Raw genomic sequence first — 57671 nt, 5'->3', positions numbered from 1 at the left:
GCGGCACTGACCGAGCCGAACATCGTTCCGATGAATCCGCCGCTTCCATGGCCGCCGACCACGACCAGCTGGGCCCACTTGGAACTATCGACGAGTTGAGGCGTCGGATCGTTGCGCGCGACGATGCGGTTGACCTCGACATCGGGATAGCGTTCGCCCCAGCCGGCCAGCCGCTCGGCCATGACTTCGTCTTCCCTTGCCCTCAGCGTCTGCCAGCCGGGACCGGGGAAGCTGACGATTTCGTCGAACACGCCCACCGGGCGCCAGGTGTGGATCGCCGTCAGCCCCACCTTGCGGTGCGAGGCTTCGTCGAAGGCTATCGCGAGCGCCTGTTCCGACTTGGGTGAGCCGTCGACTCCCACTACCACCGGGGCCTGGGCGAGCTCGGCGTGCAATTCGACATCGTCGTGCAGGACCGCGACCGGACATGCGGCGTGATGGATGAGCCCCGCACTAACCGAGCCCAGGTGCCGGCCCCGCAAGGTCCCCGTGCCGAGGCAGCCCGCCACCACCAAGGTGGCCCGCTTCGACAGTTCGATCAAAGCGGGAAGCGTTTTGCCAGAATGCATTTCGCAATCAATTCGTAGAGATGCGCCCTGCCTGCTCTCGATGGCCAGCTGATGGGCTTCGTCGAGGATCTGCTGTCCTTGGGCACGCTTGCTCTCTGTGCGGGCCGCCGCTGGAAGAACATGAACCAGCGTCAGCACAACGTTGCGTAACTCGGCATCGCGAACGGCCCACTGGACCGCGATCTTGGATCCCGGCGAGCCGTCGACGCCGACGACGATCCCCAGATGAGTGCGCAGCTTCGACATACGTTCTCCCTATCCCACTGCGATGGAACCTATTCGGTTCAACGTCAAGGGTCAGGGGCCATTGGTCACCAACGCCTGGGCCATCAGCCCTCAGCGTCAGTACGGCGCTGACGATTGTCTTGTCCGGTGGCCGGTGTGGTGGCCTTGGCGGGCCGGCATGCCATCAGCACCAATCCGACGGCGAAGACAGCTGCCGTCGTCCAGGAGAAGCGGCCGTCGGGGGCGAAGCCCCATGCGGACAGGAGCGCCAACCCATAGCTGGTCAGCGCGGTTCCGGTCAGCAGGATCGGCTCGGCCCAACGGTCGGTCAGAGGTACCCGAACCGACGGTAGCGGTGCAGCGAAAAGGCTTCGTAACCACCACAACAACGCGATCTCGGCCAGCATGACCACGCTCAGCACGGCTTCCCATTCCAGCCGGGCCAGCCACCACGCTGCGGTGCCCTGTTCCGGTTGCGGCAACAGTCCGGCCGGGTAGGCCACGACCGCCACGACCACGACCGGCACCATGTGCCACAAGTAAAGGGCCATCACGTTGTTGTTGGCCACCGCTACCGCGCGTTGCAAACGCGGCCAGCGCAGCGCCTTGTTGAGCGCCGGCGCGAGCGCCACCGCGATGCCGGCCTGCGTACCTCCGAACGCGACCATTGCCAGCGAGGGCGGCGTCGTGTTCTGCAAGACTTGGCCGGGAACGCCGATCATGCTGATCGGATAAGGACCCAGCCAAATCAGCAGGACCAATGCGCAGGCGCAGCCCGCCGCGAGCAGAAGTGGTTTGCGGCCGGCCAATAACCCTGCGTGCCAAGCGATTCCGAGCTGATAGAACAACCCCCAGCACAGCAGGTAGTTGAGCCAGCCGAGGTGGGGGACATGGGCCGCAATCGTGGCACCGTCTACGATCGCGACGCCCGCGGCCAGCGCCACCGGCACCGCGAGACCCCATCGGCGGTGCGCGGCCACCGCGACCGGAGTCAGCGATACCACCACCAAATAGACCGCGAGGAACCACAGGTGCATCGCGATGGCCCAGCCGGAGTACTCGAGCACCGAGGCCGGCACGCCAAAGCTCTGCATTAACACCACAATCACCGAAATCAGTCCGACGTAGACGGTGGTGGGACCGAGCACCCGGGCCAGTCGACGCCGAATCCAGTCCGGCCGCGATACCCCGCCGCGGTCGTAGCGATGCGACCACGACACCGCACCGGCGTAGCCGGCAACCAGAAAAAACACCGGGACAGCCTGAAAAGGCCAGGTCAGCCATTGCGTCCAGGGCTGGTCGACCAGTGGGTTCTGCCGACCGAACCGGCCCTCGTGATACGTCACCGATCCGGCCAGCCAATGCCCGAGCACGATCAGAACTACGCCCGACGCGCGGTAGTAGTCGACCGCCAGATTGCGGACTGGCGCAGCGGTGCCTGGCTCGTTCATTTACCGAGAGGGTACTCGGGCCGGTCCTGGTAGCGCTGTACGACAAGATGCCGTGGATTGACCGCTAGTTGACGTTGGCGGAGAACGAATCGACCGCGAGGCCGACGCCGCCGTTCCACGGTTCGAAGCCGGCCTGGATGCTGGTGAGGTACCACGAGTCGGTGATCGGCTCCATGGTTCTGGTGTTGTCGACGAAGTCCATCACATCGAAACTCCACGCTTCGATCGGCGAGGTCGCGACGTAGGACATCACATTGTTCTGACCGTTGGTGCCGTCCCACACCACAAAGGATTTGCCGTTGATGGTGACGTTGCCGGTTGGCGAGCCGACCGGCTGAATGGTGCCCTGGTGGTTGAACCAGATCATGATCTCCTGCTGGTTGACCCCGGTTGTCTTGGGCGTGGGATCCAGCCAGATGTCGTAAGCGGCATCCCAGGTACCGGTGGCGGGATAGGTGAAATCGATGCTGCTGGTTGCGGTTTGGATGCTGCCCAATTGCTTGGGCAGCGTGGTGCCCACCGACCCGGTGCCGTAGTGCCAGCCCGTGAAGATCGAGGGGTAGCTAAGGGGGGCGCCATTGGTGGGTGCCGAGCCGTTGATGGCGGTGATGGTGAAGCCCCCGGTGGGGCTGACGTCGATGGTCTGCCCGGCCGGGTTGTTCCATGCGTTGTTCTGCACTACGTAACCACCGGTGGTGGTCGTCGTCCCGAACTGGGCGGAGATCAACGTCCCGCCGGGCGGGGGATTACCGGGGCCGGGGTTTCCCGGGTCGGTAGGTGAGCTGCTGCTCGCGCCGGCCGGCCCGTCGCTCCCTACGTGGCCGAACAGCCCGGGCCTCCCGCCGGCGCCACCCGGACCGGGGTTGCCCCCGTTGACGCCGGCCACAGCCGACCCCCCGGGACCACCGGAGCCACCATTGCCCACCAACAGACCGCCGCTGCCCCCGGGCCCGCCCGCCGCGCCGAAACCACCGGCTCCGCCGGCTCCGCCGTTTCCGATCAATCCGGCGTTACCGCCCGCTCCGCCGGGCAGGCCGGTTGCGCCCGGGGCGCCATTACCGCCGTTTCCATAGAGCAGCCCACCGTCTGCGCCACGGCCGCCGGCCGTGGTCGCGTTGGCCCCGTCGCCGATCAACGGACGTCCCATCATCGCCATGGTGGGTGCGTTCACCAGGTTGAGCGCCTGTTGCGCGATGCTCTGTAGCGGCGAGGCGTTGGCCGCCTCGGCGGTCGCATACCAACCCGCACTGGTGGTCAGCGCGCGGACGAACTCGGCGTGGAACGCCGACGCCTGGGCGCCCAGCGCCTGGTATTCCCGGGCGTGTGCATTGAAGAGACTGCTGATGGCTGCTGACACCTCATCGGCGGCGGCCTGCAGAATCCCGGTCGTCTGCGCGGCCGCCGCGGTGTTCGCGGCGCCGAGCGCCGAACCGAGCTCGGCGATATCCGTCGCCGCGGCCGCCAATACCGGTGGTGCCGAAATCAGGTATGACAACGCCTAACCCTTCGTCGACCCATCACATCCTTATCACGGCGTTATAACAGGCTTATCACGATCAAATTCGTGATAGCTTTGCCGCGACAGTTATGACCGATTACGAAAGTATCACGGCATTTTCGTCGCCGGGCTCGTATTTCAGAATTTCCGCAAGGTTCTAGAATTGCATTCGGATTAGATCTCGCGCAGCAAGGCGGCCGCGCGCACGTCCTCGCCGACGGTGAAGTGAATGCGCACCCCGTCGGCGTTAGCGCTCGAACGAATCGTCACGTGTTCGCCCAGCTTGATGGGGCTGCGGTATTCGAGCACCGCGCGATAGGGGCCCTTCCCCAGGTCGGGGACCTGGCTCAGAATCTCTTGGATGCCGTGCCAATAGATGGTGTTGTTGACGTGTTCGAAGGGGTCGATATCGGTGCGGCGCAAGGGAAACGGCGTCTCAGTGCAGGATTCCATCGGCTCGGTGAGCCACGGGCGCCATTTGAGCCGGTGGTTGTCGGTGGTGGTGCCGAATCGTGCGATGCAGCCGTCGGTGAGACGGGACGGCGTCAGCGTGTCCTTATTGACGCACAGCCAGAAACCCTCGGTCTCGATTCGCCCGCCGGCCGAACCTTCCAGCTGCACCCGCATAGAGCACCACCTGGTGGAAAGCGCTGCGCACCAACGGCGGAAGGTGATGTCGCTGGGCAGCTCGATCGGCTCGATCACGTCGATTACCGTGCGCAGCACGATCCAATGCGGGTGCACCTCGGCGAGCCCGGCGTCGGCGAGATGCTCGGCCCCGGCCTCCTGGATATAGCGCGCCACCCCGTCGAGCCGCAGCCGCATGTGCTCATCGATGTCGAACGTGCCCAGCCGCCAACCCGTCTGGTAGACGTAGCCGGAGTCCGGAACGCCGACCAGCGGCGCCGCAACCTCTGCAGCCACGCTCATCGCTGTCCGGCCATCGCCGCGCTGAGTAGGCCCTCCAGCCGTTCGCTGGCGGTATGCAGCTTCGACTGAAACATCGAGACCACCCGCTCACGTACTCGCGGCTTGTGCGACAACGGCGGCAGCAACTCAGCGAGCAGATTGAGCCGGGCCGAGCTGAGCCAATCGGTCAGTTCGGGGTCGTCCAGCCAGCGATGGAAATTGCGAAGGTCGGACTGCGTCAGGCGCAACCAGTCCAGGTCGCGATCCGGATGGGGAATCGGTGTGCAGAGCTCGTTTTTCACCGCGTCATCGTCGTAGGAAAATTCCACATGCGCGGTGAAGGCGGCGCTGAACACCTGCTGGCATCCGCGCACCGCCTGCAGGGTGATGGAGTCTGCGTCGAATACCGGTGTGGCCGGACGTTGCGGGGCGCCGTCGGCGGTGCAGTCGATGTAGAGGGCCGACGGTGAGGCCGGAACCGACCCGTCGTCCAGGACGATGGTGGCCGGCTCGACGCGTTGTACGTGGCCCATCCGGACGATGTCGCGGATACGGCGCAACTGGTGCAACTCGGGTTGCGACACCGTGGCACACCGGTACATGCGCGGGCGAATCGAGGGGTCGAGCCGGATCAGGGTGCCGGCCGTCTCCAACCGGTCAAGCAGGTCGTCGGCCGATGTCGCGGCGTCGATCGCCTCCAGGGTGGCGCCGTAGCTGTCCCGGAATTGCTTGATGAACATCGGCCCGGGTTGCAGCGTGGCCCGGTCGATCAGCCACGAATCACGCGGCATGATCCAGGTCAGTTTGTCGGGATCGATCTCGTGGCGCAGCAACCACAGACAGACGTCCATCCCGGTTTTGCCGGCCCCGATGACGACGTAGCGGTCCCGCGCGGCGAACTTCGGCAATTCGTTGGGGGCGATGCAGTCGACGCCAGGCGCCACGGAGTACGGCGCGGGCCGCATCGAAGGCACGATGGCACGCAAATAGGTAGCATCCACGATCCGCTGCTTTACGGTGACGCCGTATTCGGTGCCCGCCAGCGTCCGGAAGCGGCCGTCTCCGAGATACTCGCTCATCGGAAAGTACTCGACCCGTCCGGTCGGCAGAAACTGTTGCTGCATCACGGCATCGAAATAGGAGCACACCTCGCCGACCGGCGCCAGCTCGTTGAGTCCCTGATTCCAGCCCACGCTGTCAATGGTGTTGTTGCCCAACGCTCTTGAGTTCACCCCGTAGTACGCCGACGGCTGGTGCAGCCGTACAAACGGGTAGGCAGTGGTCCAATGTCCACCCGGTTGACATGCGCGGTCGACGATGACCACCCGGGCGTCGGATTCGCTGATCAGCGTGTCGGTGAACGCCATACCCATGGCTCCGGCACCGACTACCAGGTAATCGGCCTCGATGGTTCTCATGTCCCTCCTTCCGGTCCCTGCGCTGTGCCGGCGCTAAAGGACCGTTGCGACACGATAGCGCCTAGGGCGTCGAATCGCCCGAACCGCAGGGTGGGTATCTTTGCCGAGATGAGCGCTGATCTCACCGTCGAGATCGCCGACGGCGTCGCGGTGCTTACCCTCAACCGCCCCGAGCGGCGCAATGCCTACACCGCGGAGATGGGCGCGCTGCTCAATCGGGCATACCGGCGGTGCGACGACGACGACGCGGTGCGCGCGATCGTCCTCACCGGCGCCGGGGACGCCTTTTGCGCCGGAGCCGATTTCGCCACGCAGACAATACCTTTCGACGCTGCTTCCGGCGACTTCACCGCCGCACCGACCGATCCGGCGGCGTTCGAGCTGCGCACCCCGGTCATCGCGGCGGTCAACGGGCACGCCATCGGCATCGGCTTGACCATCGCATTGCAAGCCGACATCCGCATCATGGCCACCGACGCGAAATACGCTGTCGCACAAGTTCGCCGGGGCGTCATACCCGACTGCATGTCACATTGGACGCTGCCGCATCTGGTGGGCGGCGCCGTCGCGGCCGATCTCCTGCTGACCGGACGCAGCTTCGACGGCGCCGAGGCGGCCGCCATCAAAATCGCCACCCGCTCGCTGCCCGCCGCCGAGGTATTCGACCACGCGATGGCAGTGGCACACGACATCGCCGTGAACGTCGCGCCGATGTCGGCCGCGCTGAGCAAGCGCCTGCTGTGGGACACCATGATCAACGGCTATCCGCCGCGCCGGGTCGCTGACCTGGAAACGCAGCTGCATCATCGGGTGATGGGTAGCGCCGATGCTCGCGAGGGTGTCGACGCCTTTCTGCAACGCCGCGCGCCGCGCTGGACGTCGTCGGTGTCGGGGGAGTGGAAGCCGCTGCCGGGAGCGGTAGGCCAGAGAGGGTCATGATGCGCATCGACGTGGTTGCCGACGATCTCGGCTTCACCGACGGGCCTACTGGGCGAGTCGGTCTTTGCTGCGGGTGCGGTTCGACCCATCCGATCCGGGCGACCCGTCGCTGATCTGAAGGGATGCACCGTTGACCAGTTGGGCGAGCCGGATGCTGCCGGCCGTGCTTCGATTCACCGGCAGGACGCGTCCCTATGTCGATGCTCAAAGCGCCCGAGACCACATCGAGCAGCGTGCGTTGCGGCCGCTGCCGTACGGGCCGCCTCGCCTACCCGCCGATGTGCGGGTGGTTGTCCAGCGGCAATCCGGTTGGCCGATCTACACGATTGCGCCCACAACCGCAACACCCGAGCGCACTGTCTTCTACTTGCACGGCGGCGCGTGGGTCAATGAAATCACCTCGCAGCATTGGCAATTGGCTGCCCAGATAGCGGCCGGGGCACAGGCGCGGGTGGTCGTGCCGATCTATCCGCTGATTCCGTTCGCCACTGCCGCTGATGTGGTGCCGGTAATTGTCGAGTTGGTTGCTCAAGCCGTGGCATCCGGCGTCAGCGTGTGCCTGGCGGGTGACTCGGCCGGTGGCCAACTCGCCCTGTCGGTGGCATTGCTGCTGCGCGGTGACCACGGGATCGTGCTACCTCAAACGGTGCTGATCTCACCGGTGCTCGACCTGTCGCTGAGCGACCCGCTGATCGAGTCGATCGAGCCGAACGATCCCTGGTTGGGCCGTGCGGCTTTGCTGGTGATGGCCGAGCGGTGGCGCGGCGACTTGCCCGTCGATGATGTGCGATGCAGTCCACTCGCCGGCGATCTGGCCGGTCTGGGACCGTTGACCGTCTTCAGCGGCACCCGCGACATCCTTAACCCCGATGCTCGGTCGCTGGTGCAGAAAGCCACCGCCGCGGGTGTGGCGGTCGACTACCACGAACGGGCGGGCTTGTTGCACGTTTACCCGCTGATGCCCATCCCGGAAGGCCGCGCGGCACGAGCCGTTATCGTCGAGCGTCTGCGGCTGCGGACATGACCGCCGACGACCAGTATTTCGACCTCGGCTCCTATCACCGCCCGGTCGAAACCCCCTCTGCGCCAGCACAAGTCTGGTTCGACCGCGGGCTGGTCTGGGCCTACGCGTTCAACCATGAGGAGGCCATCCGCTGCTTCGAGCGAGCCCTGGAGCTCGACTCGGATCTGGCGATCGCGCGGTGGGGGATCGCCTACGCGATCGGGCCCAACTACAACAAGGCGTGGGAGGCGTTCGACCCGGTGGACTTGGGCTCCTCGCTGGCCCGCGCCCGCAGCGAACTGCAGCTGGCCGCCCGCGGCCGGGCCAGCGCGGTCGAACGCGGTCTCATCGTCGCGCTGCAGGCACGCTTTCCCACCGACGATCCCGACGACAGCAGTGCCCTGCAGGCAGGCCTCGCCGGCTATGCCGACGCGATGACGGCGCTGGCCGCGGCCCATCCGCACGATGTCGACGTGCAAGCGCTGGCCGCCGACGCGCTGGTCAATGTGACGGCATGGGCGCTGTGGGACAACACCACCGGCCGGCCCGCCGCAGGCTCCCGGGTGCTGGAGGCCAAGCGGATCCTCGATGCAGCGCTCGCCGGGCCGGCGGGCCGCGAACATCCGGGGATCCTGCATCTGTACCTGCACACCATGGAGATGTCGGCGACTCCGGAGGTCGCACTACCGGCGGCGGACCTGCTGCGCGGCCTGGTGCCCGACGCCGGCCATCTGCAGCACATGCCCAGCCACATCGACGTGCTGTGTGGCGATTACCGCAGCTCGGTGGTCGCCAACCAGGCTGCGGTGCAAGCGGATCGGCACTTCCTCCGTCGCGAGGGGCCGTTGAACTTCTACTCGCTGTACCGTGCGCACGATCTACACTTCATCGTGTACTCGGCGATGTTCGAAGGACAATCGCAGATCGCCTTGCGGGCCGCAGACGAGCTCGCCGCTCAACTGACTCCCGAGCTGCTGTCCATCGGGTCTCCACCGATGGCCGACTGGCTCGAGGCCTTCGTGCCGCTGCGCACCCACGTGCTGGTGCGCTTCGGGCGGTGGGACGAGCTGATCGCGCAGCCCCTGCCGCGCGACCCGGAGTTGTACTGCAGCACCGCGGCGACCATGCACTACGGGCGAGCGGTGGCGTTGGCGGCCACCGGCCAACTCGAGCGGGCACATGCCGAACGCGCCGCATTTGCCGAATCCTACGAGCGCATCCCGCACTCGCGGTACCTGTTCAACAACACCAGTCGCGATATCCTCGCGGTGGCCGCCGCCATGATCGACGGCGAAATCGCTTATCGGGAAAGCCATTTCGACCAAGCTTTCGCGCATTTGAGGCGCGCCGTCGAGCTCGACGACGCACTGCCTTACGACGAGCCCTGGGGCTGGATGCAGCCCACCCGTCACGCCTACGGAGCGCTGTTGCTCGAACAGGGCCGCGTCGAGGAGGCGGCCGCGGTGTATGCCGCCGACTTGGGCCTGGACCCCACACTCGCCCGGTCTTGTCAGCACCCGGGAAATGTGTGGAGCCTGCACGGCTATCACGAATGTCTGCAGCGGCTCGGCCGTGCCGGCGAAGCCGCAATCATCGGCCAGCAACTGGCCTTGGCCGCCGCGCGCGCCGACGTGCCGATACGCGCGTCGTGTGCCTGCCGGCTGGCGGTCACGTCGTGCTGTGACGAGTGATCTCAACGTGCGACCACTTCTCGCGGTGGTAGTGGTTTGTGGTGCTGGGGCGCGGGAACACACTCGGGGTGTGCTTTTCCAGGACTGCTGATCTGGTGGTCGGTGCCGCACTGGTGCCGTTCGCCGTGGCGGCACTGCGAGAGGTGAGACACTCGCGCGAGCTACCTTTCGCGCTGCTGCCCGCGGTGTTCGCGGTCCACCAATTCATCGAGGCCGCGGTATGGCCGTCGGCGACCAGCGACGCCTTCGCCATTCACCTGGCGGTGCGGGCGTATCTCTTCATCGCTATGTCGCTGTTGCCCACCCTGGTGCCACTGTCGGTATTGCTGCTTGAACCCCATGGCCTGCGACTGCGGGTGGCACCGTTTGTGGTTCTCGGCGGGGTTGTATCGGCCTATCTGGGCTACGTCGTTCTCTGTCGGCCGGTCAAAGTCGTCGTGCATCCCCATGCGCTGGAATATCAGCACTCGGTGCAGTACGGCGTCGTGTGGGCGGTTCTGTACATCATCGCTGTCATCGGACCCGCCCTGCTGTCGGGCTATCCCTCCATCGTGGCCTTCGGAATACTGAATCTGGTTGGTCTCGTGGTGGTTGCCGTCGTCTACATCCATGCATTCGCATCACTGTGGTGCATCTATGCCGCTGCGGTATCGGTGCTCGTGGTGGTGCACATGATTCGCCGCCGGCGACTTCCCGATGCGCACCGCTCCCTGGGTGGGGCGCTGCATTCGGCGATACGCAGCATCTGACCGCTAGTGTCCGGCTCGTGCGACGGCGACGTAGGTCGAACTCGTCGTGGGTGTCTGCGACAGCGGGTCCACCGGTTCGGCGTCGACGAGCAGGTTGCGGTTCACCCCAACGGACTGTGGCGCAGATCCCTTGTGCGGGGCGAGGATTCGCGAGCCCCAGCCGTGCCTGGCCGCATCGTCGGGATGGATCAGCATGACATTGCCCTCGCCGCCGGGGTCCATCGAATGCCGGTTGCGACGGTTACCCAGCTGGAACGGGTAACCAGGGGAGCACCACGAGGTGGCGCGGCGAGCGATTCGGGGGCGCCGACGAGTTGGGGCGGCGCGACGTGCACCCGCTTGTCGGGGGTGAGCAACGCGGCCGCGAAGTGACCATGCTCCCGCTGCGGATTCTGCTTGTCGGCCACATCTTGCGCACCCGATTGGCTTCGACGCTGACCTCAATACCGCACGAGGCCAGGCAATACCGGCAGAAGGCGAACACCGCCTGTGCGCGATCGGTGCGTCCCATCGTCAGAGCGTGACACTTCGGCCAGTATTTGTAAACTAACTATCCTTGGTGAGGACATGGCGAGACACGCAAGATCGATGAGAAGGCGCTGACGGCGCCCATCCGCGCCGCGATAGCACTGAACACGTCCTAGGTAGTCCAGACCGGGAAAGGCGGCCGACAAGTGAACGAGTTGCGAGACATCCGGGAATTGTCCGGTGACGCCGACGCTTACCGGGACGAACTGTTCCGGCGCTGGACCGGTTTGCTGAGCTACCGCTATATCGGCCGCAAGCACTCGTCGATGGACCTCGGTGAAACCGATGACACCGTCACCATCCGCCGCGACATGCGCAACGCGGCCGGCGGCATAATGGTTGCGCCGCTGGCCATCTCATCACCAGAGGGATGCCAGACCGACCTCGTGGCAGTGCCCAACCCGGTCGTCGCATCGGTTCAGATCATCGATCCCGGCCACGACGTCAGCAGGATCCAGATCGTCGGTTCCGGTGTTGTGCACCAGGGACGGACGATGGGCTACGGGCGGTGCAAGATCGTCGACGCCGACAACCCCGACCGGGTCATCGCGTTCAACGAGGGGCAGGGCGCGATCATCGGCACGCCACCGGAAGGCCTTGACCGGATGGATGTTTCGGGCACGGAGCTGGTTATCGAAGACTCTGCGGACCTGCCGCCGCTGTGGCAGGCGTTCGGTGCGACCCGGCGCGACGACGGCCATTGGGTGCTGCCCGCGCTGAGCGCCGAATTCGCCTCGCCGGACGCCGCACTGCACATCGGACCTCAACATGTCGTCCTCGAGACCGCGGCGACCGAACTCGCCGCCGACATCGCCCAGACCAACATGGTCCAGGTCACCAGCTGGCATGTGATGTTCATGTCGCGCGGCAAGGTGGGCCCCTTCCGCGTGACGGGGCAGGCGTACGCGGGTGGCCCCGGGCGCATCGGTGTGCGCATGCTCCTGCACGACGAAGGAAACTCGGACAAGGCCATCACCTCGGCCGCGGCGGTGTTCGACGTCATGAATTGAAACGACATTCGGTGAAGGCGTCGCGACATTGATCTTCGCGGAATCGCGTTGGCGTAGGCCGGAATGTTCTAGGGTCTGTGATGCTGCGCGGCTCGATTGGCAACCAGTGATCACGCGGATCACGGCGAGCTTTCGTTGCAGAAGAGTTGACTATGGAATTTCCGGTTTTGCCGCCCGAATTGAACTCGGCCCGAATGTTTCTCGGTGCGGGGCCCGAGCCGATGTGGGCGGCGGCAGCGGCCTGGGAGGGGCTGGCCGCCGAGTTGGGCACTGCTGCCGACTCATTCCGCGCGGTGACCGCCGGACTGTTGGATGCGGCTTGGCAGGGGCGGGCCGCGGCGGCCATGAGGGCCGCCGCGTCGCCCTATGCGGGCTGGCTGGCCGTGGCGGCCGCCCAGGCCGAGACTGCCGCTGGATATGCCCGAGCGACGGCGACGGCGTTCGCGGCCGCGCGGGCGGCTACGGTGCATCCCGCTTGGGTGACGCTCAACCGGTCCCAGCTGGTGTCGTTGATACGGTCAAATGTATTGGGCCTCAACGCCCCTGCGATTGCGGCTGCTGAATCAGTGTATGAGCAGATGTGGGCACAGGATGTCACCGCGATGGTCAGCTACTACAGCCGCGCCTCGGCGGCGGCGGCGCAGTTGTCGCCATGGCAGTCGTTGCAGAACCTGCCCGCCATTCAGTTCGGGATCGGCAACAAGGGAAACCTCAACCTGGGCAACGGTAACAACGGACTGGCTAACTTCGGCAACGGAAACCTCGGGAACACAAACCTGGGCAGCGGAAACAACGGCAGTTCCAACGTCGGGAGCGGGAATAGTGGCAGCCATAACCTCGGCAGCGGAAACAACGGCAGTCAAAACGTCGGCATAGCGAACCAGGGCAACGGAAACTTCGGCCCCGCAAACCTGGGTAGTGCAAATTTCGGTATCGCCAACCTGGGCGCTGGCAACATCGGCGCTACAAACAGCGGCAAAGACAACATCGGGTTGGCAAACAGCGGCAGCGCCAACCGAGGCATCGCGAACAGCGGCAACAACAACTTCGGCTTGTGGAACACGGGCAATGGCAACATAGGCATCGGACTCACCGGAGACAACCAGATCGGCTTCGGGGGCCTGAATTCGGGGTCCGGGAATGCCGGCCTATTCAGCTCGGGCACCGGAAACGCGGGCTTCTTCAATTCCGGTGAAAATAACACCGGCATCCTGAACGCGGGTGCCAAGAACTGGGGACTATTCAACTCGGGCGGCGTCAACACCGGTTTCGGCAACTCAGGCGCATCGAGCACCGGATTTTTTAACTCAGCCACCGCGGACACCGGCTTCGGTAACTCCGGCGAAGGCAACACAGGCTCGTTTAATTCAGGTACCGGTAATACCGGTAGCTTCAACGCCGGCAGTCACAACTGGGGCAGTAACAACGCGGGCAACCTCAACAGCGGCTCCGGCAACTCAGGCGACACCAACACCGGGTTCTGGAACTCAGGAGATCTCAACACCACCGTCGGCAGCACCGGCACGGGGCCCGGTGTCAGCTCCGGGTTCTTCAACAGCGGTACGGGTAGTTCCGGCTTCTTCAATGCGGGCAACGACAGCTCGGGTTTCCAGAATGCGGGTGCCGACGCTTCCGGTGTGCGTAATTCGGCACCGTCCTCGGGTTACTTGAACGGAAGCGGGTCGAGTTCGGGCTTTTTGAACTCTGGGTTCCTGTTCAATTCGGGCTTCTTCACCGCCGGCTTCGGCAACTCGGGCGTATACAACTTGGGGACATTCCTGTCCGGCTTCGGACGCCGCAATTGAGCCTCCAATTGAGCCCCGATTGAGCCGCCGGCTAGACCGAAGTCAGTGATTGCTCCTCGGCCGGCACCTCACGTGGCTTCGGCCAGGGCGAGGCAACCGGGCGTTGCCGCACGCGTTGCGGCCACCAGAACCACTTGCCCAGCAGCGCGGCAATCGACGGCGTCATCAAAGACCGGACGATCAGGGTGTCGAACAGCAGCCCCAGGCCGATGGTGGTGCCCACCTGTCCGATCACGATGAGCTGGCTGACCGCCATCGTCATCATCGTGAAGGCGAACACGAGCCCCGCCGAGGTGACCACCGACCCGGTGCCGCCCATGGCCCGGATGATGCCGGTGTTCAGGCCGGCGTGGATCTCCTCTTTGAACCGGGACACCAGCAGCAGGTTGTAATCGGCACCGACGGCCAGCAGGATGATGACCGACATCGCCAGGACCATCCAGTGCAGTTCGATGCCGATCAGGTGTTGCCAGATGAGCACCGAAAGCCCGAAAGACGCACCCAGAGAAAGCAATACGGTTCCCACGATCACTGCCGAGGCCACCACGCTTCGGGTAAGGATCAGCATGATGATGAAGATCAGGCACATTGACGCGATCCCGGCGATCAACAGGTCGTAGTTGCTGCCGTCCTGCATGTCCTTGAAGGTGGCCGCGGTACCGCCGAGCAGGATCTTCGAGCCCTCCATGGGTGTGCCCTTGAGTGCCTCGTAGGTGGCCTTCTTGATCGCGTCGATATGCGAAATGCCTTCTGCGGACATCGGATCGCCGTCATGGCTGATGATGAAGCGCACCGCATGGCCGTCGGGGGAGATGAAGTTCTTCATCCCCTTCTTGAACTCGGGGTTGTCGAATGTCTCCGGCGGAAGGTAGAACGAGTCGTCGTTGCGGGACGCGTCGAATGCCTTGCCCATGGCAGACGAGTCGCGCTGCGCACGCTGTTGCTGTTCCAGCAGACCCTTCTGGGTCGAATACATGGTCAGCATCATCGTTTTCATGTTCTTCATGTTCTGGATCATCTCGGGCATCAGCGCGACCATCTTCGGCATGAGCGTGTCGATGTGATCCATGACGGGCAGCAGGCTCTGGATGTCGTCGGTCATGGTGTCGATGCCATCGAGGGCGTCGAACACCGACCGCAGCGACCAGCACACCGGGATGTCGAAGCAGTGCTTCTCCCAGTAGAAGTAGGACCGGATGGGCCGGAAGAAGTCTTCGAAATCGGCCATGTGATCGCGTAATTCGGCGACGTCAATCGTCATCGAGTGCATCTTGCCGACCATCACGTGCATGTCGTCGGCCATCTGCTGGGTGATGCTTTGCATCTGCACCATGCTGTCGATGGTTATCTGCATCTCGTCGGATTGTTTCAGCATGTCGGCGATCTGATCTTCTTGATACTTCTGCGTCATCTGCTGGGAGACGCCCTGCATGCTGATCTGGAACGGGATCGACGTGTGCTCGATGGGCTTGCCCTCGGGCCGGGTGATGGCCTGCACGCGACTGATTCCGGGCACCCGGAAGATCGCCTTGGCGATCTTGTCGATGACCAGGAAGTCCGCGGAATTCCGCAGATCATGGTCACTTTCGATCATGAGCAGCTCGGGATTCATCCGGGCCTTGGAGAAGTGCCGGTCCGCGGCCCCGTAGCCGGCGTTGGCAGGCAGATCGGCGGGCAGGTAGTTGCGGTCGTTGTAATTGGTCCGGTACCCCGGCAGCGTGAGTAGGCCGACCAGCGCGATGCCGATCGTCATGACCAGGATGGGTCCGGGCCACCGGACCACGGCGGCACCGATCTTGCGCCAGCCACGAATTCGCTGCGCGCGCTTGGGCTCGAGTGTCTGACGGAAGCGCGAGGCGACCGAAATGACCGCCGGACCAAGCGTGAGTGCCGCGAGCACCACCACGACCATGCCGATGGCCAGCGGGATGCCCAGCGTCTGGAAGTACGGCAGGTTGGTGAAGTGCAGACAGAACGTGGCGCCGGCGATGGTCATACCTGACCCGAGCACCACGTGGGCCGTGCCGTGGAACATGGTGTAGTAGGCGTCTTCTCGCGATTCGCCGACGGCTCTGGCTTCCTGATATCGCCCGATCAGGAAGATCGCGTAGTCGGTTGCGGCCGCGATGGCCAACGTGACCAATAGGTTCGTGGCGAACGTGGAGAGTCCGATGATCTGGTGGTAGCCGAGGAAGGCGACGAAGCCGCGGGCGGCGGCCAGTTCGAACACCACCATCGCCAGCGTGAGCAGCACCGTGACGATCGACCGGTAGACCATCAGCAGCATCGCGATGATCACGACGAAGGTCGCGCCCTCGATCATCTGCAGGCTACGGTCACCGGCGATGTGCTGATCGGCTTCCAGCGCCGACGGGCCGGTGACGTAGGCCTTGACCCCATTCGGCGGCGCGACGCTCTTGACCATCTGCTGGACGGCCTCGACCGAGTCGTTGGCCTTTGCCTCGCCCATGTTTCCGACGAGATACACCTGGACGTAGGCGGCCTTGCCGTCGTTGCTCTGTGCGCCGGCCCCGGTAAGGGGGTCACTCCAGAAATCCTGAACGTGCTCGACGTGTTGGGTGTCGGCCTCGAGCTTCTTGACGATCTGGTCGTAGAAAGCGTGAGCGTCGGCGCCGAGCGGGTTTTGGCCCTCCAGCACGATCATCACTGAGCTGTTGGACTTGTACTCCTTGAACACCTCACCGACGCGCTTGGTCGCGATCACCGATTGCGCGTCGTCGGGGCTCATGGACACCGAGCGCATCTTCCCGACTTCGTCCAGCTGTGGGACGACGACGTTGAGCACCGCGATCAGCGCGATCCAGCCGATGATGACGGGAACGGCGAACTTGCGGAGGAAATGGGGAATCGCCGGGCGCGCTGCGTGTTTGGGGATGGGAGCGGTGGCGGAGCTGTCCGGGTTGTCCGGGCGCGTGTCTTCGATGGTCGTGCTCATGCTGATTTCACCAGGCAGGAGGTCAGGGCGTGCACGCCGTTGGCAATTTTCTCGTCCTTGATTTCGTTGTCGACGGTGATTCGGCAGCCGAGGTAGTCGCCGTCGCTTTGCGCCGAGATGTTCGGGAACACTGACGGTGCGGTTGTGCTGAGGACCAGCGTCCACGGCAGCGGCGCGTTGTCGAGGCGCCGCGGTTCGGCACTGAGATCCAGGTAGTTCACGTTGGCGTGGCTCGCCGAGCCGAAGATCTCGTACTTGACGACCTTGGGCTTGAACGGCTTGGAGTCGTCCACCTTCGGGCTGGTCAACGTGTCAGCGTTCTCGGCAGCGAAAAACGACTTGACCCGGTGCACGGTAAACCCCCCGATCGCCAGCACCGCCACGATCAACAGCGGCAACCAGGCATTACGCACCATCTTTGCCATCTGCACCTACGCGATTCCTTCCCGGCTGGGCAATCCCGTTATGGTCTGCTGGCTCGCGTTGCAGTGCGCCACAACATGTTCGAACGCCAGGTACGCAGACAGTTCCCTATGCGGAAAACGGCCCGGCGTGCCGGGTGCGAACGTCTCGCGTAACCGAGGCGTAGCCGAGTGCCGCCGCCGGACCATGGATACATGATCTGCATACTTTGCAGATTATGCAACTTTATGTGTGGCCGGTCACCGCATCTTTGGTGAAGATGCTGTTGACCAGGGCCGCAGCTCGTTCGACGTAGGGCATGGGCGTGTCGTCGGCGTCTTCTGGCTCGCAGCTGGTCCAGCGCTCGATGCCAGAGCGCACTGCGGTCAGCGCCAGCGCAGAGATCAAGGCGGGTATCTCGTCGTCGGACCGCATCCCTTGGCGACGGGCCACGATCTCGGCCAATTGAGTTTGGAACCGCTCCAGGTCCGCCAGGAATGCCGCCAGCACCGCCGGCGTCGTTTTGGCCAGTTCCAGCATGCATGCGGCCTGATCGCGTTCCGGCGGCACGTCCCGCAGATGGTGCGCGGCAAGGGTGATCAGCTCAGCGAGAACGACGGGGTAGGGGGCGGCCCCGGCTGCGACGAACTCCTCGGCAAGTTCGGCGGGAATGTCTGAAGGGCCGTAGGCGACAGCGGACTCTTTGTTCGGAAAGTAGTTGAAGAATGTCCGGGTCGAAACGCCGGCTTCCGAGCAGATCTCTTCGATCGTCACCTTGTCGAACCCGCGTTTCTGGATGAGGCGGATCGCCGCGCCGCGGATGTCGGCGCTGGTCTGACGCCGGCGCCGCTCGCGCAGACCCATCTCATTCGCCATGACCCCATCGTTGCATGGGATGCACGTTTTGCGTCCAATCGGCTAAAAGCGGTGTTCACGAGGTTGCAGCGGATACGCTATTCATTCGGTCGCCACGTTGATCACATGCGAATAGTAGTGTAGGTAACAGTTGTGTAGTGCAATAGTACGCATGAGTGTGGCCCGGGTAGTCGGCGCGGCATGGTAACGCGGCAGGCCTATCATCGCGGCTATCTGACTGCCATGGTCATCGACACCACAGGCAGCGGTGTGTGGATTCCGTTCTCGCTGCTCTTCTTCACCTACGCACGCGGCATGAAGCTGGCCGATGCCGGCGCCGCGCTGACCCTGGGCAGCCTCGTCGCGCTGCTGGGCGGCGGCTTGTTGACCGGAGCCATCGTCGACCGTATCGGGCCGTTTCGCGCGGCGACCCTGAGCTCCGTGATCCGGATGATTGCCTTCCCGTTCTACCTGGCCGACAACACGCTTGCTTCGCTATCGATGATCGTGGTGGCGCTGAGCTTTGCCGGCCGGCTGTTCTGGGTGGCGCACCCGGGGATGGTAAGCGCGTTGGCGCCGTCGGAAGATGCTCGTGTCGGCCTGTTTTCGATGATCAACGCCTCGCGCAGTGTCGGTCTGGGGCTGGGTGGGCTGATCGGCTCGCTCGGGGTCTGGGCCGAGCGCGGCAGTGGGTTGTTCTGGACCTTCATCGTGCTGGCGAACGCGGTCAGCTTCGCGGTTTGCGGGTTGCTGTTCTGGCGGCTGCGCGGCTTCGATCAACAGGCCAAGCAGCGTGACGACAATGGTGTGGGCCGCTACCGCGACGTGCTGACTCAACGCCGCTTCCTGGTGTTCGTGGCTGCGATCTTCGTGGTCGCCCTGGCGAACATCGGGTTCGACTCGATACTGCCGGTGTATCTGCTCGCGCTGGGCTTCCCGATTTGGGCTCCGCCGATCACCTATCTGGTGGTCAGCATCCTGGTTGCGGCCTTCGCGCCGCTGGCAACCAAGTGGGGCCGTCGTCGGTCCGGGCTGCGGCTGTTGGCGCTGGCGGCCGGGCTACTCGCAATCACATTCGCGGCGCTCACCATGATGGTGACGGTCGACATGGGCAGGACGGCGCTGCTGGGCGTGGCCGCGATTCTCTTCAGCTTGGCCTCCGCCACTTTCGGCGCCACCGGGTTGAAAGTCATGTTGAGTTTCGCGCCGCCGGGGAGGACGGGTCGCCACTCCGCGGTCTACTCGTGGTCGTGGGGCATAGCCATTGCTGTGGGCCCTGGAATGTTTTCCTCGTTGTTCACCGTCGGTCGCGTGCTGCCGTGGGTGTTCCTCGCGGTGGTGCTGGTTTTCTCGGTCGCCGCATTCCTGGCGTCGTCGCGCACCGCCGCACAACGGGTTGGCGCATCCGAGGCGAGCGCCTCATGACCTGAGCTAGTCAATCCCATTGCGCGACAGCGGTTTGAGCGCTGTTGTCGAATGCAAGCCGCCGGGCTTCGGCTAATACCTGCTTTGCCGGTTGCCCGAGCGCTTGCGCGGCGGCCACCACGTCTCGCCACTCCGGGTTGACGTTGACGGTTTCTCCGTCGAGCCGGGCGGTCTTGATCCGGATCGGTTGTCCGCCAACGTGAACCAGACTCTCCGTTCTGGCCAGCTTGTGGTGCTTGGCCACCGTCGTTTCGCGCAATCCGATCGAGCTGGTCTCCCGAAAAACGATGGCGCGCAGGTCCGCGGCCCGCTGGCTGGGGGCCAGCACCGATAGGGTGTGTGCGGGGCGTCCCTTCTTCATGATGATCGGGGTGAGCCAGGCGTCGTAGGCTCCGGCGGCGAGCAGGCGTTCGATGACGTAAGGCCACACCCGCGGGTCGAGGTCGTCCACGTTGGTTTCGAGCTGCACGCTGCCGGCCGGTTGTTCCACCGGGTCGCCGACGACTATGCGCAGCACGCTGGCCAGTTCGGGTGGATTGTGCTGGCCCGCACCGTATCCCACGTGACGCATGACGAGTGGGGGCATTTCGCCCCATTCCGCCACCAGCGTCGCGAGCACCGCCGCGGCCATAGTTGTGGGGCATTCCGTGGCGGCTGGGCCGGCGGCTACCGGCACGCCCTTGAGCAGTTCCAGCACCGCCGGGGCTGGCATCGCTGTTCTGCTGCCAAGGCTGACCGGCGAACAGTGCAGCGCTTCAAGGCCCAACTGACAGAATCCGGTAGCTGCGCCCACCGCGTAAGCGAGGGTGTGGCGGACGTGGTGAAACGTAATGTCTTCCAGAGAAATTCGCCTTACGCGCGACTCGGCTTCGGCCAGTCGGCGAAGGATGGTGCCGGCCGTCGTGCGGACTGGCTCTTCGACTCGGTCGAGTGTTTGCCGAATGTCGAGCAGGGGTGGGTCCTGGTCGCCACCAACCTCGATCTTGGTGGCGCCGACGCCGCCCCGTTGGCATGTCGTCGACGTCAGCGTGACGCCGAGGCCAAGTTGGTCGATCGCCGTCTGCAAAAGCTCCAACGGCACCCCCGCGTCGACGAGAGCGCCGAGCAGCATGTCTGCGCTCACCCCGGCTCGGGCGTCGATCCAGCCGATCATTTCCGATTCAGCGCCAACAGAATTCGGTTCGCCGCACACGCCGCACCGAACCCATTGTCGATGTTGGTGACGGCGATGCCCTGCGCGCAGCTGGTCAGCATCGAGTGAAGCGCGGATTCCCCGTCGGCGGTCACGCCGTAACCGGTCGAGGTAGGTACGGCGATAATGGGCTGGCCGGTGAGCCCGCCCATGACCGAGGCGAGCGCGGCGTCCATCCCGGCCACCACGATCACGACGTCGTAGGCGGTGATCTCATCGACTCTTTCCAGCAGGCGCCAGAGACCGGCAACACCGACGTCGGCGATGAGATTAGCCGTGAAACCGAGGAACTCAAGTGTCCGACAGGCCTCCGTTGCGACGGTGAGGTCCGACGTGCCGGCGGTGACAACAGCCACCTTGCCCTCTCGCGCCGCCAGGCAACCATGCATGATCGCGGTTGCCGACTCCGCGTCGTATTCCATCGAGGGCCCGGCTAGGTCCCGAACATCTTGGTACTGGGCGTCGCTCATTCGGGTGAACAGAACCGGGTTGTCGGGCCGCTCGACCAACTCGGTCACGATGGCGCGCAGCTGCCGCGTCGTCTTGTTCAGACAGAACGTTGCCTCCGGCATCCCGACGCGCGCAAGCCGGGCGTAGTCGTAGCGTAGGGTCACGCCAGCAACTTCAGTGCGCGACCGGGACGATATGGCTTGTCGTCCAAGATGACTCGGTCCAGCGATGGTTCCACTTTCCGCATGGCCGCGGCCACCCGGTCGATGATCTCATCGGTGACCAGTGCGTGGTCTTCCGCGGTGACCTCAATCAACACGACCTCCTCGCGCAGCCGGCACCGGACGACCTCGATTCCCGTCAGCATCTTCAACAGGTCTTCACCGATTTCTATCGATCGAAGCCGCGACGGCGTTACTGCGGTGTCCGTGTACAGGCGGCTGGCCAGACATGGCGATGCCGGCAGCTCCGCGAAGTCCAGCCCCAGCTCCCGGGCGATGGACCGGATGTCTTCCTTGCCCAGACCCGCTTCGATGTAGGGGTGTCGGACGTCGTTCTCCTCGGCGGCGATCAGACCGGGCCGGTACTCGCCGAGATCGTCAATGTTGGCGCCGCTCAACATTGTTGCGCCGGCACGGCTTGGCAATTCGCCTATCGCGGCGTACAGGTGGCTTTTGCAGAAGTAGCAGCGGTTGCGCGGATTGGCGAGATAGCGCTCGTCGTCGAACTCCGTGGAACGGACCAACTCAAGCGTCCAGTTCCCGGCCTCGGCCTGCGCGATCACCCGCGCTGTGGCCGCCGCGGGAACGGCCGGCGTGACGGCATGGGCCACCACGGTGGTGTGCGGCGCCGCCCCGTGGGCGACGGTAGCCAAGAGCAGACTGTCCACGCCGCCGCTGCATGCCACGATGCGGGTGGGCGTCGCCGCCAGGGCTTGCTGCAACCGAGTTAATGTCATTGACCGGACTCTCCGAAATCCATTGTCTCCCTTAATTTATGGCGCGGTGCGGCAATATAACCGCATCAATATGCGCCTTTGATTTCTGCGGGGTTCGAGTGAGCTACTCGGTGCGCAACAAGTATGCATAAAAACTATTGCATTACGCAACCATTTCTTATAAGTCCTATCTGCGTTCCCGTCGCTACTCGTCGCCTTTGTCGGCAAAGCGCTTGCGCAACTGTAGTCAAGTGACTACAGTTGTGGAAATCCGATGTAGTCATCTGACTACATCGCGCCTTTAGCCGCTCGTTCGGTGTTGTGCGAGCCGCAATACAGAACAAGGAGAACCAGAATGGGAACAATGAAAATCGCAGCAAGCCGGCCCCGCGCAGGAATGGTCGCGGCTGCAGGTCTCGTCGCTTTCGCGGGCCTGATGACTGCCGGAGTGGGTAATGCCAACGCCGCCACGATTCAGACCGAGGGCACTTACCCCAGTCACGCCGCATGTATGGCCGCGGGCCCCGGCGTTCAGGCCACGACAGATGGTGGCTGGACTAACTATTGGTGCGTTCCAGACCGCACATCCGCGGGTACCTGGCGCTTGGTTTTGAGCAACTGAGGCCTGCTGGCTCAGCGGCTGAGTATCACGTTGAGTAGCTGAGTAAGCCAGGCGCGTGCGGCGGCCTGGTCGCTGTCGAGCAGTAGCTGGATGCTGACGCCGTCGTATGCGGCAACGATGGCGCGGGCGGTGAGGGTGACGGTTTTGAGGGACGGGTGAAACTCGAGGCCGCTGGCAATCAGCCGTTCTTCGATGACCTTGCGCAATTGAGCGCGGTGCACTTCCCAGCGGTGGGCGAGGTCGGGGTTGCGGGCCGCATGAAGCAGAAAATCGATCTTTATGAGCAGCCAATCGCGTTCGAACAGCAGGGTGTCCACGATGCGTTCGACCGCTTCCGGCACGTCGGCGACGGGTTCACTGCCCTGCATAGCGGCGCGAACCTGGTCGGCCGTGCGCTGGGCCCACTGGTCGTAGAGCAGAAAGAACAGTTCCTCGAGGGTGTCGAATTGGGAATAGAACGCGCCGCGGGTGTAGCCGGCGGCCTCGCACACGTCCTCGATGGTCACATGGCCGTATCCCTTGTCGGCGAACACTCGAAACGCGGCGTCGATGAGCCGGGCGCGGGTTTCGGCTCGGCGCTTGGTGACCCGCACGGGCTTGTCGGTGGTGGTCGTAGCCGGCATCAGTACTTCACCTCCGATTTCGCGACGTAGCCGATACATTGCCACATCGGATACGGCCGAACCACTTCGGCTCCATGAGGGTCGCCGCCCCCAGGTTGAGGCGCCTACCTGGTGATGTGGAAGGGTCCGATGCCGATCAGGTTGTCGCCGGTGAGGAAGGCGCCCAGGTTGTGGTTGCCGACGTTGAAGAAGCCCTGGTTGAAGGTGCCGTGGTTGCCTGCGCCCAATAGTGCCAAGGGGCCCAGGGGTAGGCCGCTGTTGTTGGATCCGACGTTGGCGATGCCGACGTTGTTGATGCCGTTGTTGAGCAGGCCCAGGCTGCCGAATTGGGTGATGGGGTTGGTGGGGGTGAAGTGCGGGCTGGTGTTGCCGAAGCCGATGTTGACGCTGCCGCTGTTCCATCCGCCGACGTTTTCGAGACCGTTGTTGGCGATGCCCACGCCGCCGAACAGGGTGATCGGGTCGGTGGGGGTGAAGTTGGGGCTGGTATTGGAGATGCCGAAGTTCAGCGTGCCGTCGTTGAAGAACCCGATGTTGCCCTGGCCGACGTTGCCGTAGCCGTAGTTGGGCAACTCGCCGGCGCCGGGCAGCAGTCCGGACAGGGCGCTGCTGTTGATGTGGAAGGGCCCGACGCCGATCAGGTTGTCGCCGGTGAGGAAGGCGCCCAGGTTGTGGTTGCCGACGTTGAAGAAGCCCTGGTTGAAGGTGCCGTGGTTGCCTACGCCCAATAGTGCCAAGGGGCCCAGGGGTAGGCCACTGTTGTTGGATCCGACGTTGGCGATGCCGACGTTGTTGATGCCGTTGTTGAGCAGGCCCAGGCTGCCGAATTGGGTGATGGGGTTGGTGGGGGTGAAGTGCGGACTGGTGTTGCCGAAGCCGATGTTGACGCTGCCGGTATTCCATCCGCCGACGTTGAAGACGCCATTGTTGGCGATGCCCACGCCACCGAACAGGGTGATCGGGTCGGTGGGGGTGAAGTTGGGGCTGATGTTGTTGATGCCGAAGTTCAGCGTGCCGTTATTGAAGAAGCCCACGTTGCCCTGGCCGACGTTGCCGTAGCCGTAGTTGGGCAACTCACCCGCGGCGGACGACACCAGCCCGGACATCGTGTTGCCGAACGCCTGGGCCGGCGCAAGTAACTGTGCGGCCGCGGCCGAGGCTCCGGCGTGGTAGCCGACCATCGCGGCCACGTCCTGGGCCCACATCTCTTCGTAGATGCTTTCGGCGGCCGCGATCGCGGGGGCGTTCTGTCCGAACAGATTCGACAGCACCAGGGACACGAAGTTGGAACGATTGGCCGCTATCAGCCCGGGGTGCACCGTGGCCGCCAGTGCGGATTCGAAAGCACCGGCGACGGCCTGAGCCTGAGCGGACGTACCGGACGCTTGCGTTGCTGCGTTGCTCAGCCAGCCGGCATACGGCGCGGCCGCAGCCAGCATCGCCTGAGACGCGGCACCCTGCCATGCCTGGCCGGCCAACCCGGAGGTCGTCGAGGTGAACGACTCCGCCGCCGAATCGAGTTCGGAGGCCAACGCGTTCCAGGCGGCCGCGGCCTCCAACATCGGAGCCGAGCCGGCGCCGGAAAACATCCGCAGGGAATTGATTTCTGGTGGCAGCACCAGGAAGTTCATCAGCCACTACCTTTCTAACCCGATATAGCCCGATACGGCCGTAGTCTGAAGCGTCGTGTCACACACGATACATATTCATATCCGATCCGATGGGTTATTCAATACATTCTCAGATAGGTTCCGCAGAGCTATACCGTGTGATAGCGTGACGACCTTTTCTCGCCCGAACACCGCATGAGCGATGCCAGGAGCCAGGCGCTCACCAAGGTGCCCGCGGTCACTCTGGGCTTTTGGGTGATCAAGATCTTGGCGACGACATTGGGGGAGACGGGCGGCGACACCGTCACCATGACCCTGAATTGGGGTTATGTGGCCGGGGTAGCGCTATTCGGTGCCGCGCTGGTGGTGCTAGTGGCCGCGCAGATCTACGCGAAGCATTTCCATGCGAGTCTGTACTGGGCGACGATCGTGGCATCGACGACGTTCGGCACCACCCTGGCCGATTTCGCCGATCGGTCGCTGGGGATCGGCTACACGGGCGGATCACTACTGCTTCTTGCTTGCCTCTTGACGACCTTGGCGTGTTGGCGTTGGTCGCAGGGAACCGTCTCGGTCAGCAGCGTTTCGACGCCGAAGGTAGAGGCGTTCTACTGGGCGACCATCACGTTTTCCCAAACGCTGGGCACTGCGCTGGGGGACTGGCTCGCCGACACTCGCGGATTTGGTTACGAACGTGGCGCTTTGGTCTTCACCGCGGCCCTTGTCGTGGTCGTGGCCCTCTATTTCTGGACCGGTATCTCACGTGTCGTCTTGTTCTGGGTCGCATTCATTCTGACCCGGCCACTGGGCGCGACGGTTGGTGATTTCGTTGACAAGCCGGTGGCCGAGGGCGGCCTAGCGTTGAGTCGTCCGCTGGCCTCAGCGGTTATCGCTGCGATAATCGTCGTGCTGATCGTTGTTCTGCCGCAACGTCCCGGGCAGCACCCCGGGCAGATCGAAAAGGCCTGAGAGGCAAGTCGTCTCACCGAAATCGCGCAGCGGTGCCGAGCGGGTAGTGAACGCGGCAGCCCGAATGCCGACTGATCGACCCGACCGCCACGGACGCGGGCTACGTGCTGACCGCCGCCAGCCTGCAGACCCCGACCCTTCAGTGACATTCGGCCTCACACGGCAGGTACTTGGCCCCTCACTGGAACCGGGTTGCCGATGTTTACATAGCGTCATGTCGAAGAAGAACGCTCAACGGGCTAGGCTCGGCAAGGTTTTTCCCGGAGTTCGCGCCTGCGACGGCGCGGCGTGATTATCTGAGCCGGTGAACATTGTGGACCGGTCAGTAGCCGCGCCGCAGCGAGTGAATCTGGTGTTGGCCACGTGGGTGTCGATGGTGTGCTTTTGGGCGTGGAATGCGATCGGACCAATGTCGACCACCTACGCCAAGGAGATGCACCTGAGCAGTGCCGCGGCATCGTTGCTGGTTGCCACGCCGATTCTGGTGGGGTCGCTGGGCCGCATCGTTACCGGACCGCTGACGGACCGCTTCGGTGGGCGGGTCATGCTGATCGCGGTGTCGTTGGTGGCGATCGGTCCGGTCCTCGGTGTAGGAGCGGCCGCGGCGGCGAAGTCGTTTCCACTGCTGCTGGTGTTCGGATTTCTCCTCGGTCTGCCGGGCACCATATTTGCGGTCGGCATCCCGTTCGCCAACAACTGGTATGAGCCGGCTCGTCGTGGTTTCGCCACGGGCGTGTTCGGGATGGGCATGGTCGGCACGGCGGTGTCGGCGTTTTTCACGCCGCGCTTCGTGCGCTGGTTCGGGCTGTTCACCACCCACGTCATCATTGCGGTGTTGTTGGCACTGACCGCGTTGGTGGGTATCGCGGTGCTGCGCAACGCTCCATATTTCGTGCCTAACACCGATCCGGTACTGCCAAAACTCAAGGCCGCCGCGCGGCTGCGGGTCACCTGGGAGATGGCGTTGCTCTACGCGGTGGTGTTCGGTGGATTCGTCGCGTTCAGCACCTATCTGCCCACCTACATCAAAACCATCTACGGGTTCTCCCCGGTCGATGCCGGAGCGCGCACCGCGGGGTTCGCGTTAGCCGCGGTGCTGGCCCGCCCGGTGGGTGGGGCGCTGGCCGACCGCATCGCCCCCAAATACGTTGTGCTGGCCTCGTTGGCCGGCGTGGCGGTGATGGCGCTGGTCGCGGTGTTTCAACCGCCGCCGGACAAATGGTCGGCGGTCACGTTCATCACGCTGGCAGTGTTCTTGGGCATCGGTACCGGCGGAGTGTTCGCCTGGGTGGCCCGTCGGGCACCAGCGTCATCGGTAGGCTCGGTCACCGGAATAGTCGCTGCCGCGGGAGGATTGGGCGGCTACTTCCCGCCGCTGGTAATGGGTGCCACCTACGATCCGGTACACAACAACTACACGATCGGGCTGCTGCTGTTGGTGATCACCGCGGTGCTGGCGTTCGGCTACACAGCCCTGCGGCTGAAATCTCATGAGCGCGTGGGTGAGCCGGACAAGGCGCCCGCATGAGGCCCCGCACTGGTGGAGTTCTCGAGGAGCTGCTCGAGCTCAGCGGCCGCTTCTTCACACCGGGCGAGTTCTCCGACGATCTGCGGACGGTGACACGCCAGGGTGGCCGCGAGGGCGATGTGTTCTACCGCGACCGCTGGAGTCACGACAAGGTCGTCCGCTCCACGCATGGGGTCAACTGCACCGGATCGTGCTCGTGGAAGATCTATGTCAAGGACGGCATCATCACCTGGGAGACCCAGGAAACCGACTATCCCTCGGTCGGCCCGGACCGCCCCGAATATGAACCGCGCGGTTGCCCGCGCGGTGCGGCGTTCTCTTGGTACACCTACTCGCCGACCCGGGTGCGCCACCCGTACGCGCGTGGCGTATTGGTCGAAATGTATCGAGAAGCCAAGGCACGGTTGGGCGATCCGGTGCTGGCATGGGCCGATATCCAGGCCGATCCGCAGCGGCGGCGCCGCTACCAGAATGCCCGCGGCAAGGGTGGATTGGTGCGTGTGACGTGGACCGAAGCGTCCGAGATGATCGCGGCCGCACATGTGCACACGATCAAGACGTACGGCCCGGACCGGGTAGCGGGTTTCTCGCCGATACCCGCGATGTCGATGGTCAGCCACGCGGCCGGATCGCGATTCGTCGAGCTGATCGGCGGCGTGATGACGTCATTCTACGATTGGTACGCCGACCTGCCGGTGGCCTCGCCGCAGGTGTTCGGGGATCAAACCGACGTCCCGGAGTCCGGAGACTGGTGGGACGCAAACTATTTGGTGATGTGGGGCTCCAACGTTCCGGTTACCCGCACCCCCGATGCGCATTGGATGGCCGAGGTGCGCTATCGCGGCACCAAGGTCGTCACGGTCAGCCCTGACTATGCTGACAACACCAAATTCGCCGACGAGTGGATGCCGTGCGCGGCAGGCACCGACGGTTCACTGGCGATGGCGATGGGTCACGTGATCCTGTCGGAATGCTTTGTGCACAAACGGGTTCCGTTCTTCGTCGACTACGTACGCCAGTACACCGACCTGCCCTTCCTGGTGAAACTCGAGCGCCGCGGCGATACCTTGGTGCCCGGAAAGTTCCTCACCGCCGCCGATCTCGGTACCGACGCGGGAGCCGTAGAGAACTCTGCGTTCAAACCCGCACTGCTGGACGGTGCCACCGACACGGTGGCGGTGCCGCACGGCTCCCTGGGCTTCCGGTTCGGCGCTGACGGCGTAGGCAAGTGGAATCTGGATCTGGGCGATTTGGTGCCAGCGCTCACGGTCGCCCACCACGACAGCAGCGAGACCGCCGTCATCGAACTGCCGTGTTTCGCCACGACCGACGGGCACGGCACGACGCTGAGTCGCGGGGTGCCGGTGCGGCAGGTGGGTGAACACCTGGTGTGCACCGTGTTCGACCTGATGCTTGCCCAGTACGGGGTGGCTCGACCGGGACTGCCCGGCGAGTGGCCATCCGGTTACGACGACGCGGCGACTCCCTACACGCCGGCCTGGCAAGAGGCCATCACGGGGGTGTCGGCAGCGCAGGCGATTCGGGTTGCACGCGAATTCGCCCGCAACGCGGAGGAATCGGGTGGCCGGTCGATGATCATCATGGGCGCAGGAATCTGCCAATGGTTCCACGGCGACGCGACCTACCGTGCCGTATTGTCGCTGCTGCTGCTCACCGGATCGATGGGCCGCAACGGTGGCGGCTGGGCGCATTATGTCGGTCAGGAGAAGTGCCGGCCGGTGACGGGCTGGGCGACGATGGCGATGGCCACCGACTGGTCGCGCCCGCCGCGGCAGATGGCCGGCACGTCGTACTGGTACGTCCACACCGACCAGTGGCGGTATGACGGCTATCGTGCCGACGCGTTGGCCAGCCCGGTCGGCCGCGGCCGGTTCACCGGGAAACACACGATGGACGTGATGGCGTCGGCGGTCGCCATGGGCTGGACGCCGTTCTACCCGCAGTTCGATCGCTCCAGCCTGGATGTTGCCGACCAAGCACGCGCGGCGGGCCAAGACATCGGCGGCTATGTCGCCGACCAACTCGCGTCGGGGGAACTGCGGCTTGCCGTCACCGACCCGGACAACCCGGCGAACTGGCCGCGGGTGCTCAACGTATGGCGGGCCAACCTGATGGGCTCGTCGAGCAAGGGCAACGAATACTTCCTGCGTCACCTACTCGGTACCACGGCCAACCTCCAAGCCGAGCCCGCTCCGAAAGCGTTGTGGCCCAACGACATCGCCTGCGGTGCTGACATACCGGAGGGCAAACTCGATCTGCTGATGTCGATCGACTTCCGGATGACGTCGACCACCCTGCTCTCAGATGTCGTGCTGCCGGCGGCCACCTGGTACGAAAAGGCCGACCTGTCCAGCACCGACATGCACCCGTTCGTGCACGCGTTCAGCCCGGCGATCGACCCGCCGTGGGAGACACGTTCGGACTACGAGGCATTCGGCGCGATCGCTCGATCGTTTTCGGCGCTGGCACGTGACCATCTGGGTACCCGCACTGACGTCGTCCTCGGCGCACTGCAACACGACACCCCGGCTGCGATGGCCTATCCCTCGGGAACCCAACATGATTGGCGGTCGGCCGGGGAGGTCCCGGTGCCGGGTAAGACGATGGGCCCGGTGGTTGTGGTGGAGCGCGACTACACCGCGATCGCCGACAAGTGGGCCGCGCTGGGCCCCCTGGTGGACACGCTGGGACTGACCACCAAGGGGCTGACCACGCATCCCACCAAAGAAGTCGACGAGCTGGCCGCCCGGTTCGGTGTAATGGATTCCGGTGCGGCCGAAGGCCGGCCGGCGATCACGACGGCGGCGCATATGGCCGACGTCATCCTGGCTCTGTCGGGTACGACTAACGGCAGGCTCGCGGTCGAGGGATTCCGCGAACTGGAGGAGCGCACCGGGCGGTCGCTGGTGCACTTGGCCGAAGGCAGTGAGGAACGCCGAATCACCTACGCCGATACCCAGGCTCGTCCGATGCCGGTGATCACCAGCCCGGAGTGGTCGGGCAGCGAAACCGGTGGGCGCCGGTATGCGCCATTCACCGTGAACATCGAGGAGCTCAAGCCATTTCACACGTTGACCGGGCGGATGCACTTCTACCTCGACCACGATTGGCTCGAGGAACTGGGCGAACAACTGCCCGTCTATCGGCCGCCGCTGGACATGTCGCGGCTGTTCGGCGATCAGCACGTCGACGACGGGGTCGCACTGACCGTGCGCTATCTGACTCCCCACTCCAAATGGTCGATTCACTCCGAATACCAAGACAACCTGTTGATGCTGTCGCTGTCGCGGGGCGGGCCCACCATGTGGATGAGTCTGCCCGATGCCGCGAAAATCGGTGTGTCCGACAATGATTGGGTAGAGGCCGTCAACCGGAACGGTGTCTTGGTGTGCCGGGCCATCGTGACCCACCGGATGCCCGACGGCGTCGTCTACGTTTACCACGCTCAGGAACGCACCATTGACACCCCGCTGTCAGAGACGACGGGTAACCGTGGCGGGATCCACAATTCGCTGACGCGGCTACTCATCAAGCCCAGTCACCTGGCCGGCGGTTATGCGCAGACGTCGTTCGCGTTCAACTACCTTGGCCCAACCGGCAACCAACGTGATGAAATCACCGTCGTGCGTCGCCGGTCGCAGGAGGTGCAGTACTGATGAAAGTCATGGCACAGATGGCGATGGTGATGAACCTCGACAAATGCATCGGCTGCCACACCTGTTCGGTCACCTGCAAGCAGGCCTGGACAAACCGGCCAGGAACCGAGTACGTCTGGTTCAACAACGTCGAAACCCGTCCGGGACAAGGGTATCCGCGTACCTACGAAGACCAGGACCGCTGGCGCGGCGGCTGGAAGCGCGACCGGCGCGGCCGGCTGCGGCTGCGCGACGGCGGGCGCGTCGCCAAGCTGCTGCGCATCTTCGCCAATCCGAAGATGCCGGCCATCACCGACTATTACGAGCCGTGGACGTACGACTACGAAAACCTCATCAACGCTCCTTTGGGGGAGCAAATGCCGGTCGCGCCGCCGCGCAGCCTGATCAGCGGCAAGCCGATGAAGGTGTCCTGGTCGGCCAATTGGGACGACAACCTCGCCGGCTCGGCTGAGATCCTGCCCGACGACCCGGTGCTGAAAAACGTTAGCGCACAGGTCAAGTTGCAGCTCGAGCAGACATTCATGTTTTACCTGCCCCGGATCTGCGAGCACTGCCTCAACCCGTCTTGCGTGGCGTCCTGTCCTTCCGGGGCGATGTACAAACGCACCGAGGACGGGATCGTGCTGGTCGACCAGGACCGGTGCCGGGGCTGGCGGATGTGCGTATCGGGCTGTCCCTACAAGAAGGTGTACTTCAACCACAAGACCGGCAAGGCCGAAAAGTGCACGCTGTGTTACCCGCGACTCGAGGTGGGGCTGCCAACGGTCTGCTCGGAAACGTGCGTGGGCCGGCTGCGCTACCTCGGTCTGGTCCTCTATGACGTTGACGCCGTATCGGCGGCTGCCTCGGTGGAAAACGACCAGGAGCTGTACGAGGCACAGCGACGAATTTTGCTGGACCCCAACGATCCTCACGTCATCGCCGCCGCCCGGTCCGAAGGTATCTCCGACGAATGGATCGAGGCCGCGCAGCGTTCACCGGTGTACGCGCTGATCAACACGTATCGGGTGGCGCTGCCGCTGCATCCGGAGTTCCGCACGATGCCCATGGTGTGGTACATCCCGCCGCTGTCACCGGTGGTCGACGCGATCAGTCGCGACGGGCACGACGGCGAGGAGCTGGGAAACCTGTTCGGAGCGATTGAGGCGCTGCGCATTCCAATCGAGTATCTGGCTGGGCTGTTCACCGCCGGCGATACTGCCGTCGTCGAGTCGGTGTTGCGGCGGCTGGCCGCGATGCGCTCCTACATGCGCGACATCAGCCTCGGCCGCCAGACCCAGCCGCACATCCCGCAATCGGTGGGGATGACCGAGGAACAGATCTACGAGATGTACCGCCTGCTGGCGCTCGCCAAATACGAAGAGCGCTACGTCATTCCAACCGCATACCCGGTGGAGGGGGAGAGCGTCGAGGAGCCCGGCTGCGCTCTGTCGTTCGACGGCGGGCCGGGGATGTACGAATCAGGGCCGTTCGGAGAGGCTAGTGGGGGACCGGTGCCGGTCGCGGTCGAGACCTTCCACGCATTGCGGCACCGGCAGACGACTGAGGGTATGGCCGCCAACGCCGCACGGCCGTCGCGGGTCAACCTGCTCAACTGGGACGGCCGTGGCGTACCGGTGGGCATGTTCCCGGGTGAGGGTTCGCAGCAATGAGGAAACCCGCGATGCAGGACAGGTTGGTGTGGCAGTGCGCGTCGCTGCTGCTCGGGTATCCCGACCCCAAGCGTCTCGCCGACGCCGAAGGGTTGTTAGTCCACATCAAAGGTGCCCAGGCGGAACGTCTTCGGCGCACAGCACGGGCGTTAGGTTGCGCCGGTCCGATCACACAGGCCACCGATTACGTCGACACGTTCGACCTGCATCGTCGCACCACGATGTACCTGACCTATTGGACTGCGGGCGACACCCGCAACCGCGGCACCGCGATGCTGCAATTCACGGCTGCCTATCGCGAGGCCGGCGTCGCACCGCCCAACGACGAGGCGCCCGACTACCTGCCCGTCGTGCTCGAGTTCGCCGCGAGCGTAGACCCCAGTGCTGGACGGCGGTTGCTGATCGAGCACCGACTGGCCATCGACGTCCTGCATCAAGCGCTCGTCGACGCCGACTCGCCATATCAGCACGCCGTCGCCGCCGTGCTGACCACACTGCCGGCCACGACCGATACCGAGGCGCGACGGGCCCGTCGGCTCGCCGAGGCTGGTCCGCCCATGGAAGCCGTTGGCTTGCAGCCATTCACGTTGACCGTGCCGCCCAGACGCCCGGAAGGAGCCCGCCGGAGTGCTCGGTGAAATCTTTTGGGACGTCGCGCCCTATTTGACCCTCGCGATCGCCGTAGTTGGCAGCGTGTGGCGTTACCGCTACGACAAGTTCGGCTGGACCACGCGATCCTCCCAGCTTTACGAGGTCCGGTTGCTGCGCATCGCCAGTCCGCTGTTCCACTTCGGCATCCTCGTGGTAGTGGCCGGGCATGTGATCGGTCTAGTGATTCCCGAGTCATGGACCCGCGCGGTCGGCATGAGCGAACACACCTATCACCTGCAGGCCATCGCGCTGGGCACCATCGCCGGAATAGCAACGCTCGTCGGCGCGGCATTGCTGATCGCCCGGCGACGTACCACCGGCCCGGTGTTCACGGCGACGACAGCCAACGACAAGGTGATGTACGTCGTGCTGGTGGCGGCGATCGGTGCGGGCCTATACGCCACAGCTTTGGGCTCCGGTGTGTTCGGTCAGGCGTACAACTACCGCGAATCGATATCGGTTTGGTTCCGCTCGATCTGGATGTTGCAGCCCCGCGGCGACCTGATGGCCGAGGCGCCGTTGTACTACCAACTACACGTGCTCATCGGTCTCGCGCTGTTCGCGTTGTGGCCCTTCACCCGCCTAGTGCACGCGTTCAGCGCACCCGTCGGATACCTCTTCCGGCCGTACATCATTTACCGCAGCCGAGGCGCCAGGCATCATCGCGACGTCATCGCGACGCGTGCGCGCCAGCGCGGATGGTGACTGAATAGTCTCTGTGGTTCGATCAAAGCCCTTGTGCGACAAGACAATACGTCACAGTGACGTATTGGCGGAAGTGGGGTTGCGCGCCCCGGACAAGGAGGTGACGGGTTGGGGAGATGCGGCCGCGGCTCAGGACGCACATCGGACACTTTCTGGAACACCCGGAAAACCGGACTTCCAATTCGGTGGGCGTGGCGTACAGAATCTTGATGGGAATCCGCTCGCGCTTATGAGGTCAGATGGGACGATCGAGGCACACCATACCGCCAGCGCATCACGACGGTAAATCGATGACTTTCCGACCGCGGGTGGCGCGGTCAACGCAGTAGCTGGAAAGCCCCACGGGCCCAATGTAATTCGTCACAGTGACGTATTGCCGGCCTGCGCCGGGACGGCAATGTAGCGGGTGCTTCAGAGGTGCGAGTTGCCCGAGCTGGGCGGTCGTAGCGACCGCCCCACGTCAGCCCGCTCGGGTTATACCGGGTTATACTACCTGTATGAAAACAGCTATCTCTCTCCCTGATGAGACGTTCGATCGTGTCTCCCAGCGTGCGAGGGACCTTGGCATGAGTCGATCCGAGTTCTTTACCCGAGCTGTGCAGCGCTACCTGGACGAGTTGGACGCCCAATCGCTGACTGGACAGATCGACAGTGCTCTAGGGCGCCTCCATGGCACCGACGAGGCGGAGACCGCCGCCGTTGCCATCGGGCGTCGCGTGTTGGACGCCGTGGACGATGAGTGGTGATGAACCGCGCTGATATCTACTGGGCTGACCTTGGACCGCCGTCCGGAAGCCGCCCCGCCAAGCGCCGCCCGGTGCTGGTAGTCCAATCCGATCCGTACAACGCCAGTCGCCTTGCGACTGTGCTCGCCGCGGTAATTACCTCAAACACCACGCTGGCGACGATGCCTGGCAACGTGTTCTTGCCCGCAACCGCAACAGGGCTCCCACGCGATTCGGTTGTCAACGTCACGGCGCTTGTCACGCTGAACAAGACTGACCTCACCGATCGAGTTGGGGATGTACCGCCCAGCCTGATGCACGAGGTCGACCGCGGGCTTCGTCGTGTGCTGGACCTCTAACCGCCCGCTAATGCAACTCGCAACAGTCATTTGCCGATAAGCGACATTATGTCAAGTTAACTACGTCGTATTCGATTATCTGCCTGTCCACCCAAGATGTTTGGGCGGCATGCCACGAATTGTCATCTCGATGGGCTCCGGCCCGGTCGGACTATTAGAGCTGCATTGCGGAGTGGCTTATACAGCAGCTAATCCCTGCGGGACGAGGGACCAATTCGCCGCGCTTGGCGGCCACGGCTACGGCCGCTCTACGACGGCGTCGTCATCGTCCAACCACTCCGGCTCGCCCCGGTTGAGGCCGGCGGCGATGGCGGTCGCGGTCTCCTTCCACGAGGTCAGTTCCGCGAGCACGAGATGAGGCTGGTCAGTGGAGAACGACGCCCGTGCGGCTTCGACGAGGTCCTGGGCGCAGGTGGCCCGGTCGTCGGGTGACAGTGCGAGCATCCACGGAAAGGCTCTGGACATCCGCTCGGCGAGCGGACCGTTGTCGTCCACCGCCACGCCGATGAGCTGCGCGGCGAATTGGAGCATGCGGTTGCGGCTTTCCGCCTCGCGCTGCGACATGAGCACGAGCGCCTCGCCGTCACGACGAGTCACCGTGACTGGGTGGTCCTCCGCCTCGGCGAACACCTCTGCGGAGTGCTTGCTCAGGTCCGAGGAGCGGCGCGTGGTGGCGCGGAGGGCTGCTGTGGTCATATCGACATGATATTCGGAACGTGTTCGGAAGTCCAATGTGCGGCGGACCAGATCAACTTCCCGTTGATCGAGGTGCAAGGACTGTCGCTCCGCTAGCAAACAATCGACTCCCCTGGACCTCAACCTCGGCGGGCCCTATGCGTGCCGCCGTACTGGAAGGTCAACTATGTGGTCACCAACCGTTCCCACGTGGCCCCCGACCGACACCACAACGCAGGAATACGGCGGAATCGAATATGGCGTGCTACCAGTAGTAAGTTGGTTATTCGCATGTAATGCGAATACGTCTGCTTGTGGTTGTCCCGTCTCGGCACATCTGGCGGAGATCGCATTCAATCTGACGGTCGTCAGATTGCAAGGGGCGTCTCACTCAAGATGGCGGGTGCTTAGCACGTGGCGTCGCGGAAACCTCCTCTGCAAAGAATTCTCACAATTTTTGAAAACGACACGTGGTCTAACAGCGGCGTCATATCGTCTGTCAAGTCGGGTAGGGCGCCGTCACACAAGACGGGGTTACTGGAGGTCAGCGCGGTGAACTTTTCGGTTCTTCCTCCAGAGATCAACTCTCTGCGGATGTACCTCGGCGCTGGGTCAGCGCCCCTGCTCGAGGCCTCAGCGGCCTGGTCGGGTCTTGCCGATGAATTGGGTACGGCCGCGGACTCGTTTTCCTCGGTGACCTCGAACCTGGCCGGGCAAGCCTGGCAGGGTCCGGCTTCCCAGGCCATGGCCAGGGCGGCGCGTCCGTACGCCGAATTCCTGCGGGCCGCTTCCCTGCGCGCCACCACTACGTCATCTGGCGCACGAACGGTGGCCAGCATATTCGAGGCGGCCAAGGCCGCCACCGTTCACCCCGAAATCATCGCGGCCAATCGGCAAGCCTTCGTGCAGGCCGTGCGCACCAACATCTTCGGCTTCAACGCGCCCTTCATCGCCGCCGCCGAGGCGGCCTATGAGGAGTTCTGGGCCACCGATGTCGCCGCGTTGGTCGGCTATCACGGTGGAGCCTCAGCGGTGGCCGCGCAATTGTCGTCCTGGCAGCAGACACTGCAGCACCTGCCGGGCATCGGGCAACTCTTGGGCGGCGCACCTTCCGGGGCCGCTACGGCCGCCCCTACCGACCCCAACATCGGTGTAGGCAACAAGGGCGGTGGCAACATCGGTAGCGGCAATAACAGCGGCACCGGTGCGGGCAACGTCGGCAACGGCAACAAGGGCAGCGGCAACTTCGGTAGCGGTAACCGCGGCAACGGCAACATCGGCTTCGGGAACAGGAGCCCCCGCACCACCGGCGTGCGAGGCAACGTCGGTTTGGGCAACTTCGGTGCGGGCAACTTCGGTGCGGGCAACTTCGGAAACAACAACGTCGGCTTCGGCAACGGCGCAGGCCCTGTCCCCGGCCTCGCCAACAGCAACTTCGGGCTGGGCAACTCCGGTAGCTTCAATCAGGGCGGCGGCAACACCGGCATCGGAAACATCGGAGCGGGCAACACCGGCACCAACAACATCGGCTTCGGTAACACCGGCAACAACAACCTCGGGATCGGGCTGACCGGCAACAACCAGGTGGGCATCAACCTGGCCGGGCTGCTGAACTCGGGCAACGGCAACATCGGGCTCTTCAACTCCGGCACCAACAACATCGGATTCTTCAACTCAGGGGACGGCAACGTCGGCATCTTCAACTCGGGCCGCAACCTCACTGCTGCCACCCTGGGCGACATCCAGAGCATCGGCATCGGCAACTCCGGCTTCGGCCACCTCGGCGCCGGCAACTCCGGCCGAGCATCATTCGGCTTCGGCAACTCGGGCTTTTTGGACACCGGCATCGGCAACTCGGGCGCCTACTCTACCGGGTTCGGGAATTCGGGAGTAGTAAACACCGGCTTCGGCAATTCCGGACAATTCAACACCGGCTTCGGCAATTCAGGCAGTGTCAACACGGGTGCCTGGAACTCCGGGAACTTCAACACCACCGTCGGCTCCACCACCGATGTCAGCGCCACGACATCGGGCTTCGGCAACACCGGTACCAACGTCTCAGGCTTCAACAACTCCGGCTCCGGCGGAGGGGTGAACGGCAATATCTCGGGCTTCTTCAATAGCGCCAGCGGCGGATCGGCTCAAAACGGGAATCTTTCTGGCTTGTTCAACGCTGGTGTGTCGGTTGCCCACCTGCCCTTCTTCACAGACCCTGGCGTCGTCAGCGGCTTCGGCTCCGGGGTGCTCAACACGGGCACCGGCTTCATCGGCCTGCTCAACATCGCTCAACTGCTCAAGCAACTGGGGTAGCCTCGGGTACCTCTGCAATGGAGAGGCAGAGGATGTTCCTCGGTGCGGGCTGGGCGCCCATGATGAATGCGGCCCCGGCCTGCAATGGGCTGGTCGGCGACATCAGCACGGCTGCAGCACCTTTCACATCGGTGACCTCCGGTCTGACAGCACCGGCGAGGATGTCCCGAGTTCCGTGGAACTTCCGGGTGAGCATCAGGCTGCGCTCACCTCGTCATTGTGCACGACGGGTCCGACAGATTCAGCGAAATCGAATATGGCTGTGATAATAACTGCCCGCTGTGGAGGGACTTGCGTTGCGTCACAGGCTGATTCGCCTCGACGCGGGTGCGGTTGCTCCGCCGAGATAGATCGGCGCCGGCTGGGCTCTGTAGCGATGTCTGGGTGACGCTGACCTGCGTTTTCGACGCGTCGGATTGCCCCCTATAGAGGGTTTTGTCAGGGTTGACGATCCACGCAACTCAAGCCATGTTCCCGGCACAATAAATGTTAAGGTAGTTACAACCACGTCATTTCCAGTCCCGTCAATTACTACAACTGCGCAGCTTTGGCGGATAAACCCATGGCCACTTCCACCAGTTCCTATAGGAGTTGGTCTCCCTGGCGAGGCTTTCAATGCAACCGAGTGCGAGGCATTTTCGAGCACAATCTGCGTCCCAGGCCAATATTACGGCACAGGTATTGGTGTGATTATAGCTCCGCCAGGATATATTCCGCCGGTTACCGGTGCCGCGAATACGGGCAATACCCGTCAGATTTTCTGTTGACATGAACGCCGCCTATCAGTGGGTAGTAGACGCCATCCCGGAATTTAAGTATGACGTGGGTTCCCCGATACCCCCAGTTTTTGAATCGTATGCCCGGTTGTTCCATCCCGCGTATCGTGGCGGACAAACGCCAACCGATCATGGTAGTACCACTGTTTCATGGCACGCGGTGGCAGAGACTAATGGTCGAGTCGCACACCCAGCCATGGAATGGGGATCAATCGTTGGCTCATGGAGTGCCCGGAGTCAAACAGGGCTATGGGATCGTCCGCCAGATCATGGTCGGCTTCCCGCCGAGGCCACTGAGGAGCTCAGTCGCCTATTACAGCAATGCTCTGGCGTCAAAAGTGTGATGTACGCGCTATGGAGAGGGTACGCCGGGATTGAAATAGACAGTGCTGAGCTATTTGAACTCCCGCTTCGTCCGATGGCCGTGATAAATGGGTCAATCGACGATGCCACGGAGCCATTCGGGATACCGGGTCGTACCGCGAATCTTTGGTGGGCAACCGATCATCAATGGTGTGTAGCCACGGACATCGACTTGTTGACGACATATGTCGGTGGCAGCGCGCAATGCATGGAAGCTATAGCAGCTAGCAGTGCCTTGGAAGCCGTAGTGGTCACGAGCAGTCAGCGGATAACCTGGGATGCGGACACACTTAATCCCCTCCCCGATCCTCCTGGTGGCGTGCGGAATCCAGTGTAAATCGGGCGGTACAGGTTCTGGCTTCGGAGAGACAGTCCAGCTCCGGCCGCCTAGGTGTCGAGGAATTGGACGCATCTTGACCGCCGATATCCAGTGAAGTACGCCGTATTACCCTGTGGTACATCGGTTTTCGATACCGGCCGTACTGACAACATCTATTGGCTATCGAGGCTGTCCGGCGCTCATAGATCGAGGACGATGCGCAGTGCCGCATCAACGCGCCGCATCTCATCGAAGCTTAGGAACCCGACGCTCGTGCCGAGTCGGCCCGGGTCGACTGCGGCGGCCTGTTCGGCAAGCACGCGGGTGTTCACGCCGCCGATTTCAACTTCGGGACGAAAGCTGGCGGCACGAGCCGACGTGGATGTTGGTGCAACCAGCCACGTCGACAGGGGCAGTTGATGTGACTGGACTACTACGGCGTAGCGGGAACCGGACTGCTCGTGACCGCGACTCCCCCGCGGGGCACGCAACTGAAAGACCTCACCACGCACGCAACGTCTCCATGTCGCGTAGTACCTGCATGGCCTCAGCGCGGTCGGACTCGTCTTCAGCAAGCCTTTCCGCCTCGGCACGGATCGCCGCGCCGGCCTTCCGTCGTGCAGCATCGATAAGAGCAGATCGAACGGCTACGGACACGGCGGTTCCGTCTTTGGTCAAGACCTCCAGCGCCTTCGATGTGTCTTCGTCGGGCCTGAAGGTGATCGTGTCAGCCATTGCAACAGTGTACGACGTTTTGTAAGACGACCGCTGGATCCGCATGAGCGTTCTTCATCCAGCAGCGGCAACCCCAGCAGCGCGTATCCACCGAATACCGGTGTGGCCGGTAGCAAACAGGACATGCGCGTCTGGATCGTCTCGGCCATTGCTCTCAGTGGCACCCGGGCCACTATAAAGATCAGGGGCTCCAGTCCTGCCCAGCGCTCGCGTCGGCGCTCGATTCAGGTGGAATACGACGGAATCGTATATGGCGGGTTACCAGTAAACTACTCGGTTTTCATCACGATCCGACACTATCTGCACCGGCACGATTTCGGTCCGCGCGATCGCTTGCTCGCGGTCGGCGGCCAGTGCGATACGGCGCGGATCAGACATGTAACGGTCCATCGCCTCGATGATCGTATTCGCCGCGATCAACTCCGGCTTCACCCAAATGCTTGGCCGGCTACGCCGGACCTAAATGTGGTGCGGCGAGGTAAATCCCCTGAGCGGGAAGCGTTTTGGGCCACTCGCCGAAGTGCAGAACCTGCTTGACTTGTGGATTGTGGGTGTGGCAGAACAAGCCGCACACGGGGCTGCGCCATCCCGCGATGACCAAGAAGGATCTGACTCCCAACGAGGCCTATGCCGCGCTGGCTGCCGCCAACCCAGCTGCGACGGGAGTCCCTCCCGCATGAACTCCGCGCCTCCTCAACACGCAGCGTCACAGTAGACTTCTGCGAGTTATTTTGCATCACAACAGTTATCAGCGCGACTGGCGACGTGGAAGACAGCGCGTTGGATGCGCCAGTGCGGCGGCGGTGTTATGTGCGGCGCGCTGCCTCCTGCGCGAGCTGTAGGCGCGAGGTCAGGTCCAGTTTGGTGTAGATGTGGGTCAGGTGGGCCTGCACTGTGCGGGGGGAGATGAACAACCGCGCAGCCACCTCCTTGTTGCCCAGGCCTTCACTCACGAGCCTCACGACGTCGAGTTCGGCGCGGGTGAGCGACGCCCAGCCGCTGCTGGCGCGCTTACGCTCACCGCGACCGCGCAGTGCGTAGGCGGTCGCGTCCTCGATCGTTAGCGCCGCCCCCTCGGCCCATGCTGCGTCGAAGTCGTTCTCGCCCAGAGCATGCCGAAGCGCCGCGGTCGTTGCCTCGTCGCCCTCATCGAAAATCTTGAAGCGGACCATGCCCATCTGCTGACGGGCTGCATCCGCCGCCCCGAAAAGACGAGCCGCGAGAACATGGTTGTCGTTTTGCGCCGCGACGGTCGCCAGGCAGTCGAGGTCGAATGGCACAAGGAGGTCACCGCCGAGGCGGGCGGTCAACTCGAGCGCGTCGTAGGCGTCGCGTTCGGCGGCGTCGAGCTCGCGCCGTGCGATGCCAACGCGAGCGCGTGACGTCAATGCTGCAGCGAGACTCCAGGCTCTGGTAGCCGACACCACATCGTCTGCCCAGCGGCCGGCCGCCGAAAGATCACCGCAAGCCATGGGGGCCAGGGCCGCAAAGATTTGCAGCGGAACCATCTGGCCGTGCATTCCGGTGATCTCGCGCACCGCTTCAAATGCCTCCCACGCTGCGGCAGCGTTGCCAGCGGCCAGGTGTACATAGCCGAAGGCCGAGTGGACCGCCGCAAGGTGGGCATGAAACGAGTCGGACGAGCGTTCAAGGGCCACTTCGGCTGCTTCTCTAGCCCGTTCAGTGTGCCCTTGGTAGGCCAGCGCCATCGCCTGGCACGCTGATACATGGACCCAGAACAACCCGTCACGCGCTTCGGTTAGTTCCTCGTCCATCTCGCGAAGCTGGGTGAGAGCGCCATTCAGGTCACCGCGCAGGATCCGCGTCCAGCCCGCGACGTAACTGAATTGGCGCGACAAGGATCCGGCGCCGATGTTCTGTGCGATCCGATTTCCCTCCTCGGCAGCCGCCTCCCCCACGATGAGTTCGCCGAACAGGACCGCGAACGTCGCCTCCAAGAAGAGTGTCTGCCCCAACCACCATGAATCGCCGATGCCCCGGGCGAGGTCAGCCGCCTCGGCGAAGTACGCGCCACCCTTCTCGAGGTCGTCGTTGGCGAAGCAACCACAGGCTGTCAGTGCCCGCGCCACGAGCGCCGGATCGCCGAGCTCGCGTGCCGATACCAGAAGCTGCTCGGTGTCAAGACCGACCGCGATACCTGTGAACCCCAGCAAGGCGGCTCTAGCCACCGATGCCCGCACACGAGCCGCCGATTCCTCGGCGCTCTCGGAGTCTTCGTCAGCGAGGGCGGCGTCGAGCCAGTCCAGTCCTTCCTGCATGCGGCGCCGTGTCACCCAAAGCGGTAACAACGCCGCCGCGAGCGTCTGCGCCAGGTCGGGCCGCGCCCCTTCTCTACTCCACGCGAAGGCAGCGCGCAGATTGTCGATTTCGGTTTCGGCGTGTTCGATGCGCTGTTCGTGGCCGGAGCTCGCCGGTGCATCGAGAAGCCTGACCTGTGAGGTGTAGTGGTCGCGGTGGCGCGCGCGTACCTCGTCGCCTTCGCGGGACTCATGCAGCTTCTCCTGGGCGTACTGGCGCACCGTTTCCAGCAGCCGATACCGCGTTCCATGTCGGGTGTCTTCCGCGACCACAAGCGACTTGTCGACAAGCAGCGTCAACTGGTCGAGCACTTGGTAGCGCTCCGCGTCGGCGCCGCCGGCGACAGCCTGCGCGGCGTCGACATCGAACCCGCCGAAAAACACCGCCAGCCGTCGGAACAACACCTGTTCAGACTCGCTCAACAAAGCGTGCGACCAGTCCACCGATGCGCGCAATGTCTGTTGGCGGCGCACCGCAGTGCGTGCGCCGCCGGTCAGAAGCCGGAAGGTATCGCGCAGGCTGTCGAGGATCTCTGTCGGTGACAACGCGCGAACGCGGGCAGCGGCGAGTTCGATGGCCAGTGGCAAGCCGTCAAGCCGTCGACAGATCTCGGTCACCGTGTCGGCGTTATCGTGGGTGACTCGGAATTCGGGCTTGGTTCGACGGGCACGATCGCCGAACAGCTCAACCGCTTCGTTGGTGAGCGATAGCGAAGGCACCCGCCAGGTCACCTCACCGGCCACGCCGATCGGCTCGCGACTGGTGGTCAGCAGCGTCAACGCCGAGCACAATTGCAACAGGTCGGTGATCAAGTCGGCGCTGGCGTCGAGCAAGTGCTCACAGTTGTCGATCAGCACCAGCATCTGCCGGTCGCGAATGAATCGACGTATCACGTCGATCGTTTGCCGGCCGGGATGATCGGGCAGGCCCAGCGCGCGTGCCACGGTCACAGTCACGACGTCCGGATCGGTGATCGGTGCCAAGTCGACATACCAGACCCCGTCCGCGAACTCAGTGGCGATGTTCGCCGCGACCTGCACCGCCAACCGCGTCTTACCCGCACCGCCCGCGCCGGTCAGCGTGACGAGCCGGTGTCGGGCAAGCGCGTCACGGATGCCGCTTATCTCCGCCTCGCGCCCGATGAAACTCGTCAACTGAATCGGAAGATGCTCGGCTGCAAGCACATTGGCCGTGCGCACAGGCGGAAAATCGTTGTGCAGATCGGGGTGACACACTTGCACGACTCTCTCGGGCCGGGGTAGGTCACGCAGCGGGTAGGTGCCGAGGTCCGTCAACGTGACGTCCGGCGGAAGTTGGTCGAGGACAAGCGGTTCGGTAGCACCCGACAGCACCGTCTGCCCGCCGTGGGCCAGGTCGCGCAGCCGGGCGGCGCGATTGATCGTCGGGCCGATGTAGTTCCCCTCGTCGCGAAGGTTCACATCGCCGGTGTGCACGCCGATACGCAGCTTGATCGGCGCGAGCGGTGCCCGCTGCAATTCGAGCGCGCATGCCACTGCGTCGGCGGCTCGAGGGAATGCGATGACGAAGCTGTCGCCCTCGCCCTGTTCGACTGGGCGAACCCCGCCATGGGCCGTTACCGTCTCGGACAGCGTCAGGTCGAGGCGCTCGACGGCGGCTCTCATGGCCTCAGGCTGGGTCTCCCACAACCGCGTCGAACCTTCGACGTCGGCTAGTAGCAGCGTGACCGTTCCAGTCGGAAGCTCGCTCATGTCCAGGTTCTTCCAGCTAGTTTCGCTCATGCTAGACAGCATGCGGTGATGTCGATTGCCGAAACATCAGCGAAATCGCCAATTGTTGCGGCGTGGGCATGCGTAGATACGCGCCCGGCCACCGCGGATTTAGGCGCATTGGCCGATGGAGGCTTGTCGGCGCCACTGGATAGTCGACGCCATGGCCAACATCATGTCGGGATATGACTTCATCGTGGTTGGTGCCGGTTCAGCGGGTTGCGCTGTAGCCGGACGATTGGCCACCGAGTCGGCGGCAAGCGTGCTGTTGATCGAAGCCGGGGGCTCCGATCGACGCCTGATGATCCGGGCGCCGCTGTTCGCGCCCATGCAGTACGGAACGTCCTTGGACTGGGCATACGAGACTGAACCCGAGTCCGGCTGCGCCGATCGGTGCATCCCGCAACCGCGCGGGCGTGTGCTTGGCGGCTGCAGTGCGATGAACAGCATGTTCTGGGTCAAGGGCAGCAATCTGGACTACGACCGCTGGGAGCTACCCGGGTGGGGCTGGAATGACGTGGCGCCGGTGTTCGCTCGGATCGAGGAGGGTCCGATGCACATCACCCGCTCGCCATACCCCGACGACTTGTCTCACCGCTTCGTCGCCTCAGCGCGGGCGGCAGGCATCGCTGCCAACGACGACGTCAGCGGACCCGACCTCGACGGAGCGGCAATCACTCCGGTCAACATTCACAAGGGTCAACGCTGGAGCGCAGCGCGCGGCTACCTCCGGCACCAGAGCAATCTGACCGTCATCACGAAGGCTTTGGTCGACCGCGTGATCATCCGAAACGGTCGAGCTGTCGGCATCCAATATCGCCGTCGCGGACACATGCACCAGGCGTTCGCCAACCATGAGATCGTCCTCAGCGCTGGCGCCTTCGGCACGCCGCAGCTGCTGCAGATGTCTGGAATTGGGCCGGCGGATCACCTTCGTCGGGTTGGAGTCACCACACTGGTCGACAGCCCACGGGTCGGTCAAGGCCTCACGGACCACCCCCTCACCTGGGCGGTATGGTCCCTCGCCCCCGGCTACGTCGGCCTTGCTGACGTCGCGAACCCAAAATGGCTGCTGCAGTGGCTGTTACGCCGCACCGGGAAGCTCACCAGTAACGGCGGCGAGGCGCTGGCTCATATCCGGTCGACGGCCGACCTCACGGCATGCGACGTTCAGCTGATCTTCACACCCGCCGACGCCAGAGCCGAACCCCGCGGGGGAAGATTTGCTCCCGCGTTGTCGGTCGGACACTCATACTGGACACCCAAGAGCCGCGGGAGCGTCCTAATTCGTTCATCGAATCCCGCTGTACCACCGGCGATCCGCATGAACCAATTCACCGAGCGCGAGGACGTCGAGGCACTCGTTCGCGCAGTCGAGCGCACACGCGAAATCATCGCCACCGAGCCGATCGCGTCAACCGTTGAGCGCGAGCTCGTTCCAGGCCGGAGTGGGGATATCGAGACCTACATCAGGAACACCGCGAAAACAACCGCCCACCCGGCATGCAGCGTCGCGATGGGCGGCGACCCCGATAGCCCCCTCGACGCGGAGCTGCGGGTCCGCGGTGTGGACAACCTGCGCGTCGCCGACGCCTCGGCACTACCTCAGATACCCCGTGCCAACACCAACGCACCATCGATCATGATCGGAGAACGCTGCGCCGATTTCCTACTCGCAGATACTGGTCGTACGCAGTCAACTAGCAAGGTGCCACCGACGAAGGCTTCGCAGGCACCGGCGGGGTCGTCTGCGGCGTCGGCCTCATCGATCGAATGATTCGCGCGGATACGCCGATCACGCAAATCGTACGGACGTGTCATGTTGAACTGGACGGGTTGCCGCTAGTTTGTCCGAATAATGTTGGCAAACGATAAATGTCGCGCATGACAGCCGTGAGCGCTGGCCCCAGGTCCAATCGAGAATGATGAAGGCCGGGTCGATGTCCACAAATATGCAGCGATCAAATATGCAGGGTTACCAGTACAAACCACTGCATATTGCATTGGATGAATCACCACTTGTTCTCGTCCCGATCACTTCTCGGCTCATTCCGATGCCGTCTGCGCTGTCAATCGCATCGCCCTGACCGGCCCCTGAACCGCCGCTTCTAAATACTCGCCTGGGCGTAGACGTTCTTGTGGATCGTTTCGCAGATGTCCTCGATGGGGAGGTCGTTCGCATCATGCCCGAAGGGGCCTTCGATCTCGACACCGATTTCCTCGATGCCGAAGAGGGTGTAAGCGATGATAAGGACGTCGACAATGGTCGTCCAGCCGAAGGTCTCGACCATGGAGAAGGGAAGGGTGAAGCAATAAAGTACAAGCGAGCGGCGCAGGTGAACGGCATAGGCGAAGGGCATCGGGGTCTTGCGAATTCGTTCGCAGCTGCCGAGGTAGTCGACCAGTAGCTGAATGTTCTGGTCCATCGACGTGAGCATGATGTCAGAGATCAGGCCGCGCTCGCGCGCCTCCCCGAGGCAATCGGACATCTTGCCGGCGACAGCGAGAGCGGGATGCTGGGCGTCGATCACCTCCTGCGCCTCGGCGGGCGGAAGTTCGGTGATTTGTGGGCCGAGGCCTTCGGTACCGCGCAGGCTGTGCATGGCCGCCCAGGGAAAGGCGGCTGTCCATCGGGTGAGTCGGGCGACCAGCGCCGGATCCCCCTTGATGTATACGCTGGCGCTCCGGACGAGGTTCCGCGTTTCATTCACGATCCCTCCCCATAGTTTGCGTCCCTCCCAGAAACGGTCGTAGCTGGAGCTGGTGCGGAAAACCAGAAGGAGACCGAGGGCGAGGCCCATCAGTGTGTGTAGCTGGATCGGCATGCCGACCGGAACGACATATTTATGAAAGGCGACAACCGCCGCCGACCAAGCAACGCATAGGGAGACTCGACCGCTGATCTCCCGGACCAGCGAGCCGCGGATGGCAAAAAAGTGGTCCAGCCATTTGTGCGAATCGTATTGGATCATGATCAATTTCGCGTAGTTGGGATAGGCAGTCTCAGCAGGCGTGGGCGCTGGTTCTTCGTGAGGGCCTCCATGGCGACGGCTATGGCACGCTCCCCGCCGCCGTATCCGCTGCTAACCCATCGTCAAGATCGCGCCCGCGGCGAGGCCGATCAGCGCCATGAGGGATACCGAAATCACTATGATCGCCGCGCGCACGACCTCTTCTTCGGTTAGTCGCCAGCGCGGCTTGAATTCGGCGAGAACGGTGTCCCCTCGGCAGCCAAACGCGTTGATGCTTGCAACCGCCGAGATGAAATCGTCATGCTCATAGGCCGCGTATTTCTCGACTGGGTCGTGCGCGCCGATTGCGGTGGTCATATCACAGCCCCCAAGGCTTGCCTACGCCAATAGGCGTTAATTGCTAGGCGTTCTCGTGTCTCCAAAGATACGAGCGCGAAATCGCGATTGCGGCAACGATCGCTAACGGTCAAAGCACAGAGTCGTGCTCTGCGCCAACCATGCTCGTGACTAAGTCCGGATAACCGGCCGTGGCGTGCTGGACCTCGGAGCAACCGTCACTTGGTCATCGGATGAATACCTGCGCCCGAGTCGGTCGTAAGTCGCCATCGCGCCATAAGCGCTGCCGCTCCGGTACGCTCCGGCGGTGGACATCGAGACCCCGCAGACCGGCCCGTCCGACCTGCTGCGCACGCACGAGCCGCCACCTCCCCAGCTGGTGCTCGATGGTCGCTACCGGTTCGGCACCTATAACGGCCCGATCGCGCGGATCAACCCACTCGACGTTGTCATCGCCACCGGAGTTCGTGGTCGCCTGCAACGCGCTGCGCGCAACGCCCGGCTCAAGGAGTGGGAGGCGTTCCAGCTCGGCGACGACGCGGTGTTCGTGCTCGGCGCTGTGTACGACACAAAGTCGATCTCGCTGCTGCAAGTGCTGGTCGTTGACAAGCAGGCGGCCACAATCGGTCGGTGGGAGCAGAAGGTGCCGACCTCGATGGTGCATGTCGCTCGCGGCCTGAACCACACCCGGTCTCACGGTCATGTTGGACGCTTCTCGCTGCAGCTGACCAACGAGATGGACTCAGGCTTGGTCGCGGTGGACGCCAGTCACCCTGGGCGCGCCGGGCTACCGCCGCTGGAGTTGCACGGCGCCGGGCGCTGCGGCCCCGGAGAGGCGGGACATCTAGTGATCTGTCACCCCTTCGCCGACGATCGCGCGCTGTACTCGCACAAGACGATGATGCCGTTCGCCGGCACGCTCCGCGCCGGCGCCGAGCTCACCGTGTTCGACCCCGACCGTTCGTTCATGATCCTCGACGACCACCACGGGGACTACCCCTCGCCGATGCGGTACGACTGGGTGACCGCAGTGCGCCGCAGCGATAGTGGCCGGGTCGAGGGCTTCAACCTGACCGACAACCAAGTGCGTGACCCGCAGCGCTACAACGAGAACGCCGTATGGCTCGGCGACCGGGTCCACCGCCTGCCCGCCGTCCACGTGGAACGGCCCGACGGGCCCTGGGGTTCCTGGATCGTGCGCGATGCCGACGGGTCGGGCCAGGTCGAGGTGCGGTTCACGCCGACTGTCCGTTCCGAGATGCACGTCGGCCCGCGCCGATCGCTCGCGGAGTATTACGCCCCCTTCGGCTGGTACGAAGGCCGGATCCACACCGACGATGTCGACCTTTCGGTCGATGGCATGTTCGGCATGGGCGAACAGAAGTTCATCCGCGTCTGAACCAGCGGACCGCGGGACACGAATTACGTTGCGACACAATAACATCTAGCCGCATAGGCCTATATGGCGCCGCCCTGCGTCCGGCCGCCGAGTAATAAAATCGCCCCTGTACCCGAGGCCAGAACGGGGGCAAGATTGGGCATATTGAATCGGCGGACAGCTATCGGATAGTCCGTTGAGAAAGCGAGTACCTGATGCCGCTGCCCTACCGGCCCGGATCGAACGGACCAGAGATCACGTACTGGCAGGGCTGGTTCAAGCGGTGGTACCCCACCTCGGCGCCGCCGGTCGACGGCTATTTCGGCAACGACGAAGTCCGCTCGGTCAAAGAACTGCAGTCTCACCTGGGGCTGCCGCAGACCGGTGAATTCGATGTGGTGACCGCGGCTCGGGCCGGTTACACCGCCCCCGCCGGCACACCGCCGCCCGCGGCCCGGGCGGTAGCTCCACGTCATTTGGCGGTGGTGCATCGCGGAACCGGCGGCATCATCGGCGAGGACTATGTCAGTCGGGTCTGTCAGGCCGTATCTGATCTGGTCGAAGAGCAGAACCCAACGTGGGCGGCAACGATGGGCGGATTGCCGGTCGGTACCGCCGGTAACCCCGCAGACCCGTCGATGAACGCGGCGGTCGCAGAAGCACTTCCCGCCGCACAAAACATGATCACCAGTGCGCTGCAAGCCAACCCCAAGCGGAAAGTCATCCTCGGCGGCTATTCGGCCGGCGCCGAGGTCACCGCACGGCTACGCAAGTGGATGGCCGAAACCCATCCCGACAACTACTTGTGCAGCTTTTCGCTGGGCGATCCGACGCGTCCCCCGGGCGGATGTTTCTACCCTTTCGACGGGTGGGATCCCGGCGGCCAGGGCATCGCCTCGTGGCAGTACGGCGACGTACGTGATGCGCGGCACTGCTGGCTCACCAACATCAGTGCGCCCGGCGACATGTACGGCCGCGTGCCACGGGGCAAGACCGGCGAAATCATGCAGGACGCCTACGATATGGTGACTAACTTCAGCTTCACCGATCCCGTCACCGCCGCGCAGGCGATCGTGCGCGCCATTCCCGAGATCGCCGAGGATTCCGGCATCGAGGTGCCCGCAGCCCTCAAAGCGGTCGCCGGCGGCGTCGGCGGCATCGCCCAGTACATGATCCCGCTGCTGCTGGGCGGCTTGGCTGGCTTGATCGGTTTTGGCAATCCCGACACCTTGACCGGTACCGCGGCCGCAGCTGCGGCGGCACGAATTGGCTTGACATTCTTGGCTGCCGGCACCGGCCCGCATATCCGCTACCACATTGACGAGGTCTGGCCGGGCCAGACCTACCTCGGACTTGCAATTCAGCACGTGCGCGACTGGGCTACCCGGTTCGCCCCCGTCGCAGCTTAAACACCGTTGCTGACGACGACGACGTCATCGACACCTCGATGCGGACCGAGGGTGCCGACTTCGATGTTCGATAACTGGTTATCGGCGGCCGCCACGGCGAATAGAGATGCCGCGGAATAGAATGCGTCTTCGGTCATGAGGCCGCGCCGGGCCATTTCGATGCGATCCACCGGTCTACCCCATCGACCGCTGAAAAGCCGCTTGAGTTGGACGGGATCCGGCCGGTTCATATTGAGATGTGGTTTCTGGCAGGCCAATTCGTCACGCCTAGCCAATGCGCAGGCCACCGCGTTCCGCCATTCGGGCAGTCTCGGATCGTTGCGCAGAAGGTCGAGGAAATGCTGCACAGCCGGCAGTGACCGGGTGAAAAGCAGTGTGCGCGTGGTTATTCGTGCCGCGACCGCAATCTGGTCCTTCCCCAAGGCTTCATATTCCTCTGCGGTGAGCCACTGTTCACTCACCGATTTGGGGAACCCGGTCTCGTCAACGATGCCGGTGGCCAAAGCATGGCGGTGTGCCACAGCCTCCAGCGCGCGTTGGTAGGTGCCGTACGTGACTTTCGGTCCTACTTCGGCGATAGCCTTGGCGGCGCGATCACGTACGCTACCGAGATCCTCGGGGTGTCTCAATGTCCAGTGCCATGCAGCGACTTGTTCCAATGCGGGCAGATACGCCCAGCGGTCTGTCGCGCACACGCACAACAGGGACAGCACGTCCACATCGAGGACGTCGACGACGGCCTTGCCGGTCGCGTCCGGTACGGTCACCGGCACCGGTGGTGCCCATCGCTGCTGCCACCGCTTAGACCAGATCGTCGGGTGCGGCCCCGGCCGAACCTCGTAATCCCCTGCCCCGCGCCCTATTTGATTGAGTGCGAGCACCGCATCGGCATGCTTTATGTCGACCCGCATCGACCTCAGCTGCCTTGACAACTTTGGGCAGTCTGGGGCTCCCACAGCATCGAGCAGCTGATCCCAGGTGCGCATGGTGAAAGGTGTGTTGCGAGCCGTGTCGATGAGCTGGGTAGCTAGCGATTTGGTCATAGCGCCGGATTCGACTGCCACAGCAACGGTTTGACGGATATTGACCAGCGCATCGACAAAGACGGGGTAACCGTCTTCGGGATCTCCGTGCACCATTCCCACCTCGTCGTCCGCCTCCAACAGCCCGCTTCGATAACTCTCGAAGACCCAGCCATAGCCCTCCATGCCGAAGGGATGCAGCTCGGCAGCGCGCAGCGCCCCCATGCTGGAAGATCCAACAACCCGGATCCCGTCGGCGATCAGAGTCAGGAGTTCCTTGTGCCGAACCGACGGGTGCTGAAAGAACAGTCCGTCGATGATCAGCAGCGTGTCGCCCGGCCGCAACCCGTACCCGAAAGCCTGGCCGAACGAGATTGGCGGCCTCACTTCGGCATCGGGCACCACCGCGTGGATATCTTCGACGCCTATGGTGGGTCCGGCGGTGACCACGATCCGTTGGCTGGTTGTCATGCGCTCTCCTGCAATGGGATTCGGATTGGTGAGGCAATCGACGCCCTTAACCCGGGAGCTATCACCTTCACTACCGGAACGCAGGCTTCGGCGAAATTGCACACCACTGCCAATGGCTCGTATCCGGCTGCGGCCGCCACAGCTGTTGCCGCCGAGGACACCAACCTCTCAAGCGCGCTGGTGCCGGAGACGTTCCACAATATTGGGCCGGCGCTAGGGAGTCGCCGCGCCGTTCGCTGCATCGGTGCGTAGGTGTGCACCCTGGCGAAGCGGTTGTAAATGGCGGCGGGCAGATCCTCACGGGCACCGCTGATGGCCGTTAGGCGCGATTGCGCGGCTTCGGTAATCGCCCGTGATAAAGCAACATTGGGGTCGTGATGCAGTCCGTAACCACTGAATGGCAATTCGGCCATCGCTGACCTCAAATCAGCGCTGAAACAGTAAAAGCCGTCCCAAGTGTGAATCTGGGCGACCTGCAACTGACTTCCGGCTCGGTGGATCTTCTCGACCAAATCGGCGCAGTCTGAGCCCGCAACAGCGTCGAGAGGCACCTCGGACATGGTCAGCGCCGGTTCAGCGGTAGCTAGGGCGTGTCGTTCCATGATCTCGTACAACCCATGCAGACACGCTTCGTGAAAACTATTGCCCGACGCCAACCCCGTAGTGTCCATTGAGAATATCGGCGGATCCCAACTATCGGCGACCGCGACGTTGACAACAACGGCCAACCAGGGCACCCAGGTCCGGCGGCCACTCAACAACGTGGTAGCGATCATCCAATCAAGGCTGGCCCCGCGATGGTAGAGGCTGCCGGGTGGACGACGCAATTGCGCCGGATCGTAGGTCAGAGCGGACAGTAAACCCGTTGCGGCCGTGGCTAACAGGTCGGGTATGACATTCTCGGCATGCCAATTCTCCAGGGATTCCATGACGGCGGAGACTTGCGCCGCGCGGTGCGTGGCGGCCTTTCCCTGACTGACCGACAGCGTCAACGACGCCGGGCGTACCGCCTGCACGGTCGGGATTCCGAGATCATCCAGCCAGGTCAGATCGGCAACCCGCGTGATGCCGGCCCGCTCATACACAGGCTGAAGAGCCAGCCATGTCTCTTCGGGAGAGATGGTCCGGTGAGTGCCCGCACGATGCCCGATAGTCGTCGGGTCGGCGTGACCCAACACCATTTGCGGCCAATGAGACCAATCCGGACCCAACATATTGCCCACGTCAAAATCACCCCACGTCGCCACGCCCACAATGCTTCTTGCCAGGGGTCGGCGGGCCTCACACCGAGCGTCATAAGGCCCCGCCGAACACCTTGCATCACTGGTCGAAATTGTCTGAACTGAACAAGGCGGGCATATAGGCCGAGTAGGAAGCCTCCTGCTCAGTGAAGAGAAGTTCGTGTGACATGAGATCACCTCCTTTCGTCACGTACGCGGTGCATCTGGACAGCAGGTGAAGCGCGCGCCGCTCAAGCAGCGGTTATCACTATCGAGTGAAAGCCTTTGATGACAAGCGAAATTAAGGCAAGCGCGACACTTCTAAACCAGCCATCAGCGGCGGCCCGGCCTGAACGTCATAGCCGTCATATGCCGCGGATCTCGCGGAAAGCCCAAAAAGACCTTGCGTGCAAGGGATTGCGATACGACTGATCCGTCATGGCGGCTACTCTAACGATCTATTACCCTGTGATACACAACATTTCGCACCATCTTTGTGTGTAATCTGCACTATCGCGATGTCGGAGTAATGTGCCGTGGACACCTGCCATCGGCCGCTCCCCTGGTTGGCGTCCTCCCCCAGCCTTAGGACATGAGCAGCAGCGCAGAAGTGATGACCATGACGACGGCGGTGCCGCCATGTACTCCCCAGGCGATGGACTTCGAGCCGCCGTTGCCGAGCACAATGGCCGCGTCGGCGAGCGGGACGATCGTGGCGGCCAACATCACCCAGCCGACGAGGTGGGTCGCGCCGGCAACCATCAGGACGATGACACACAACCCCATTGCGATGTCGCGGACGCCCTTGATGCCCATGTAGGCGCCCACGGACAGCTGGTTCAGATCTGGAAGCACCCCATAGCCGGCGGCGGCGACGCGCGGCGCGATGAGGAAGCGTGCGCCGACGAAGATGATGCCCGCGGCGAGAAGTCCGGCGAGCGTGTAGCCGATGATGGTGACGGTCATGCCGAGGACTCCTGTGGTCTAGCTAATCGGTGAAAACGATGTTGGCTCAAGCACTATCGACTGAACATCGACGATCTCGGCGGTATCGAAGCCGGCCATGTCGGCAGCGAATTCCGGGCTGGCCATGACCTGCCGCGTCACTTGCTCCGGGTCGGCGCTCGGTAGGTAGTTGATCAGCGCGACGAGTCGATTTGCGCCGCCGCTTCGCTCGATCCACACGGCGTGGGTGGTGACGCCGAACGTCGGGAACGTTTCGATGTGCCGGGCCCAGTGCACCGTCGCGTACTGCCGCAGAGCTTCGGGCGATCGCAGCGTGTAGATCCTGAGCTGAAGCATAAGTCGTTCTCCCTCAACGCGATTCGGGGGTATGGATCTGTGGCGGGCGTATCAGATCATCAGCACCACGCATAGGGCAGCCACTGCCAGACCTTGCAGCACCGCGCGAGCGCCAATCATCGAGTCCCACTTCGCCTGTAGCGCACGTCCGTTTGGGAGCGTCTGGCCTGCCTCGGCCGCGCCCGTCAGTTGCCGATTGATGGGCGCGCTCGCCCGTGTATAGAGCGCAAGCCAGATCAACAGCAGGGCCAGCGCGGCGCCCGCCGCTAACGCCTGCACCTGGTGCGTGGCCACCGTGGCTAGCACCGCGCTTGCCGCGGTAGCGACCAGCCCGAGGACCCCGGGCACCGGCATCCGCCGGTCTCCGTAGCGGTGCACGCGTCCGGTGACCCGCACCAGGGCGCCGTCGTCCACCAACGCCAAGGCCGGCCGCAGCACGATCGCGCAAAAAACATCGGTGCCATAGACAACGGCGGTTCCCAGCACCGCGATCAGTGCGGTGGCGCGAGTGATGAGGTCCAAGCCCATGTCGTAACTCCTCCTGGTGGCAACTGCTAGCAATGCTAACCTCCGACCGTTGGTGCGTCAATAGCAGTGCTAGAGCTTGTATCGGTGCTACCATGCGCTATGGCAATCGAGGATCGACGAGAGCGTGAGCGGTCCGCCCGGCGGCGGCTGATAGTCACGACGGCCCGCAAGCTGGCCGAAACCGAAGGCTGGGATGCCGTCACCACCCGTCGGCTGTCCACTGAGATCGAATACAGCCAGCCTGTGTTGTACAAGCACTTCGCCGGTATGGAACAAATCGCCGACGCAGTCGCGATCGACGGGTTCGACGAGCTTGCCGAGGTGATTCGGTCCGCCGGCTGCGACGCTGACGCGCCGAGCGACGCTCTTTCTCGGATTGGCCACGCATATTTGGCCTATGCCCGCGACAACCCGGCTGTTTACGACGCGATGTTCAGCCGCGCGACCAGCTTGCGCTTCGGCGCCCAAGACACACCGGCTGAGCTTTCCGCGGCCTTTGCCGAGCTACGCCAGGCGGTCCGTCTCGTCGTTGACGAACAAGACGCTGACACGCTGACCGAAGTTTTCTGGGCCGCGCTGCACGGACTGGTCGTCCTCAGTGGTACCGGACGACTACGTCCTCCCTATGCGGAGGACCGTCTCCAGCTGCTGGTCAAGCAATTCACGAGCCGGCAGGTCAGGCAATGAAGTCGGACCACCAGCCCGGAAGCTAGCCCGCCTTGCCGTCGGCTCCGCCGACACCGTCGATGCCTGCGGTGCCGTCGTTGCCCGAGACCTGGGATCCGGTGCCAGGTGAGGGGACCGTGCCGCCGGCCCCGGCGCCCCCGCCGGTGCCTAAGGCGCCGCCGGTGCCGCCCGCGGCACCGGTTCCTGCGGAGCCGTTGATGCCCGGCCCGCCCAGCAGTTGACCGCCGGCGCCGCCCACGCCTCCCACGCCGGCAACACCACCATCGCCGCCCGTGCCGCCCGAGCCGCCCATGCCACCGGAACCGCCGCTACCGCCGTACAGCACGTTCGGTCCGGGGTCCCAGGCGACGGCGCGGCCGCCATTGCCGCCGTCACCCCCCGTGCCGCCGCCACCGGCTGCACCGCCCAGGCCGCCGTCACCGCCGACGCCGCCGCTGCCGCCGGTACCGAACCATCGCGAGGCGGCACCGCCGGCGCCACCCGCGCCACCTGCCCCGCCTTGTCCGCCAGACCCGCCGTCGCCACCGGCACCGCCCTGTCCGCCCGGGGCGCCCACGCTCACGTCGGTTCCTTGCGCACTGACTGTGCCCGGCGCATAGCCTCCGCCGGCCCCGCCGCTACCACCCAACCCACCGATGCCGCCGACCCCGCCGCTGCCACCGGCTCCGCCTGCGCCGCCGTTGCCGACGAGTATCCCGCCGGCTCCGCCGTTGCCCCCGGCGCCGCCCGCGCCGCCGGCGCCGCCGGCGCTGCCGGCGGCACCATTGCCGCCGTCCCCACCGGCGCCGCCGCTGGCCACTCTGCCCAGCGCATACCCGCCGGCCCCGCCGTCACCGCCTGCACCGCCGGGCACGCCCGCGTCCGCTCCGGCGCCTCCGGCGCCGCCGGTGGCGTTGTTCAGGTAGCTGACCGCGAACCCGCCGGTGCCCCCGTCGCCGCCCGTCCCTCCCGGGCCGCCGTCGCCACCGTGGCCACCGCTGGCATCGCCAGTGCCCGACGGTGTTGTCCCCCCGTTGCCTCCCTTGCCGCCCGTGCCACCCGTGCCGGTAGGCCCACCGTTGGCGCCCGGGGAGCCGTTTTGTCCGACGGCGTTGGCCGCACCAGTGCCGTCTTGAATGTTGCCGTCGGCGCCGGGGGCGGCTGTCTGACCGGGTGTCGGGTTGACGGCGTCGGGACCGCTGCGGCCGGCGCCGCCGTGGCCGCCGGCGCCACCGTCGCCGACGAGTCCGACGGCGTTGCCGCCGTTTCCGCCCATTCCGGCCAGGCCGCCGTTGATCCCGGCAACCGCACCACCACCGGTGCCGCCCGCGCCGCCGTTGCCGTACAGCCAGCCGCCCGATCCGCCGTTGCCGCCCGCCGAGCCGGCGCCACCCGTTCCGCCTGCGCCGCCATTACCCCAGAAGCCGGCTGCGCCGCCGGCTCCGCCGGCCACCCCGGGCGCGGTGCTGTCGCCGCCGCGGCCGCCGTCGCCGAACAAGATGCCGCCGGCCCCGCCTGGCTGGCCCACACCGTTGACGGTTTGCCCATTGGCGCCGCTACCGACCAGCGGGCGCCCCAGTAGCAGTTGGGTGGGTGCGTTGATCACACCGAACAGTTGCTGCTCGAGGATCTGCAGCGGTGCGGCGTTGAGCGATTCGGCCGCGGCGTATGCACCGCCGCCGGCCGTCAGCGCCTGTACGAATCGGCTGTGAAAGGCCGCGGCCTCGACGCTGAGCGATTGATAGGCCTGGGAATGCGCGCTGAACAAGGCCGCGATGCGCTCGGAGACTTCGTCGGCGGCGGCGGCGGTCAGCTCGATTGTCGGCGCCACCGCCGCGGCGTTGGCCGCATTGATCATCGAACCGACCGTGGTCAGATCCGAAACCGCTCTCGTTAAGGATTCCGCCGACACAACAACGAAGGACATCGCCGCCGGTTGCGTCCAGCAGAGTGGTGTACGAGTCGGACCTGATCAGCGGTACCGGCGTG

Annotated in this window: 47 protein-coding genes and 1 pseudogene (1 of these 48 running past the window's edge); 21 read left to right on the top strand and 27 right to left on the bottom strand. The window is 64.0% G+C overall.

From position 1 onward, the window contains the following. The 5 genes from BST12_RS11410 to BST12_RS11390 all read right to left on the bottom strand — a co-directional run. Nucleotides 1–815, bottom strand: partial view of a universal stress protein gene (locus BST12_RS11410; protein ID WP_083113230.1) — the 5' portion only. Its footprint begins 64 nt before the window's first position; the window shows 815 of its 879 coding nt (coding positions 1–815); its start codon is at nucleotides 813–815; its stop codon lies beyond the left edge, outside the window. Nucleotides 816–898: 83 nt separating this feature from the next. Continuing rightward, the gene (locus BST12_RS11405; protein ID WP_083113229.1) at nucleotides 899–2245 is read right to left on the bottom strand and encodes an acyltransferase family protein; all 1347 of its coding nucleotides are present in this window, start codon (nucleotides 2243–2245) and stop codon (nucleotides 899–901) included. Nucleotides 2246–2309: 64 nt separating this feature from the next. Then, nucleotides 2310–3740 carry a GH12 family glycosyl hydrolase domain-containing protein gene (locus tag BST12_RS32855; RefSeq protein WP_083113228.1) on the bottom strand — a complete coding sequence of 477 codons (1431 nt, stop codon included), beginning with the start codon at nucleotides 3738–3740 and terminating at the stop codon, nucleotides 2310–2312. Nucleotides 3741–3917: 177 nt separating this feature from the next. Then, on the bottom strand, nucleotides 3918–4667 hold the full coding sequence (locus tag BST12_RS11395; protein ID WP_245850244.1) for an acyl-[acyl-carrier-protein] thioesterase: 750 nt from the start codon (nucleotides 4665–4667) through the stop codon (nucleotides 3918–3920). Nucleotides 4668–4669: 2 nt separating this feature from the next. Then, the gene (locus tag BST12_RS11390; protein WP_083113226.1) at nucleotides 4670–6070 is read right to left on the bottom strand and encodes an NAD(P)-binding protein; all 1401 of its coding nucleotides are present in this window, start codon (nucleotides 6068–6070) and stop codon (nucleotides 4670–4672) included. A gap of 108 nt (nucleotides 6071–6178) precedes the next feature. Here BST12_RS11390 and BST12_RS11385 point away from each other — a divergent pair, with 108 nt between their 5' ends. From BST12_RS11385 to BST12_RS11370, 4 genes are all read left to right on the top strand, one after another. Beyond that, entirely contained in the window at nucleotides 6179–7009 is an 831-nt protein-coding gene (locus BST12_RS11385) for an enoyl-CoA hydratase/isomerase family protein (protein ID WP_083113307.1), read from the top strand. 130 nt (nucleotides 7010–7139) lie between these two features. After that, a complete protein-coding gene (locus BST12_RS11380; protein ID WP_211281258.1) occupies nucleotides 7140–8033 on the top strand; it encodes an alpha/beta hydrolase fold domain-containing protein in 894 nt (297 codons plus the stop codon). Continuing rightward, a complete protein-coding gene (locus BST12_RS11375) occupies nucleotides 8030–9703 on the top strand; it encodes a tetratricopeptide repeat protein (protein WP_083113224.1) in 1674 nt (557 codons plus the stop codon). The genes BST12_RS11380 and BST12_RS11375 overlap by 4 nt, the downstream gene beginning before the upstream one ends. Nucleotides 9704–9771: 68 nt before the next feature. Next, nucleotides 9772–10452: a DUF6629 family protein gene (locus BST12_RS11370; RefSeq protein ID WP_083113223.1), complete on the top strand. Its 681-nt coding sequence runs from the start codon at nucleotides 9772–9774 to the stop codon at nucleotides 10450–10452. 3 nt (nucleotides 10453–10455) lie between these two features. On the opposite strand, the gene BST12_RS34625 is transcribed toward BST12_RS11370, so the two are convergent. Continuing rightward, nucleotides 10456–10674, bottom strand: a complete 219-nt coding sequence (locus tag BST12_RS34625) for a hypothetical protein (protein WP_083113222.1) — start codon at nucleotides 10672–10674, stop codon at nucleotides 10456–10458. Nucleotides 10675–11126: 452 nt separating this feature from the next. Here BST12_RS34625 and BST12_RS11355 point away from each other — a divergent pair, with 452 nt between their 5' ends. Further along, nucleotides 11127–11990 carry a hypothetical protein gene (locus BST12_RS11355; RefSeq protein ID WP_083113220.1) on the top strand — a complete coding sequence of 288 codons (864 nt, stop codon included), beginning with the start codon at nucleotides 11127–11129 and terminating at the stop codon, nucleotides 11988–11990. A 152-nt stretch (nucleotides 11991–12142) separates the two neighbouring features. Continuing rightward, nucleotides 12143–13795: a PPE family protein gene (locus BST12_RS11350; RefSeq protein ID WP_083113219.1), complete on the top strand. Its 1653-nt coding sequence runs from the start codon at nucleotides 12143–12145 to the stop codon at nucleotides 13793–13795. Nucleotides 13796–13826: 31 nt separating this feature from the next. Here BST12_RS11350 and BST12_RS11345 read toward each other — a convergent pair whose 3' ends face one another. From BST12_RS11345 to BST12_RS11335, 3 genes are all read right to left on the bottom strand, one after another. Then, nucleotides 13827–16751 (bottom strand): MMPL/RND family transporter, encoded by a 2925-nt coding sequence (locus BST12_RS11345; protein ID WP_083113218.1) that lies wholly within the window; start codon nucleotides 16749–16751, stop codon nucleotides 13827–13829. Beyond that, on the bottom strand, nucleotides 16748–17176 hold the full coding sequence (locus tag BST12_RS11340; protein WP_211281259.1) for an MmpS family transport accessory protein: 429 nt from the start codon (nucleotides 17174–17176) through the stop codon (nucleotides 16748–16750). Before BST12_RS11340 ends, BST12_RS11345 begins: the two co-directional genes overlap by 4 nt. A 223-nt stretch (nucleotides 17177–17399) precedes the next feature. Further along, nucleotides 17400–18029: a TetR family transcriptional regulator gene (locus BST12_RS11335; RefSeq protein WP_083113217.1), complete on the bottom strand. Its 630-nt coding sequence runs from the start codon at nucleotides 18027–18029 to the stop codon at nucleotides 17400–17402. 180 nt (nucleotides 18030–18209) lie between these two features. Here BST12_RS11335 and BST12_RS11330 point away from each other — a divergent pair, with 180 nt between their 5' ends. Further along, complete coding sequence (locus tag BST12_RS11330) at nucleotides 18210–19433, top strand: MFS transporter (RefSeq protein ID WP_083113216.1); 1224 nt, start codon at nucleotides 18210–18212, stop codon at nucleotides 19431–19433. Between the two features lie 10 nt (nucleotides 19434–19443). On the opposite strand, the gene larC2 is transcribed toward BST12_RS11330, so the two are convergent. From larC2 to BST12_RS11300, 5 genes are all read right to left on the bottom strand, one after another. Beyond that, on the bottom strand, nucleotides 19444–20586 hold the full coding sequence (gene larC2, locus BST12_RS11325; RefSeq protein ID WP_083113215.1) for a nickel pincer cofactor biosynthesis protein LarC2: 1143 nt from the start codon (nucleotides 20584–20586) through the stop codon (nucleotides 19444–19446). Then, nucleotides 20583–21239, bottom strand: a complete 657-nt coding sequence (gene larB / locus BST12_RS11320) for a nickel pincer cofactor biosynthesis protein LarB (protein WP_139801620.1) — start codon at nucleotides 21237–21239, stop codon at nucleotides 20583–20585. The genes larC2 and larB overlap by 4 nt, the downstream gene beginning before the upstream one ends. Beyond that, a complete protein-coding gene (larE, locus tag BST12_RS11315; RefSeq protein WP_083113214.1) occupies nucleotides 21236–22033 on the bottom strand; it encodes an ATP-dependent sacrificial sulfur transferase LarE in 798 nt (265 codons plus the stop codon). Before larE ends, larB begins: the two co-directional genes overlap by 4 nt. Before the next feature lie 612 nt (nucleotides 22034–22645). Further along, a complete protein-coding gene (locus BST12_RS11305; protein ID WP_083113303.1) occupies nucleotides 22646–23257 on the bottom strand; it encodes a TetR/AcrR family transcriptional regulator in 612 nt (203 codons plus the stop codon). Nucleotides 23258–23361: 104 nt separating this feature from the next. Next, nucleotides 23362–24888, bottom strand: a complete 1527-nt coding sequence (locus BST12_RS11300; RefSeq protein WP_083113213.1) for a PPE family protein — start codon at nucleotides 24886–24888, stop codon at nucleotides 23362–23364. Nucleotides 24889–25062: 174 nt separating this feature from the next. Here BST12_RS11300 and BST12_RS11295 point away from each other — a divergent pair, with 174 nt between their 5' ends. The 8 genes and pseudogenes from BST12_RS11295 (at nucleotide 25063) to BST12_RS11260 (ending at nucleotide 35133) form a co-directional block, all read left to right on the top strand. Further along, nucleotides 25063–25836: a COG4705 family protein gene (locus tag BST12_RS11295; protein WP_083113212.1), complete on the top strand. Its 774-nt coding sequence runs from the start codon at nucleotides 25063–25065 to the stop codon at nucleotides 25834–25836. A 373-nt stretch (nucleotides 25837–26209) separates the two neighbouring features. Further along, nucleotides 26210–27364, top strand: a complete 1155-nt coding sequence (locus BST12_RS11290; RefSeq protein ID WP_083113302.1) for a nitrate/nitrite transporter — start codon at nucleotides 26210–26212, stop codon at nucleotides 27362–27364. Next, nucleotides 27361–31041 (top strand): nitrate reductase subunit alpha, encoded by a 3681-nt coding sequence (locus BST12_RS11285; protein WP_083113211.1) that lies wholly within the window; start codon nucleotides 27361–27363, stop codon nucleotides 31039–31041. The genes BST12_RS11290 and BST12_RS11285 overlap by 4 nt, the downstream gene beginning before the upstream one ends. Continuing rightward, nucleotides 31041–32693, top strand: a complete 1653-nt coding sequence (narH, locus tag BST12_RS11280) for a nitrate reductase subunit beta (protein ID WP_083113210.1) — start codon at nucleotides 31041–31043, stop codon at nucleotides 32691–32693. Before BST12_RS11285 ends, narH begins: the two co-directional genes overlap by 1 nt. Then, complete coding sequence (gene narJ / locus BST12_RS11275) at nucleotides 32690–33331, top strand: nitrate reductase molybdenum cofactor assembly chaperone (RefSeq protein WP_211281257.1); 642 nt, start codon at nucleotides 32690–32692, stop codon at nucleotides 33329–33331. Before narH ends, narJ begins: the two co-directional genes overlap by 4 nt. Then, nucleotides 33321–34049: pseudogene (narI, locus tag BST12_RS11270) on the top strand (respiratory nitrate reductase subunit gamma); the annotation flags it as partial. The gene narJ and the pseudogene narI, both read left to right, overlap by 11 nt. A 497-nt stretch (nucleotides 34050–34546) precedes the next feature. Beyond that, nucleotides 34547–34795: a ribbon-helix-helix protein, CopG family gene (locus tag BST12_RS11265; protein WP_083113207.1), complete on the top strand. Its 249-nt coding sequence runs from the start codon at nucleotides 34547–34549 to the stop codon at nucleotides 34793–34795. Continuing rightward, nucleotides 34789–35133 carry a type II toxin-antitoxin system PemK/MazF family toxin gene (locus BST12_RS11260; RefSeq protein ID WP_083113206.1) on the top strand — a complete coding sequence of 115 codons (345 nt, stop codon included), beginning with the start codon at nucleotides 34789–34791 and terminating at the stop codon, nucleotides 35131–35133. Before BST12_RS11265 ends, BST12_RS11260 begins: the two co-directional genes overlap by 7 nt. A 237-nt stretch (nucleotides 35134–35370) precedes the next feature. Here the strand turns inward: BST12_RS11260 and BST12_RS11255 are convergent, their stop codons facing one another. Continuing rightward, nucleotides 35371–35829 (bottom strand): prevent-host-death protein, encoded by a 459-nt coding sequence (locus BST12_RS11255; RefSeq protein WP_083113205.1) that lies wholly within the window; start codon nucleotides 35827–35829, stop codon nucleotides 35371–35373. A 531-nt stretch (nucleotides 35830–36360) separates the two neighbouring features. Here BST12_RS11255 and BST12_RS11250 point away from each other — a divergent pair. Further along, complete coding sequence (locus tag BST12_RS11250) at nucleotides 36361–38118, top strand: PPE domain-containing protein (protein WP_264063298.1); 1758 nt, start codon at nucleotides 36361–36363, stop codon at nucleotides 38116–38118. Nucleotides 38119–39776: 1658 nt separating this feature from the next. On the opposite strand, the gene BST12_RS11240 is transcribed toward BST12_RS11250, so the two are convergent. From BST12_RS11240 to BST12_RS31960, 3 genes are all read right to left on the bottom strand, one after another. Beyond that, nucleotides 39777–40088 (bottom strand): type II toxin-antitoxin system PemK/MazF family toxin, encoded by a 312-nt coding sequence (locus BST12_RS11240; protein ID WP_083113202.1) that lies wholly within the window; start codon nucleotides 40086–40088, stop codon nucleotides 39777–39779. Then, the gene (locus tag BST12_RS11235) at nucleotides 40078–40311 is read right to left on the bottom strand and encodes a hypothetical protein (protein ID WP_019971094.1); all 234 of its coding nucleotides are present in this window, start codon (nucleotides 40309–40311) and stop codon (nucleotides 40078–40080) included. The genes BST12_RS11240 and BST12_RS11235 overlap by 11 nt, the downstream gene beginning before the upstream one ends. A 258-nt stretch (nucleotides 40312–40569) precedes the next feature. Beyond that, nucleotides 40570–40743, bottom strand: coding sequence for a hypothetical protein (locus BST12_RS31960; RefSeq protein WP_170062099.1), 174 nt, complete (start codon nucleotides 40741–40743; stop codon nucleotides 40570–40572). Between the two features lie 119 nt (nucleotides 40744–40862). Here BST12_RS31960 and BST12_RS34840 point away from each other — a divergent pair, with 119 nt between their 5' ends. Next, nucleotides 40863–40991, top strand: a complete 129-nt coding sequence (locus tag BST12_RS34840) for a hypothetical protein (RefSeq protein ID WP_372511110.1) — start codon at nucleotides 40863–40865, stop codon at nucleotides 40989–40991. A gap of 126 nt (nucleotides 40992–41117) precedes the next feature. Here the strand turns inward: BST12_RS34840 and BST12_RS11225 are convergent, their stop codons facing one another. Further along, entirely contained in the window at nucleotides 41118–44402 is a 3285-nt protein-coding gene (locus BST12_RS11225) for a helix-turn-helix transcriptional regulator (protein WP_083113201.1), read from the bottom strand. Between the two features lie 139 nt (nucleotides 44403–44541). Between BST12_RS11225 and BST12_RS11220 the strand changes: the two genes are divergently transcribed. Then, nucleotides 44542–46155, top strand: coding sequence for a GMC family oxidoreductase (locus BST12_RS11220; protein ID WP_245850242.1), 1614 nt, complete (start codon nucleotides 44542–44544; stop codon nucleotides 46153–46155). A gap of 331 nt (nucleotides 46156–46486) precedes the next feature. On the opposite strand, the gene BST12_RS11215 is transcribed toward BST12_RS11220, so the two are convergent. Together BST12_RS11215 and BST12_RS11210 are read right to left on the bottom strand one after the other, a co-directional pair. Then, entirely contained in the window at nucleotides 46487–47350 is an 864-nt protein-coding gene (locus BST12_RS11215) for a bestrophin family protein (protein ID WP_083113200.1), read from the bottom strand. 111 nt (nucleotides 47351–47461) lie between these two features. Next, nucleotides 47462–47707 (bottom strand): hypothetical protein, encoded by a 246-nt coding sequence (locus BST12_RS11210; RefSeq protein WP_083113199.1) that lies wholly within the window; start codon nucleotides 47705–47707, stop codon nucleotides 47462–47464. A 286-nt stretch (nucleotides 47708–47993) separates the two neighbouring features. Here BST12_RS11210 and BST12_RS11205 point away from each other — a divergent pair, with 286 nt between their 5' ends. Beyond that, a complete protein-coding gene (locus BST12_RS11205) occupies nucleotides 47994–49085 on the top strand; it encodes a DUF2804 family protein (RefSeq protein WP_245850239.1) in 1092 nt (363 codons plus the stop codon). 194 nt (nucleotides 49086–49279) lie between these two features. Next, nucleotides 49280–50473 (top strand): peptidoglycan-binding domain-containing protein, encoded by a 1194-nt coding sequence (locus BST12_RS11200; protein WP_083113198.1) that lies wholly within the window; start codon nucleotides 49280–49282, stop codon nucleotides 50471–50473. On the opposite strand, the gene BST12_RS11195 is transcribed toward BST12_RS11200, so the two are convergent. The 5 genes from BST12_RS11195 to BST12_RS11175 form a co-directional block, all read right to left on the bottom strand. After that, entirely contained in the window at nucleotides 50470–51966 is a 1497-nt protein-coding gene (locus BST12_RS11195; protein WP_083113197.1) for a TfuA-like protein, read from the bottom strand. The genes BST12_RS11200 and BST12_RS11195 overlap by 4 nt on opposite strands. Then, nucleotides 51963–53180 (bottom strand): YcaO-like family protein, encoded by a 1218-nt coding sequence (locus BST12_RS11190; RefSeq protein WP_083113299.1) that lies wholly within the window; start codon nucleotides 53178–53180, stop codon nucleotides 51963–51965. The genes BST12_RS11195 and BST12_RS11190 overlap by 4 nt, the downstream gene beginning before the upstream one ends. A gap of 591 nt (nucleotides 53181–53771) precedes the next feature. Continuing rightward, complete coding sequence (locus BST12_RS11185; protein WP_083113196.1) at nucleotides 53772–54152, bottom strand: DUF4267 domain-containing protein; 381 nt, start codon at nucleotides 54150–54152, stop codon at nucleotides 53772–53774. An 18-nt stretch (nucleotides 54153–54170) separates the two neighbouring features. Further along, complete coding sequence (locus tag BST12_RS11180; protein ID WP_083113195.1) at nucleotides 54171–54488, bottom strand: NIPSNAP family protein; 318 nt, start codon at nucleotides 54486–54488, stop codon at nucleotides 54171–54173. Between the two features lie 51 nt (nucleotides 54489–54539). Continuing rightward, nucleotides 54540–55016: a DUF1772 domain-containing protein gene (locus BST12_RS11175; protein WP_083113194.1), complete on the bottom strand. Its 477-nt coding sequence runs from the start codon at nucleotides 55014–55016 to the stop codon at nucleotides 54540–54542. 99 nt (nucleotides 55017–55115) lie between these two features. Between BST12_RS11175 and BST12_RS11170 the strand changes: the two genes are divergently transcribed. Beyond that, entirely contained in the window at nucleotides 55116–55703 is a 588-nt protein-coding gene (locus tag BST12_RS11170; RefSeq protein ID WP_083113193.1) for a TetR/AcrR family transcriptional regulator, read from the top strand. A 22-nt stretch (nucleotides 55704–55725) separates the two neighbouring features. Here BST12_RS11170 and BST12_RS11165 read toward each other — a convergent pair whose 3' ends face one another. Next, nucleotides 55726–57609, bottom strand: a complete 1884-nt coding sequence (locus tag BST12_RS11165) for a PE family protein (RefSeq protein ID WP_083113192.1) — start codon at nucleotides 57607–57609, stop codon at nucleotides 55726–55728. Nucleotides 57610–57671 lie beyond the last annotated feature (62 nt).

The organism is Mycobacterium angelicum (assembly GCF_002086155.1).
Classification (GTDB): Bacteria; Actinomycetota; Actinomycetes; order Mycobacteriales; family Mycobacteriaceae; genus Mycobacterium; species Mycobacterium angelicum.
Note: the sequence above shows the minus strand (reverse complement) of the source record. Positions and strands in the feature narration are given on the sequence as shown.

What these genes read in the sequence shown, in the direction of transcription:
- BST12_RS11405 (WP_083113229.1), bottom strand. Translation starts at nt 2,245, where the DNA reads ATGAACGAGCCAGGCACCGCTGCGCCAGTCCGCAATCTGGCGGTCGAC.
- BST12_RS11390 (WP_083113226.1), bottom strand. Translation starts at nt 6,070, where the DNA reads ATGAGAACCATCGAGGCCGATTACCTGGTAGTCGGTGCCGGAGCCATG.
- BST12_RS11385 (WP_083113307.1), top strand. Translation starts at nt 6,179, where the DNA reads ATGAGCGCTGATCTCACCGTCGAGATCGCCGACGGCGTCGCGGTGCTT.
- BST12_RS11375 (WP_083113224.1), top strand. Translation starts at nt 8,030, where the DNA reads ATGACCGCCGACGACCAGTATTTCGACCTCGGCTCCTATCACCGCCCG.
- BST12_RS34625 (WP_083113222.1), bottom strand. Translation starts at nt 10,674, where the DNA reads ATGGACCCCGGCGGCGAGGGCAATGTCATGCTGATCCATCCCGACGAT.
- BST12_RS11350 (WP_083113219.1), top strand. Translation starts at nt 12,143, where the DNA reads ATGGAATTTCCGGTTTTGCCGCCCGAATTGAACTCGGCCCGAATGTTT.
- BST12_RS11345 (WP_083113218.1), bottom strand. Translation starts at nt 16,751, where the DNA reads ATGAGCACGACCATCGAAGACACGCGCCCGGACAACCCGGACAGCTCC.
- BST12_RS11340 (WP_211281259.1), bottom strand. Translation starts at nt 17,176, where the DNA reads ATGGCAAAGATGGTGCGTAATGCCTGGTTGCCGCTGTTGATCGTGGCG.
- BST12_RS11335 (WP_083113217.1), bottom strand. Translation starts at nt 18,029, where the DNA reads ATGGCGAATGAGATGGGTCTGCGCGAGCGGCGCCGGCGTCAGACCAGC.
- BST12_RS11330 (WP_083113216.1), top strand. Translation starts at nt 18,210, where the DNA reads ATGGTAACGCGGCAGGCCTATCATCGCGGCTATCTGACTGCCATGGTC.
- larC2 (WP_083113215.1), bottom strand. Translation starts at nt 20,586, where the DNA reads ATGATCGGCTGGATCGACGCCCGAGCCGGGGTGAGCGCAGACATGCTG.
- larE (WP_083113214.1), bottom strand. Translation starts at nt 22,033, where the DNA reads ATGACATTAACTCGGTTGCAGCAAGCCCTGGCGGCGACGCCCACCCGC.
- BST12_RS11305 (WP_083113303.1), bottom strand. Translation starts at nt 23,257, where the DNA reads ATGCCGGCTACGACCACCACCGACAAGCCCGTGCGGGTCACCAAGCGC.
- BST12_RS11300 (WP_083113213.1), bottom strand. Translation starts at nt 24,888, where the DNA reads ATGAACTTCCTGGTGCTGCCACCAGAAATCAATTCCCTGCGGATGTTT.
- BST12_RS11295 (WP_083113212.1), top strand. Translation starts at nt 25,063, where the DNA reads ATGAGCGATGCCAGGAGCCAGGCGCTCACCAAGGTGCCCGCGGTCACT.
- BST12_RS11290 (WP_083113302.1), top strand. Translation starts at nt 26,210, where the DNA reads ATGGTGTGCTTTTGGGCGTGGAATGCGATCGGACCAATGTCGACCACC.
- BST12_RS11285 (WP_083113211.1), top strand. Translation starts at nt 27,361, where the DNA reads ATGAGGCCCCGCACTGGTGGAGTTCTCGAGGAGCTGCTCGAGCTCAGC.
- narH (WP_083113210.1), top strand. Translation starts at nt 31,041, where the DNA reads ATGAAAGTCATGGCACAGATGGCGATGGTGATGAACCTCGACAAATGC.
- narJ (WP_211281257.1), top strand. Translation starts at nt 32,690, where the DNA reads ATGAGGAAACCCGCGATGCAGGACAGGTTGGTGTGGCAGTGCGCGTCG.
- BST12_RS11265 (WP_083113207.1), top strand. Translation starts at nt 34,547, where the DNA reads ATGAAAACAGCTATCTCTCTCCCTGATGAGACGTTCGATCGTGTCTCC.
- BST12_RS11255 (WP_083113205.1), bottom strand. Translation starts at nt 35,829, where the DNA reads ATGACCACAGCAGCCCTCCGCGCCACCACGCGCCGCTCCTCGGACCTG.
- BST12_RS11235 (WP_019971094.1), bottom strand. Translation starts at nt 40,311, where the DNA reads ATGGCTGACACGATCACCTTCAGGCCCGACGAAGACACATCGAAGGCG.
- BST12_RS11225 (WP_083113201.1), bottom strand. Translation starts at nt 44,402, where the DNA reads ATGCTGTCTAGCATGAGCGAAACTAGCTGGAAGAACCTGGACATGAGC.
- BST12_RS11220 (WP_245850242.1), top strand. Translation starts at nt 44,542, where the DNA reads ATGGCCAACATCATGTCGGGATATGACTTCATCGTGGTTGGTGCCGGT.
- BST12_RS11215 (WP_083113200.1), bottom strand. Translation starts at nt 47,350, where the DNA reads ATGATCCAATACGATTCGCACAAATGGCTGGACCACTTTTTTGCCATC.
- BST12_RS11210 (WP_083113199.1), bottom strand. Translation starts at nt 47,707, where the DNA reads ATGACCACCGCAATCGGCGCGCACGACCCAGTCGAGAAATACGCGGCC.
- BST12_RS11200 (WP_083113198.1), top strand. Translation starts at nt 49,280, where the DNA reads ATGCCGCTGCCCTACCGGCCCGGATCGAACGGACCAGAGATCACGTAC.
- BST12_RS11195 (WP_083113197.1), bottom strand. Translation starts at nt 51,966, where the DNA reads ATGACAACCAGCCAACGGATCGTGGTCACCGCCGGACCCACCATAGGC.
- BST12_RS11190 (WP_083113299.1), bottom strand. Translation starts at nt 53,180, where the DNA reads ATGTTGGGTCCGGATTGGTCTCATTGGCCGCAAATGGTGTTGGGTCAC.
- BST12_RS11185 (WP_083113196.1), bottom strand. Translation starts at nt 54,152, where the DNA reads ATGACCGTCACCATCATCGGCTACACGCTCGCCGGACTTCTCGCCGCG.
- BST12_RS11180 (WP_083113195.1), bottom strand. Translation starts at nt 54,488, where the DNA reads ATGCTTCAGCTCAGGATCTACACGCTGCGATCGCCCGAAGCTCTGCGG.
- BST12_RS11175 (WP_083113194.1), bottom strand. Translation starts at nt 55,016, where the DNA reads ATGGGCTTGGACCTCATCACTCGCGCCACCGCACTGATCGCGGTGCTG.
- BST12_RS11170 (WP_083113193.1), top strand. Translation starts at nt 55,116, where the DNA reads ATGGCAATCGAGGATCGACGAGAGCGTGAGCGGTCCGCCCGGCGGCGG.
- BST12_RS11165 (WP_083113192.1), bottom strand. Translation starts at nt 57,609, where the DNA reads ATGTCCTTCGTTGTTGTGTCGGCGGAATCCTTAACGAGAGCGGTTTCG.